This window comes from Actinosynnema sp. NPDC020468 (genome assembly GCF_040642015.1).
GTDB lineage: Bacteria > Actinomycetota > Actinomycetes > Mycobacteriales > Pseudonocardiaceae > Actinosynnema.
Map to the genome: position 1 here is coordinate 1 of NZ_JBFAEO010000054.1, position 52,135 is coordinate 52,135.

47 protein-coding genes, 1 tRNA gene and 2 riboswitches are annotated in these 52,135 nt (G+C 71.6%); of the genes, 29 read left to right on the plus strand and 19 right to left on the minus strand.

Features of this window, described 5'->3' with window-relative positions; all coding sequences use genetic code 11:
* Positions 1 to 509 precede the first annotated feature (509 nt).
* The 5 genes from AB0G50_RS29925 (at position 510) to AB0G50_RS29945 (ending at position 10,182) form a co-directional block, all read left to right on the plus strand.
* On the plus strand, positions 510 to 2,891 hold the full coding sequence (locus tag AB0G50_RS29925) for a glycosyl hydrolase family 18 protein (RefSeq protein ID WP_360115121.1): 2,382 nt from the start codon (positions 510 to 512) through the stop codon (positions 2,889 to 2,891).
* A gap of 137 nt (positions 2,892 to 3,028) precedes the next feature.
* On the plus strand, positions 3,029 to 3,205 hold the full coding sequence (locus AB0G50_RS29930) for a hypothetical protein (RefSeq protein ID WP_360115124.1): 177 nt from the start codon (positions 3,029 to 3,031) through the stop codon (positions 3,203 to 3,205).
* 11 nt (positions 3,206 to 3,216) lie between these two features.
* Entirely contained in the window at positions 3,217 to 6,195 is a 2,979-nt protein-coding gene (locus tag AB0G50_RS29935) for an AAA family ATPase (RefSeq protein ID WP_360115127.1), read from the plus strand.
* A 719-nt stretch (positions 6,196 to 6,914) separates the two neighbouring features.
* Positions 6,915 to 7,667, plus strand: coding sequence for an ABC transporter ATP-binding protein (locus AB0G50_RS29940; protein WP_360115130.1), 753 nt, complete (start codon positions 6,915 to 6,917; stop codon positions 7,665 to 7,667).
* 4 nt (positions 7,668 to 7,671) lie between these two features.
* A complete protein-coding gene (locus AB0G50_RS29945) occupies positions 7,672 to 10,182 on the plus strand; it encodes an FtsX-like permease family protein (protein ID WP_360115133.1) in 2,511 nt (836 codons plus the stop codon).
* 135 nt (positions 10,183 to 10,317) lie between these two features.
* On the opposite strand, the gene AB0G50_RS29950 is transcribed toward AB0G50_RS29945, so the two are convergent.
* The 3 genes from AB0G50_RS29950 to AB0G50_RS29960 form a co-directional block, all read right to left on the minus strand.
* Positions 10,318 to 11,349 (minus strand): LacI family DNA-binding transcriptional regulator, encoded by a 1,032-nt coding sequence (locus tag AB0G50_RS29950; RefSeq protein ID WP_360115136.1) that lies wholly within the window; start codon positions 11,347 to 11,349, stop codon positions 10,318 to 10,320.
* 94 nt (positions 11,350 to 11,443) lie between these two features.
* A complete protein-coding gene (locus AB0G50_RS29955; RefSeq protein ID WP_360115139.1) occupies positions 11,444 to 11,824 on the minus strand; it encodes a hypothetical protein in 381 nt (126 codons plus the stop codon).
* 376 nt (positions 11,825 to 12,200) lie between these two features.
* A complete protein-coding gene (locus AB0G50_RS29960) occupies positions 12,201 to 12,605 on the minus strand; it encodes a hypothetical protein (RefSeq protein WP_360115142.1) in 405 nt (134 codons plus the stop codon).
* Between the two features lie 451 nt (positions 12,606 to 13,056).
* Between AB0G50_RS29960 and AB0G50_RS29965 the strand changes: the two genes are divergently transcribed.
* Positions 13,057 to 14,058, plus strand: a complete 1,002-nt coding sequence (locus tag AB0G50_RS29965; RefSeq protein ID WP_360115145.1) for an AraC family transcriptional regulator — start codon at positions 13,057 to 13,059, stop codon at positions 14,056 to 14,058.
* Here the strand turns inward: AB0G50_RS29965 and AB0G50_RS29970 are convergent.
* Genes AB0G50_RS29970 through AB0G50_RS29980 form a run of 3 tightly spaced genes read right to left on the minus strand, consistent with a single transcriptional unit; the run spans position 14,055 to position 17,829 of the window.
* Positions 14,055 to 16,118, minus strand: coding sequence for a 3-hydroxyacyl-CoA dehydrogenase NAD-binding domain-containing protein (locus tag AB0G50_RS29970; protein WP_360115148.1), 2,064 nt, complete (start codon positions 16,116 to 16,118; stop codon positions 14,055 to 14,057). The genes AB0G50_RS29965 and AB0G50_RS29970 overlap by 4 nt on opposite strands.
* The gene (locus tag AB0G50_RS29975; protein ID WP_360115151.1) at positions 16,118 to 17,320 is read right to left on the minus strand and encodes an acetyl-CoA C-acetyltransferase; all 1,203 of its coding nucleotides are present in this window, start codon (positions 17,318 to 17,320) and stop codon (positions 16,118 to 16,120) included. The genes AB0G50_RS29970 and AB0G50_RS29975 overlap by 1 nt, the downstream gene beginning before the upstream one ends.
* A gap of 53 nt (positions 17,321 to 17,373) precedes the next feature.
* A complete protein-coding gene (locus tag AB0G50_RS29980; protein WP_360115154.1) occupies positions 17,374 to 17,829 on the minus strand; it encodes a GNAT family N-acetyltransferase in 456 nt (151 codons plus the stop codon).
* Between the two features lie 105 nt (positions 17,830 to 17,934).
* Here AB0G50_RS29980 and AB0G50_RS29985 point away from each other — a divergent pair, with 105 nt between their 5' ends.
* The 9 genes from AB0G50_RS29985 to AB0G50_RS30025 all read left to right on the plus strand — a co-directional run bounded on the left by AB0G50_RS29985 (position 17,935) and on the right by AB0G50_RS30025 (position 26,307).
* Positions 17,935 to 19,077, plus strand: a complete 1,143-nt coding sequence (locus tag AB0G50_RS29985) for an acyl-CoA dehydrogenase family protein (RefSeq protein WP_360115157.1) — start codon at positions 17,935 to 17,937, stop codon at positions 19,075 to 19,077.
* Positions 19,078 to 20,202, plus strand: coding sequence for a CaiB/BaiF CoA-transferase family protein (locus AB0G50_RS29990; RefSeq protein ID WP_360115160.1), 1,125 nt, complete (start codon positions 19,078 to 19,080; stop codon positions 20,200 to 20,202).
* Between the two features lie 911 nt (positions 20,203 to 21,113).
* On the plus strand, positions 21,114 to 21,275 hold the full coding sequence (locus tag AB0G50_RS29995) for a hypothetical protein (RefSeq protein ID WP_360115163.1): 162 nt from the start codon (positions 21,114 to 21,116) through the stop codon (positions 21,273 to 21,275).
* A gap of 180 nt (positions 21,276 to 21,455) precedes the next feature.
* On the plus strand, positions 21,456 to 21,941 hold the full coding sequence (locus tag AB0G50_RS30000) for a helix-turn-helix transcriptional regulator (protein ID WP_360115166.1): 486 nt from the start codon (positions 21,456 to 21,458) through the stop codon (positions 21,939 to 21,941).
* Positions 21,942 to 22,127: 186 nt separating this feature from the next.
* On the plus strand, positions 22,128 to 22,496 hold the full coding sequence (locus AB0G50_RS30005; RefSeq protein ID WP_360115169.1) for a hypothetical protein: 369 nt from the start codon (positions 22,128 to 22,130) through the stop codon (positions 22,494 to 22,496).
* A 15-nt stretch (positions 22,497 to 22,511) separates the two neighbouring features.
* Complete coding sequence (locus AB0G50_RS30010; RefSeq protein ID WP_360115172.1) at positions 22,512 to 22,814, plus strand: DUF3817 domain-containing protein; 303 nt, start codon at positions 22,512 to 22,514, stop codon at positions 22,812 to 22,814.
* Between the two features lie 63 nt (positions 22,815 to 22,877).
* Positions 22,878 to 22,970, plus strand: a riboswitch (glycine riboswitch).
* A riboswitch (glycine riboswitch) is annotated at positions 22,971 to 23,065 on the plus strand.
* Positions 23,066 to 23,169: 104 nt separating this feature from the next.
* Positions 23,170 to 24,264 (plus strand): glycine cleavage system aminomethyltransferase GcvT, encoded by a 1,095-nt coding sequence (gene gcvT, locus AB0G50_RS30015; RefSeq protein WP_360115175.1) that lies wholly within the window; start codon positions 23,170 to 23,172, stop codon positions 24,262 to 24,264.
* Between the two features lie 13 nt (positions 24,265 to 24,277).
* Positions 24,278 to 25,543, plus strand: a complete 1,266-nt coding sequence (glyA, locus tag AB0G50_RS30020) for a serine hydroxymethyltransferase (RefSeq protein ID WP_360115178.1) — start codon at positions 24,278 to 24,280, stop codon at positions 25,541 to 25,543.
* 158 nt (positions 25,544 to 25,701) lie between these two features.
* On the plus strand, positions 25,702 to 26,307 hold the full coding sequence (locus AB0G50_RS30025) for a malonic semialdehyde reductase (protein ID WP_360115181.1): 606 nt from the start codon (positions 25,702 to 25,704) through the stop codon (positions 26,305 to 26,307).
* Between the two features lie 75 nt (positions 26,308 to 26,382).
* On the opposite strand, the gene AB0G50_RS30030 is transcribed toward AB0G50_RS30025, so the two are convergent.
* Positions 26,383 to 27,030, minus strand: coding sequence for a hypothetical protein (locus AB0G50_RS30030; protein WP_360115184.1), 648 nt, complete (start codon positions 27,028 to 27,030; stop codon positions 26,383 to 26,385).
* Positions 27,031 to 27,169: 139 nt separating this feature from the next.
* On the opposite strand from AB0G50_RS30030, the gene AB0G50_RS30035 reads away from it, so the two are divergent.
* Entirely contained in the window at positions 27,170 to 28,441 is a 1,272-nt protein-coding gene (locus AB0G50_RS30035) for a cyclopropane-fatty-acyl-phospholipid synthase family protein (RefSeq protein ID WP_360115187.1), read from the plus strand.
* Complete coding sequence (locus AB0G50_RS30040; RefSeq protein WP_360115190.1) at positions 28,438 to 29,214, plus strand: DUF1295 domain-containing protein; 777 nt, start codon at positions 28,438 to 28,440, stop codon at positions 29,212 to 29,214. The genes AB0G50_RS30035 and AB0G50_RS30040 overlap by 4 nt, the downstream gene beginning before the upstream one ends.
* Here AB0G50_RS30040 and AB0G50_RS30045 read toward each other — a convergent pair.
* Positions 29,198 to 29,632 (minus strand): hypothetical protein, encoded by a 435-nt coding sequence (locus AB0G50_RS30045; RefSeq protein ID WP_360115193.1) that lies wholly within the window; start codon positions 29,630 to 29,632, stop codon positions 29,198 to 29,200. The genes AB0G50_RS30040 and AB0G50_RS30045 overlap by 17 nt on opposite strands.
* Before the next feature lie 152 nt (positions 29,633 to 29,784).
* Here AB0G50_RS30045 and AB0G50_RS30050 point away from each other — a divergent pair, with 152 nt between their 5' ends.
* A complete protein-coding gene (locus AB0G50_RS30050) occupies positions 29,785 to 31,839 on the plus strand; it encodes a prolyl oligopeptidase family serine peptidase (protein ID WP_360115196.1) in 2,055 nt (684 codons plus the stop codon).
* A gap of 49 nt (positions 31,840 to 31,888) precedes the next feature.
* On the opposite strand, the gene AB0G50_RS30055 is transcribed toward AB0G50_RS30050, so the two are convergent.
* From AB0G50_RS30055 to AB0G50_RS30070, 4 genes are all read right to left on the minus strand, one after another.
* On the minus strand, positions 31,889 to 32,731 hold the full coding sequence (locus AB0G50_RS30055; RefSeq protein WP_360115199.1) for a spermidine synthase: 843 nt from the start codon (positions 32,729 to 32,731) through the stop codon (positions 31,889 to 31,891).
* Positions 32,728 to 33,138, minus strand: coding sequence for an adenosylmethionine decarboxylase (gene speD, locus AB0G50_RS30060; RefSeq protein WP_360115202.1), 411 nt, complete (start codon positions 33,136 to 33,138; stop codon positions 32,728 to 32,730). Before speD ends, AB0G50_RS30055 begins: the two co-directional genes overlap by 4 nt.
* 58 nt (positions 33,139 to 33,196) lie before the next feature.
* On the minus strand, positions 33,197 to 34,273 hold the full coding sequence (locus tag AB0G50_RS30065) for a type III PLP-dependent enzyme (protein WP_360115205.1): 1,077 nt from the start codon (positions 34,271 to 34,273) through the stop codon (positions 33,197 to 33,199).
* A 170-nt stretch (positions 34,274 to 34,443) separates the two neighbouring features.
* Positions 34,444 to 35,583: a metallophosphoesterase gene (locus AB0G50_RS30070; protein ID WP_360115256.1), complete on the minus strand. Its 1,140-nt coding sequence runs from the start codon at positions 35,581 to 35,583 to the stop codon at positions 34,444 to 34,446.
* A gap of 116 nt (positions 35,584 to 35,699) precedes the next feature.
* On the opposite strand from AB0G50_RS30070, the gene AB0G50_RS30075 reads away from it, so the two are divergent.
* From AB0G50_RS30075 to pabB, 3 genes are all read left to right on the plus strand, one after another.
* Positions 35,700 to 36,203: a SigE family RNA polymerase sigma factor gene (locus AB0G50_RS30075; RefSeq protein ID WP_360115208.1), complete on the plus strand. Its 504-nt coding sequence runs from the start codon at positions 35,700 to 35,702 to the stop codon at positions 36,201 to 36,203.
* A complete protein-coding gene (locus AB0G50_RS30080; RefSeq protein WP_360115211.1) occupies positions 36,200 to 37,060 on the plus strand; it encodes a hypothetical protein in 861 nt (286 codons plus the stop codon). Before AB0G50_RS30075 ends, AB0G50_RS30080 begins: the two co-directional genes overlap by 4 nt.
* An 86-nt stretch (positions 37,061 to 37,146) precedes the next feature.
* Complete coding sequence (gene pabB / locus AB0G50_RS30085; protein ID WP_360115214.1) at positions 37,147 to 39,237, plus strand: aminodeoxychorismate synthase component I; 2,091 nt, start codon at positions 37,147 to 37,149, stop codon at positions 39,235 to 39,237.
* Between the two features lie 80 nt (positions 39,238 to 39,317).
* Here the strand turns inward: pabB and AB0G50_RS30090 are convergent, their stop codons facing one another.
* A complete protein-coding gene (locus AB0G50_RS30090) occupies positions 39,318 to 39,659 on the minus strand; it encodes an Lsr2 family protein (protein WP_015104119.1) in 342 nt (113 codons plus the stop codon).
* Between the two features lie 275 nt (positions 39,660 to 39,934).
* Here AB0G50_RS30090 and AB0G50_RS30095 point away from each other — a divergent pair, with 275 nt between their 5' ends.
* Together AB0G50_RS30095 and AB0G50_RS30100 are read left to right on the plus strand one after the other, a co-directional pair.
* Positions 39,935 to 40,216, plus strand: coding sequence for a metal-sensitive transcriptional regulator (locus AB0G50_RS30095; protein WP_360115217.1), 282 nt, complete (start codon positions 39,935 to 39,937; stop codon positions 40,214 to 40,216).
* A gap of 48 nt (positions 40,217 to 40,264) precedes the next feature.
* A tRNA-Leu gene (locus AB0G50_RS30100) sits at positions 40,265 to 40,341 on the plus strand.
* Positions 40,342 to 40,862: 521 nt separating this feature from the next.
* Here the strand turns inward: AB0G50_RS30100 and AB0G50_RS30105 are convergent.
* The gene (locus AB0G50_RS30105) at positions 40,863 to 41,822 is read right to left on the minus strand and encodes a sporulation-delaying protein SdpB family protein (protein ID WP_360115220.1); all 960 of its coding nucleotides are present in this window, start codon (positions 41,820 to 41,822) and stop codon (positions 40,863 to 40,865) included.
* Positions 41,819 to 42,478, minus strand: a complete 660-nt coding sequence (locus tag AB0G50_RS30110; RefSeq protein ID WP_360115223.1) for an SdpA family antimicrobial peptide system protein — start codon at positions 42,476 to 42,478, stop codon at positions 41,819 to 41,821. The genes AB0G50_RS30105 and AB0G50_RS30110 overlap by 4 nt, the downstream gene beginning before the upstream one ends.
* Positions 42,479 to 42,974: 496 nt before the next feature.
* Between AB0G50_RS30110 and AB0G50_RS30115 the strand changes: the two genes are divergently transcribed.
* The 3 genes from AB0G50_RS30115 (at position 42,975) to AB0G50_RS30125 (ending at position 44,683) form a co-directional block, all read left to right on the plus strand.
* A complete protein-coding gene (locus tag AB0G50_RS30115) occupies positions 42,975 to 43,556 on the plus strand; it encodes a hypothetical protein (RefSeq protein ID WP_360115226.1) in 582 nt (193 codons plus the stop codon).
* 23 nt (positions 43,557 to 43,579) lie between these two features.
* On the plus strand, positions 43,580 to 44,230 hold the full coding sequence (locus AB0G50_RS30120) for a hypothetical protein (RefSeq protein WP_360115229.1): 651 nt from the start codon (positions 43,580 to 43,582) through the stop codon (positions 44,228 to 44,230).
* An 81-nt stretch (positions 44,231 to 44,311) separates the two neighbouring features.
* A complete protein-coding gene (locus tag AB0G50_RS30125) occupies positions 44,312 to 44,683 on the plus strand; it encodes a DCC1-like thiol-disulfide oxidoreductase family protein (protein WP_360115232.1) in 372 nt (123 codons plus the stop codon).
* 23 nt (positions 44,684 to 44,706) lie between these two features.
* On the opposite strand, the gene AB0G50_RS30130 is transcribed toward AB0G50_RS30125, so the two are convergent.
* Both AB0G50_RS30130 and AB0G50_RS30135 read right to left on the minus strand, forming a co-directional pair.
* Positions 44,707 to 45,408: a hypothetical protein gene (locus AB0G50_RS30130; protein WP_360115235.1), complete on the minus strand. Its 702-nt coding sequence runs from the start codon at positions 45,406 to 45,408 to the stop codon at positions 44,707 to 44,709.
* A complete protein-coding gene (locus AB0G50_RS30135) occupies positions 45,405 to 45,959 on the minus strand; it encodes a helix-turn-helix domain-containing protein (protein WP_360115238.1) in 555 nt (184 codons plus the stop codon). The genes AB0G50_RS30130 and AB0G50_RS30135 overlap by 4 nt, the downstream gene beginning before the upstream one ends.
* Positions 45,960 to 46,135: 176 nt before the next feature.
* On the opposite strand from AB0G50_RS30135, the gene recQ reads away from it, so the two are divergent.
* Together recQ and AB0G50_RS30145 are read left to right on the plus strand one after the other, a co-directional pair.
* On the plus strand, positions 46,136 to 47,938 hold the full coding sequence (gene recQ, locus AB0G50_RS30140) for a DNA helicase RecQ (RefSeq protein WP_360115241.1): 1,803 nt from the start codon (positions 46,136 to 46,138) through the stop codon (positions 47,936 to 47,938).
* The gene (locus tag AB0G50_RS30145; RefSeq protein ID WP_360115244.1) at positions 47,935 to 48,735 is read left to right on the plus strand and encodes a pentapeptide repeat-containing protein; all 801 of its coding nucleotides are present in this window, start codon (positions 47,935 to 47,937) and stop codon (positions 48,733 to 48,735) included. Before recQ ends, AB0G50_RS30145 begins: the two co-directional genes overlap by 4 nt.
* A 4-nt stretch (positions 48,736 to 48,739) precedes the next feature.
* Here AB0G50_RS30145 and AB0G50_RS30150 read toward each other — a convergent pair whose 3' ends face one another.
* Positions 48,740 to 49,315 carry a TetR/AcrR family transcriptional regulator gene (locus tag AB0G50_RS30150; RefSeq protein ID WP_360115247.1) on the minus strand — a complete coding sequence of 192 codons (576 nt, stop codon included), beginning with the start codon at positions 49,313 to 49,315 and terminating at the stop codon, positions 48,740 to 48,742.
* Between the two features lie 127 nt (positions 49,316 to 49,442).
* On the opposite strand from AB0G50_RS30150, the gene AB0G50_RS30155 reads away from it, so the two are divergent.
* Positions 49,443 to 49,883: a hypothetical protein gene (locus AB0G50_RS30155; protein ID WP_360115250.1), complete on the plus strand. Its 441-nt coding sequence runs from the start codon at positions 49,443 to 49,445 to the stop codon at positions 49,881 to 49,883.
* Here the strand turns inward: AB0G50_RS30155 and AB0G50_RS30160 are convergent.
* Positions 49,852 to 51,780, minus strand: coding sequence for an NACHT domain-containing protein (locus AB0G50_RS30160; RefSeq protein WP_360115253.1), 1,929 nt, complete (start codon positions 51,778 to 51,780; stop codon positions 49,852 to 49,854). The genes AB0G50_RS30155 and AB0G50_RS30160 overlap by 32 nt on opposite strands.
* Positions 51,781 to 52,135: the final 355 nt, after the last annotated feature.

Genomic DNA, 52,135 nt, shown 5'->3' on the forward strand with positions numbered 1-52,135 from the left:
TGTGGCGCCCCCGTGCCAAATGCGGTTGGGCTTCGCCCAGGCCATACGGGGAGAACACGAGGCCCCGGCGTTAAGGCAAGCGCGCCTTCGGCGCTGAGGGCTGGGGCGGGGGTGTCGCGAGGGGGTGGGTTGGGGCTGGGGCGGGGGTGGGTGGGGTGTTGGTTGAGGGTGGGCCGGTTGGGGGAGTGGGGTGGGCGAGTTTGGCGGGATTCCGTGCGGGGGTGCGTCTCGGTGGGTTGGTGTGTTCGGGGTTGGGCGTGGGCTGGTTGAGGTTGTTCCGATGGGGTTTCGGTGTGTCTGGGTAGTTGTCTCAAGTGGCTGCTGGGCCGTTGGAGGGCCGACTGGGCCTCGTTGGTCACTGGGAGTGGTTTTGCCGGGGTTGCGGGGTGATCGCGGTTCCGCGGGTTGCGGTATCGGTCGAGTGGTCTGGACCTATTGACAGAGTGGTCTGGACCTATTTACCTTCCGTTCTGCTGCGTCGTGGCCGCCGCCTCGTGCAGGAGGTAGTAGTGCCAAGAAGGTTGTTGCCGGCCATGGCGATGCTCGCCACGGTGGCAGGACTCGTCGTCGCTGTCGTGTCTCCATCCACATCCAGCGCCGCGACCGGGGAAGAGTGTCGTCCTGACGGCCTCTACCAGACTCCCGGTGTCGCGGTGCCCTACTGCTCGGTCTACGACGCCAATGGGCGGGAGAACCTGGGGCCCGACAAGACTCGTCGTACCATCGGCTACTTCGCCAGCTGGCGCACCGGCGCCAACGGCACCCCCGCGTACCTGCCGTCCGACATCCCGTGGACCAAGGTCACGCACCTCAACTACGCGTTCGCGCACATCGACGCGAGCAACAAGGTCTCGGTCGGTCCCGACGGGGCCGACAACCCCTCCACCGGGGCGAACCTGCCGGGTCTCGACCCGTCGTTGCCGTACAAGGGCAACTTCAACCTGCTGACCAAGTACAAGAAGCAGTACCCGAACGTGAAGACCCTCATCTCGGTGGGTGGTTGGGCCGAGACCGGCGGGTTCCTGAACCCCGACGGGTCGCGGAACGCCTCCGGTGGGTTCTACAAGCTCGGGTCGCAGCCCCAGGCCACGATCGACGCGTTCGCCGACTCGGCGGTGCAGTTCATCAAGACCTACGGGTTCAACGGCGTCGACATCGACTACGAGTACGCGACGTCGAACAAGTACGCGGGCAACCCCGACGACTTCTGGATCTCCGACGCGAACCGCGCCACCCTGTGGGCCGGTTACGAGAAGATCATGAAGACGCTGCGGGAGAAGCTGGACCGCGCGGGTGCCGCCGACGGCAAGCACTACCTGCTGACCGCGGCCGTCCCGGCCTCCGGTTGGCTGCTGCGCGGCCAGGAGGCCTACCAGGTCACCAAGTACCTGGACTACCTCAACGCGATGACCTACGACCTCCACGGCGCGTGGAACCACTTCGTCGGCCCCAACGCCGCGCTCTACGACAACGGCAAGGACGGCGAGCTCGCCGACGGCGGCGTGTACGGCGCCTACGACAACACGGGCTACCTGAACGCCGACTGGGCGTACCACTACTTCCGCGGCTCGATGCCGGCCGGCCGGATCAACATCGGCGTGCCGTTCTACACCCGCGGTTGGCAGGGCGTCACCGGTGGCACCAACGGCCTGTGGGGCAAGGCGGCGCTGCCCGACCAGACGAAGTGCCCGCCGGGCACCGGTTCCAAGGTCGGCTCGACCACGCCGTGCGGCAACGGCGCGATCGGCATCGACAACCTGTGGCACGACTCGGACGCGGCGGGCGCCGAGGTGCCCAGCGGTGTGAACCCCATGTGGCACGCCAAGAACCTGGAGAACGGGATCACCCCGGACTACCTGGCGGCCTACGGCCTCGACCCGGCCAACGACCCGAGCGACCGCGTCACGGGCACCTACACCCGCAACTACGACGCCTCCCTGACCTCGCCGTGGCTGTGGAACAACGACAAGAAGGTGTTCCTGTCCACCGAGGACGAGCAGTCCCTGGCCGCCAAGGCGAAGTACGTGGCGGACAAGGGTCTCGGCGGCATCATGATCTGGGAGCTGGCGGGCGACTACAAGTACGACGCCGCGAAGAAGGAGTACGTCCAGGGTGACACGCTCCTGACCGCGATCAACACCGGTCTGACCGGTGCCGCGCCGTACGGCAACACCAAGGCGAACGGCACCGCGCCGACCGAGGTGCTCAACGTCAACGTGTCCATCGGCGGGTTCGCGCTGGGCGACAACAACTACCCGATCAACCCGAAGCTGAAGATCACCAACAACTCCACGGTGACCATCCCGGGCAGCACCAAGATCGAGTTCGACTACGGCACCAGCGCGCCGGGCTCCATGACCGACCAGTCCGGGTTCGGCCTCACGGTCACCCAGAAGGGTCACACGGGCGCCAACATCGGCGGTCTGAAGGGCGACTTCCAGCACGTGCAGCTGACCCTGCCGTCCTACCAGACGCTGGCTCCGGGCGCGTCGGTCGACGTGGCCCTGAGCTACCGGCTGCCGATCTCGATGCCGTCGAACTTCCGGATCACCTTCGGCGGCAAGACCTACGCCATCGCGTCGGACTACCCGCGCGGCTCGGGCGGCACCAACCCGACCACGACGACGAGCCCGACCACGACCACGTCGACGACCTCCACGAGCCCGACCACGTCCACGTCGACCACGACCACGACGACCACCACGACCACCACCACGACGACGACCCCGCCGACGTGCTCCGTGGCCTCGTGGGACCCGGCGAAGGTCTACACCGGTGGACAGACGGTCTCCTGGAAGGGCCGTCGCTACCAGGCCAAGTGGTGGACGCAGAACAACGAGCCGGGCACCGGCGGCGAGTGGGGCGTCTGGAAGGACCTGGGGGCCTGCTGAGGCATCCCTTACCCGCCGTCTGCCTCCCCTTACGGCGGCGGGTAAGGGGATCAGGCCCGGAACGCACGTGATCTCCCGATGCCCGGCATGCCACCTCAGGACGACTCTCGGTGTCACAACGACACGAGGAGGAAGTCATGGAGTGGACGCCCGAGGCCATCAAGGCGGAGGTCGACTACCGGCAGGCGGCTCTGCGGGCCGACGCGGCACAGGCGCGCGTCAGCCGGCAGACCGCCGGGCCCAAGCGGTCGTGGTGGCGTCGGCTGGGCAACCAGCCGTCCGACGGGGGAAATGGTCACCGCGACGCCGCCTGAGGTGTGCGAACATGCCAACCGTGGCACGCCTTGGTTCCGGAATCCCCTTGGTGGCGCGTAGCCGGGAGATGTCCAGGCTGCGCGCCGCGCTCGACGAAGCCGCCACCGGCAAGGCGGGCGCGGTGCTGCTCGCCGGTGACGCCGGCATCGGCAAGACCCGCCTGGTGGACGAGCTGGCCACGTCCGCCCACCCTGCCCTCGTCCTCACCGGACGATGTCTGGACGTCGGTGAGACCGGTCTCCCCTACCTGCCCTTCACCGAGGCACTCGGGCAGGTGCGGGAGGCCGGCTTGCTGGACCTCACCGCCCGACCGGCCCTCGGTCGCCTGCTGCCCGAGCTGGCCCTGCCCGCCGCCGTTCCGCCCGACGAGGGGCGCGACGTGGCGGGCCTCACGCCGTTGATCGGCCGCCGCCCCGAGCAGGACGTGGGTCAACTCCAGCTGTTCGACGCGGTGCACGGCCTGCTCGGCGACCTCGCCGCAGACCGGCCGGTGCTGCTGGTGCTGGAGGACCTGCACTGGTCCGACGCCTCGACCCGGCACCTGCTGTCGTTCCTGCTGTCCCGGCTGCGCGCGCAGCGGCTGCTCGTGGTCGGCACCTACCGCTCGGACGACCTGCACCGCAGCCACCCGTTGCGACCGCTGCTCAACGAGCTGGTCCGGCTGCCCGCCGTGCAACGGCTCGACCTCACCCCGCTCAGCGCGATCGACGCGCGTTCGTTCGTGGCCGCGCTCGCCGACGACCTGCCCGACGACGTGGTGCTCGAGGTCGCCGAGCGCTCGGACGGCAACCCGTTCTTCGCCGAGGAGCTGATCGCGGTCGCCACCGACGGCTCCGGCGTGCCGTGGACGCTGGCCGAGGTGCTGCTGGCCCGCATCGAACAGCTCGGCCGCACCGCCCAGCACGTGGTGCGGGTCGCGTCGGTCGGCGGCCGGTCGGTCCGGCACGACCTGCTGCGCGACGTGGCGGCGCTGGCCGACCCCGACCTGGACGACGCGCTGCGCGAGGCCGTGCAGCACCACGTGCTGCAAGTGGACCGGGACGAGGTGTTCGCGTTCCGGCACGCGCTGCTGCGCGAGGCGGTGTACGGCGACCTGCTGCCCGGCGAACGGGTGCGGCTGCACTCGGCGTACGCGGCGCGGCTGGTGTCGCGCTCCGACCGCGGCTCGGCCGCCGAACTGGCCCACCACAGCCTGGAGAGCCACGACCTGGCGGTTGCGCTGTCCGCGTCGGTGCGCGCGGCGGAGGAGGCCCAGGCCACCGGCGCGCCCGCGGAGGCGTTGCGGCACCTGGAGCAGGCGCTGAAGCTGTGGCAGGCGGTGCCGGTCGAGGCCAGGCCCGACGGCGTGACGGAGCTGTTCCTGCTGGGCCGGGCGTCCTGGGCGGCGGGCACGGCCGGTCAGCCCGAGCGGGCCATCGCGTTCGCCCGGTCGGGCACGAAGCTGGTCGACGCGACCCGTCCCGAGGACGCGGCCGAGATGTGGCGGCGGTTCGCGCAGGCGCTCCAGGTGGTCGACGGCACGGACGAGGAGACGCTCGCGGCCGTCGAGGCGGCGTGGGAGCTGGTCCGGGACCGGCCGGCGAGCGCGGCGCGGGCGTGGGTGCTCGCGGTGTGGGCGGCGTTCCTGCGCGGGCAGCGGCAGTACGCGGAGGCGCGCGAGCGTGCCGTGCTGGCGGTGTCCGACGGACGGGCGGCGGGCGCGGAGGCGGCGGTGGCCGACGCGCTGGCCACGCTGGGCCTGCTGGACGAGCCCGACGGCGAGGTCCTGCTGGCGCGTGGGCACCTCCAGGAGGCGGTGACCTGCGCGATGGAGGCCGAGGCGGTGTCGACCGAGCTGCGCGCCCGGTACTTCCTCGGCCTGCACCACTACGACCTCGGCGAGCTGGCCGACGCGGCGAGGGTGTTCGACGAGGGTGTGGCGCGGGCCGCCGCGACCGGGTTGGCGTGGAGCTCGTTCGGCCTGGAGCTGCGCATCCTCCAGGTGCTGACCCGCTACTACGTCGGCGACTGGTCCGCCTCGGCGGACGCGGCCGAGCCGCCCGGCCTGCGGGTGTCCTCGACGGTGTCCGCGCGGCTCGCGGCGGCCGGCACGCACGTCACGGTGTCGCGCGGCGACTTCGAGGCGGCCGAGCGGGACATCCGGGAGCTGCGGTCGGACTGGCACCGGGACCTCCAGATCGCGCTGATCACCGGCGGCACCGGCGCCGAACTGGCGCTGTGGCGCGGTCAGCCGGAACTGGCCGTGTCCCGGGTCGCGGACACCATCGAGTGGTCCCGGCGCGAGGGCGACGACTGGCGGCTGGTGGGCATCCGGCTCGGCGCGCTCGGCGTGGCGGGGCACGCGGACGTGGCGGCACGGGCCCGGCGCCGGCGGGACACCGCGATCGCGGAGGAGGCCGTCGCCGCCGGCCGCGACCTCGCCGCGTACGCGCACACCACGGCCGAGCTGGGCTCGCCGCGCACCGGCGAACTCGGCCCCGAGGGCGTGGCCTGGTTGGCCAGGGTGGACGCCGAGCTGTCCCGGCTGGAGGGCGTCTCCTCGCCGGACCTGTGGGGCGCGGCCGTCGAGGGCTTCGGCTTCGGGTCGGTGTTCGAGCAGGCCGTGTGCCGGTGGCGGCACGCCGAGGCGCTGCTCGCCGCGGACCGGCGGGACGAGGCGGTCGCGCAGCTGAGACTGGCCGACGAGGTCGCCGAACGCCTGGGCGCGGCGCCGTTGCGGGACGCGGTCGGCCTGGTCGCCCGGCGGGCCAGGGTCGCCCTGCACGCCTCGCCCGCGCGCGACGCGGTGGACCCGTTCACGCCGCGCGAGCGGTCGGTGCTGGCGCTGGTCGCGCTGGGCCGCACCAACCGCGAGGTCGGTGAGGAGCTGTTCATCAGCGAGAAGACGGTGAGCGTCCACCTGACCCGGATCATGGCCAAGCTCGGCGCGAGCCGCCGGGCCGAGGCGGTCGCGATCGCGTTCGACCGAGGCCTGCTCGACCAGCCCTGACCTCGAAGCACCCCAGGGCACTCGGCGAAACGCCGGTCGAGCCGGATCGCGAGGTGGTGTGGGCGCTGCCGGTCGAGCCGGATCGCGAGGTGGTGTGGGCGCTGCCGGTCGTGCCGGATCGCGGGGTGCCGTGGGCGCCGCCGGCCGAGCCCGATCGGGGGTGCCGTGGGCACTGCCGGTCATGCCGGGACGCGGGGTGCTGTGGGTACTGCCGGTCGTGTCGGATCGCGGGGTGGTGTGGGCACTGCCGGCCGAGCCGGATCGCGGGGTGCCGTGGGCACTGCCGGCCGAGCCGGATCGCGAGGTGCCGCGGGCACCGCCCCGGCCGAGCCCGATCGTGAGATGGCGCGGCCTGAAGCAGACTTGACCCCCGAAGCACGGGCGTTCGACCGCGCCGTGGCGCCGAAGCACTCCGAGGCGGCCGGCCGGGGTGTGCGCGGGGGACCGCACCGTGATCTTGAGGCGCCCCCGGGCCCGCGCGGCCGCGGTGATCGCGTTCGACCCGGCCGCCCCGGTCCACCCGCGAGCCGACCTCGACTACCCGACCACAGCCCCCACCAGCGGCGATGCCGGCACGACCCCGTCGGGCCACACCTGGGTCGGAGGGGTTGTCATCCTCAGGACTGAGTCGGTTCCCGCTTCTGTGGTGACGACCGCGCGGCCCTCTCCGCCCTAGCGTTCTCGCTGTTCCCATCGTCTCGCGAGCAGGAGAAACCGACATGTCCGCACTGGTGTCCGACGTCGGGACCCGCACCGCCGTCGCCGCGGCGAACCTGGTCAAGGTCTACGGCAAGGGCGACACCGCCGTGCGGGCGTTGGACGGGGTCAGCGTCGCGTTCCAGGCCGGTCGCTTCACCGCGATCATGGGACCGTCCGGGTCCGGCAAGTCCACCCTCATGCACTGCCTCGCGGGCCTCGACTCGGTCGACGGCGGCTCGGTCGGCATCGGTGGCACCGAGATCACCTCGTTGGGGGACAAGGAGCTCACCCGGCTGCGGCGGGACCGGGTCGGGTTCGTGTTCCAGGCGTTCAACCTGCTGCCCACGCTGAGCGCGGAGCAGAACATCCTGCTGGGCCTGGAGCTGGCGGGCCGCAAGCCCGACCGCGAGTGGTTCGACACCATCGTGGACGTGCTCGGCCTGCGGGGTCGGCTCAAGCACAAGCCCACCGAGCTGTCCGGCGGCCAGCAGCAGCGCGTGGCCTGCGCGCGGGCGCTCGTCGCGCGGCCGGACGTGGTGTTCGCCGACGAGCCCACCGGCAACCTGGACTCCCGGTCCGGCGCGGAGGTCCTCGACTTCCTGCGGATGTCGGTGCGCAAGCTCGGTCAGACCGTGATCATGGTGACGCACGACCCGGTCGCCGCCTCCTACGCCGACCGCGTGGTGCTGCTCGCGGACGGCCGGTTGGCGGGCGACATCGAGAACCCCACCGCCGATTCGGTGCTGGCCGCGTTGAAGCACCTGGGAGCCTGACCCGATGTTGCGCACGATCATCGCGGGTCTCAAGGCCCGCACCGCGCGGCTGGTCCTGTCGTCCGTCGCGATCGCCCTCGGCGTCGCGTTCGTGACCGGGACGCTCGTGCTCACCGACGCCATGAGCGAGAGCATGCGCGACCAGTTCGCCAAAGGAGCGCGTGGTGTCGACGTCGCCGTCTCCCTGTCCGGGCAGGGTTCGGAGTCCCGGGGGATCACCCCGGAAACCGTGGCGAAGATTCGGGCCGCTCAAGGTGTTGCGGGTGCTGACCCACGCGCCTACGCGCAGGTGCCTCTGATCGGTGGCGACGGCAAGGCGCGCCCGGCGATCGCGGTGCCGCTGGCGGGCACCGACTCGTTGCGGCCCTACGACCTGGCGCAGGGCCGCTACCCGGCGAACCCCGGCGAGATCGCGGTCGACGTCCGCACCGTGTCGTCGGTGCGGCTGGAACTGGGCAAGCCCGTCACGCTGCTCGGCGCCGACGAGCGCGAGCACAAGTACACCCTCGTCGGCACGTACAAGCAGGGCGCGGGCGCCGAGTCGCTGGCGACCGGCGACCACGTCACGCTGGTGCCCTCGGAGTGGCAGACCTACGCGGCGGACACGCTGCCGGGCGAGGTGGTCGTGTCGGCCGCGGCCGGCGTGTCGCAGCAGCAGTTGGCGGACAACGTCAAGAAGGCCATCGGCGGCCAGGGCTTCACCGTGGAGACCGGCGAGCAGGTCACCACGAAGATGCTGAACGAGATCAACCAGCACGCGAGCGAGTTCAGCTCGATGCTGCTGGCGTTCGCGGCCATCGCGCTGGTGGTGGCGTCCATGGTCATCTACAACACGTTCACCATCCTGATCGCCCAGCGCACCCGCGAACTCGCGCTGATGCGGTGCGTCGGCGCGAGCCGCGGCCAGGTGTTCCGCAGCGTGCTGGCGGAGGCCGTGGCGATGGGTCTGGTGGCCTCCGTGCTCGGGTTCCTGGGCGGGCTCGGCGTGTCGGCCGGCCTCCAGAAGATGATCATGGGGATCGGCGACGCCGGCGAGAGCCCGGTGCGGCTGCCGGTGACGGCGCTGACCGTCCTGGCGGCGTTCGCGGTCGGCGTGGTGATCACCGTGCTGTCCGCCGTGCTGCCGGCCCGCAAGGCGACCCGGGTGCCGCCGGTGGCCGCGCTGCGCAGCCAGGTCGACAGCGGCGAGGAGGTCAGGCGCACCGGCAAGCTGCGGATCGCCTCGGCCGTGCTGCTGGCGCTGGTGGGCGGCGGCGTGATCGCGTTCAGCCTGAACGGCACGCTCAAGGAGGAGGCGGCCATGCTCGTCGCCGGCGCCGGCACGATGGTGCTGCTGGCGTCCGTGGTGGTGCTCGGCCCGGTCCTGGTCGGACCGGTGAACCGGGTGCTCGGCGTCGTGCCGCGGATGATCTTCGGCGTGCCCGCCAAGCTCGCGTCGGCCAACGCCGGCCGCAACCCGCGCCGCACCGCGGCCACCACGGCGGCGCTGATGATCGGCGTCACGATCGTCGCGATGATCACCGTGGTCGCCAACAGCGCCAAGGAGACCGCGAACGCCGAGGTCGACCAGCGGTTCCCGGCGGACTACACGGTGGCCTCCGCGGTGCGCACCCGACCGCTGCCCACGAGCATCGCCGACGACCTCGCGAAGGTGCCCGCGGTGGCGAAGGTCGCGCCGCAGGTGGAGATCTACGGCAAGTCCGGGTACTTCACCGGCGTCGGCAAGGACTCGTTCGGCGACCTCGTGCGGCCGACCGTGGTCAGCGGGTCGCTGGACGCGCTGGTCGACGGCACGATCGCGGTGGGCGAGGACTACGCCCAGCAGCAGGGCCTGAAGGTCGGCTCCACCGCGAAGCTCGAAACCGACAGCGGGTCCGGCGACCTCGAGGTGGTCGCGGTGGTCAAGGGCCAGCGGATGTCCGACGGGTTCGTGACGCTGCCGACCGCGTTCCGGGTCGACCCGGCCAAGGGCGGCTACGACAGCGTGCTGATCAAGCTCAAGCCGGGCGTCGCGGACGGTCGGGCGCAGGTGGAGAAGGTCACCGACGCCTCGCCGCTCGCCGTGCTGGACAGCGCGGCGGAGACCAAGGCGCAGCTGGGCACGCAGCTCGACCAGGTGCTCGCGTTCATCTGGGCGCTGATCGGGCTGGCCGTGGTGATCGCGCTGTTCGGCATCGCGAACACGCTGACGCTGTCGGTGCTGGAGCGGACGCGCGAGTCGGCGTTGCTGCGGGCGCTGGGGCTGACCCGGGGTCAGCTGCGGCTGATGCTGGTGGTCGAGTCGGTGCTGATGGCGCTGATGGGCGCGGCGATCGGCATGGTGCTGGGCGTCGGGTTCGGCTGGGTGCTGACCGAGGCGCTGTCCCAGTCCAGCATCGACGTCGACCTGGTGGTGCCGTACGGGCAGATCGGCGTGATGCTGGCCGCCGCGGTGGTCGCCGCCGTGCTGGCGGCCGCGCTGCCGGCCCGTCGCGCGGCGCGGACCTCGGTGGTCGCGGGCATGGCCGAAGCCTGATCGGAGCGGTGGCCCGTCCCGCGTCGGGGCGGGACGGGTCACATTTTCCCGGCCGCGCGTCACATCGGGACGCGCGGCCCCTCTCTGTCTTCAGCGGGGTGGCCTGGGCGAGGGCCAGGCCACCCCGCACCCCGGTCAGGCCGAGGTGCGGTGGGTCAACGTCGTCGGCAGCACCTCGCGCCGGGCCCGGACCGGTTCGTCGCGGAGCAGCCGGAGCAGGTGGGCGACCATCTGGCGGACCTGGTTGGTGGTGTCCTGGCGCACGCTGGTCAACGGCGGCGTGGTGTGCGGCGCGATCATCGGGTGGTCGTCGAAGCCGACCACGGCCACGTCCTCGGGCACCCGCCGACCCGCCTCGCGCAGGGCGTCGAGCGCGCCCGCGGCCATGTGGTCGGACGCCACGAAGACGCCGTCCAGGTCGGGCACCCTGGTCAGCAGGGCGTGCATCGCCCTCTTGCCGCCTTCACGGGAGTAGCCGCCGTTCTCGGTCAGCAGCGCCGTGGTGGCGTCGTCCGCGCCGAGCGCCGCGCGCCACCCGGAGAGCCGGTCGACCGCCGAGTGCTCGTCCGGCGGACCCGTCACCGACACGATCCGCCGCCGACCCGTCGCGAGCAGGTGCTCGGTCGCGAGCAGCCCGCCGCCCTCGTTGTCGTGGTCGATGAAGTGCAGGCCCCGCAACGGTCCCCACGGCCGGCCCGCGTACACCACGGGCAGCGGCAGTTTGCGGGCCGCCGACGGCAGCTGGTCGCCCCGGTGCGGCGCGAACACGAGCGCGCCGTCCACGTGACCGCCCGCCAGGAACCGCTCCGCGCGCAGCTGGTCCTCCGCCGAGTGCACGAGCAGCAGCACCATCTGGACGTCCGCGTCGGCCAGCGCCCGCGCCGCGGCGCGGATCAGCCAGGCGAAGTGCGGGTCGTCGAAGATCTTCGGCTCGGGCTCGGAGAACAGCACCGCGACCGCGTCCGTCCGCCGCGTCACGAGCGCCCGCGCGGCCCGGTTCGGCTGGTACCCCAGCGCGGTCACCGCCGCCGTCACGGCCTCGTGCGCCTCGGGGCTGACCCGGGGCGACGAGTTCAGCACCCGCGACGCCGTCGCCCGCGACACACCCGCCCTCGCCGCCACGTCCTCCAGCGTCGGCCGCGCGCCGGGGTGCGATGGGACCGACACGAACACCAACTCCTCGACGCGTTGCCCGGTCGAGGTCAGCTTATCCCGCGACGATCTCCCGACGGCCGTCGTCCGGCAGCGGTCGGACGGTCGTTCAGTCGTCGCACTGGGGCGGCGGGAACGGGTTCAGCGGGCCGCACGGCCACTCGGTCTTCGGCGGCTTGGCGGTGGTCGTCGTCGTCACGACCGGCGGGGGTGTGGTCGTGGTGGTGGCGGGCGGCGGCGCGGTGGTCGTCGTGGTCGTCCGGACCACCACGACGGAGGTGCGCGGCGCGGCCACCGGGTCCGTGGTCGACCGACCGGTGGTCGTCGTGGTCGTGGTGGCGGAGGTGCTCGGGCGCTGGGTTATCCACGTCGACGCGGGCGGCCCGGCCTTGTCGTCCTCGTCCACGCCGTCGAGGTAGACGCCGACCAGCACCCCGGTCAGCGCCGACGCCGCCACCGCCAAGCCGCAGGTCGCCCACAGCACCCGCACAGCACGTCCTCCTACCCCGATGGGAAGAACCCGGTGATCCGACCGCGACGGCGAGCGCGGAGCGTCGGAACAGTACCGCCGGCACACCCGGTACCACTCGGCCCAGGTCACCTCGATGGGTTCACCCATTCGATTGATCTCGGCCGGCGCGGCTTTCCGCGCCTTTGCGGACAACGACCAACCCGGTGCGACGGTGACGGCGAAGATCCCACGTTTTCCGGCGCCGGCCGGGATTCCGCTGATCAGACGAGGTAAAGCCTCGACCTGACTCGAGGTCGGCTCACCTGGTCGGGCTCAACCGCCTCGATCAGGTGTTCGGCCGGACGGACCGGTGTGACGACTTCTCGGTCGACTGGCGGAAGCAGTCGAACGGTGGTCACCCGACCGGTGGAATCCGACGTGCCCTCTCCAGGGTGTCCAGCCGCTTCGCCACGTCGGTCGACCCGGCGACCCGCGCCAGCACCAGCCCGGCCCCGGAGAGGCCGGCGACCAGCACGGCGCCGGTGAGGTGCCACGTGGGCGCGTCGCCCGTGCAGCTGAACACGTCCTGGAACTTGGCCGAGGAGCACGTCACGTACGGCACCGACGCGAGCCCGATGCTCGCCGCCGCGACACCGCCCAGCAGCGCCGAGCCGAAGGTGCGCATCAACGGGAACGCCGCGTTGGCCGCGCCCACCGCCGCCACCGCGAACAACAGCGGCACGGGGTGCGGGAACGGCCCGACGACGGCGCACGCCAGCATCAGCGCACCGACGACGGCCAACCCGACCCGTTCTCCCACCGGTCGACCCTAACCCGTCCGAGCTGATCAAGCCGCTTCCCGGCCTGTCGGCCACCGCACAGCCCGGACGCTGAAACCGCAATTGTGCGGAATTGCCGGCGGAATCACGAAGTGGCCCCACAACTGTTCGGTGACGACCCTTGATCGCCCGCGAACGACCGGTGAGCACGCTTTTTCCCGGTGGCGCGGCATTAAGGGGTTCGCCGGCACCGGATGCGGACCACTGGTCCTGATTGGTCTGGGCCAGCTAAGGCCTTTTCGCGCTATTGACGTGTCTGGTCTAGACCACATAAAGTACTGGTCAGAACGTCCCTCGTGGGTGGGCGGGCGGATGCCCCACCGACGAGGAGCCGGCTCACTGGGGTGGGCCACCCGTTGGACGGCGGCGCGGTACTTCTCTCTCCCCACACCGCGCCGTCGTCCGCGGACTCCGGTGTCACACTGGTGAGCGATGCTCACCAGGACCATCGCGATCCACTACGTCACGGCAGCCCTGCGCGGCGCCGTGCGCCGAGGTCGACCCACCGGTCCGCTGCTGGCCGCCGCGGGCATCGGCGAGGCGCTGCCGGACGACGAGCGCGCCCGCGTCACCCCCTCCCAGTACACCCGGTTGATCCAGGTGCTGTGGGAGGAGTTGGACGACGAGTTCATGGGCTTCGGCCCGCGGCCGAGCAAGCGCGGCACGTTCCCCACGATGTGCCTGCTGGCCGTGCACTGCCCGTCGCTGGACGAGGCACTGCGCCGCGGCCTCGCGTTCTACGGGCTGTTCGACGTGCGGCCGACGATGTCGCTGGCCGAGCACGAGGGCACCGCCCGGCTGTCGCTGTCCACCGACGGCGTCGACGACCCGGACCGGTTCCTCGTGGAATCGCTGCTGGTGCTGTGGCACCGGTTCTCGTCGTGGCTCATCGGTCGGCGCATCCCGCTGCGCGCGGTGGACCTGGCCTACCCCGAGCCGCCGCACGCGTCCGAGTACCACCTGATCTTCGGCTGCCCGCTGCGGTTCGGCGCCCCGCGCACCGTGCTGGAGTTCGACTCCCGCTTCCTGCGGATGCCCGTGGTGCAGGACGAGGCCGCGCTGAAGAGGTTCCTGCGCAACTCGCCCGCCGAACTGCTGTCCCGCCGCGACTACGGCGCGGACACCTCCAGCCACGTGCGCCGGATGCTCGGCGGGGGAGTGGTCGGCCTGGACGCGGTCGCGGGTCGGCTCGGCATGAGCCCGGCGACGTTGCGGCGCAAGCTCACCGCCGAGGGCACGTCGTTCCGCGAGGTGCGCGAGCAGTTGCTGCGCGACCAGGCGGTGGCGAGCCTGGTGCGCGGCGGCGAGTCGGTGGAGGAACTGGCGCTGCGGCTGGGTTTCTCCGAGGCCAGCGCGTTCCACCGGGCGTTCAAGCGGTGGACGGGCAGCAGCCCCGGCGCCTACCGCACCGGGGCGCTCCCCTCGCGGCCCTAGTACGTGCCGCCGCTCGCGGCCTTCTCGCGCAGCGACGCCGGCGGCCGGAACCGCTCGCCGTAGGTGTCCGCGAGGTAGTCGGCCCGCTCCACGAACGCCGACACGCCGTAGGAGTTCACGAACTGGAGCGTGCCGCCGCTCCACGGCGCGAAGCCGAACCCGAAGATCGAGCCCACGTTCGCGTCGCCGACCGACGTCAGCACGCCCTCGTCCAGGCACCGCACGGTTTCCAGCGACTGCGCGAACAGCAGCCGGTCCTCCACGTCCTGCTCGGTGACGCCCGCGTCGGCCCGGACGTACTTCGCGAGCCCCGGCCACAGGAACTTCTTCGCGCCCTCGGGGTACTCGTAGAACCCCGCGCCGCCGGCCTTGCCGGTGCGACCTTCCGCGACCAGCTCCTCCAGCACCCGGAACGCCGGGTTGTCGCCCAGCGCGCCCGCGATCGACGGGTCGTCGGCGAGCGTCTGGTCCCGGATCTTGAGCTGGAGGGTCAGCGTGACCTCGTCGGACACCGCGAGCGGACCCACGGCCATGCCCGACCGCCTCGCCACGTTCTCGATCAACGCCGGCGCGACGCCCTCGGCCACCATCGACACGGCCTCGGTCACGTAGGTGCCGAACGTGCGCGAGGTGTAGAAACTGCGGCTGTCGTTGACCACGATCGGGGTTTTGCCGATCTGGAGCACGTAGTCGAACGCCCTGGCCAACGTCTCGTCCGACGTCCGCGCACCCCGGATGATCTCCACCAGCCGCATCCTGGGCACCGGCGAGAAGAAGTGCAGCCCGATGAACCGCGTCGGGTCGGGCACCGCCTCGGCGAGACCGGTGATCGGCAGCGTGGAGGTGTTCGACGCGATCACCGCGTCCGGCAGCGCGTTGCGCTCGGCGTCCGGCAGCACCCGGTTCTTCAGCTCGCGGTTCTCGAACACCGCCTCGATCACCAGGTCGCACCCGGCGAGGTCGGCGTCCGAGTCGGTGGGCGTGATGCCCGGGACGTCGTTCGCGCCGCGCTTCGCGCCCTCCACCGTCACGTCCTTGAGCACGACCTCGATGCCGGCCTTGGCCGACACCTCGGCGATGCCCGCGCCCATCATGCCCGCGCCCAGCACGCCCAGCTTCGCCACCTTGTACGTGTCCGAAGTGGACGGACGCGAACCACCGGCGGCGATCTCGTTGAGCTGGAACCAGAACGTGCCGATCATGTTCTTGGCGACCTGGCCGGACACCAGCTCCACGAAGTACCGGCCCTCGACCTGGAGCGCGGTGTCGAAGTCCAGCAACGCGCCCTCGACGGCCGCCGCCAGGATCCGCTCCGGCGCGGGGTACGCGCCGTGCGTCTTCTTGCTCAGCACGGCGGGCGCGGCGGCCAGCAGGCCGTACAGGTTCGGGTCGCCGACCCGCACGTCCGGCACGGTGAACCCGGGCTCGTCCCACGGCTGCACCGCGTCCGGGTGCGCCCGGACCCACTCGCGCGCCTTGGCCAGCAGCTCCTCGCGCGAGGACGCCAGCTCGTGCACGATCCCCGCCTGGAGCGCCCGCGCCGGCCGCAACTGCCTGCCCTCCATCAACAGCGGCAGCGCCGGCTGCACGCCGAGCAGCCGCACCAACCGCGTCACGCCACCGCCGCCGGGCAGCAGACCCAGCGTCACCTCGGGCAGCCCGAGCTTGATCCGGTCGTCGTCCAGCGCGATCCGGTGGTGCGCGGCCAGCGCGATCTCCAGGCCGCCGCCGAGCGCGGAGCCGTTGATCGCGGCCACCACCGGCCGGCCCAGCGTTTCCAGCCGGCGCAGCTGCCCCTTCATGTCCTCCAGGAACCCCAGCGCCCGCGCCGCGTTCTCCTTCGTGACGGTGACCAGCAGGTTCAGGTCGCCGCCCGCGAAGAACGTCTTCTTGGCGGAGGTGAGCACCACGCCGGTGATGTCGTCCTTCTCCGCCTCCAACCGGGCGACGGCCTCGCCCATGGCGGCGTGGTACTCGGCGTTCATCACGTTCGCCGAGCCGGACATGTCCATCGTGAGGGTGACGATTCCTTCGTCGTCCCGCTCGAAGTGGATAGCCATCAGACCCTCTCGATGATCGTCGCGATGCCCATGCCGCCGCCCACGCACAGCGTGGCCAACCCCCGGCGCAGGTCCCGGCGCTCCAACTCGTCCAGCAGCGTGCCGAGGATCATGGCTCCGGTCGCGCCCAGCGGGTGGCCCAGCGCGATCGCGCCGCCGTTGACGTTGACCTTCTCGTCGGGCAGGTCGAGGTCCCGCCGGAACTTCAGCACCACCGAGGAGAACGCCTCGTTGATCTCGAACAGGTCGATGTCCTCGACGGTCAACCCGGCCCGCGCCAACGCCTTGCGCGCGGCGGGCGCCGGACCGGTCAGCATGATCGTCGGCTCGGACCCGATCACGGCCGTCGCGACGATCCGCGCCCGCGGCGTGAGACCGAGCTCCTGCCCGGTGCGGGCGTTGCCGATCAGCACCGCCGCCGCGCCGTCCACGATCTGCGACGAGTTGCCGGGCGTGTGCACGTGCGCGATCCGCTCGACGGTCGGGTAGCGGTCGATCGCCACCGAGTCGAAGCCGAGGTCGCCGTGGAACTCGAACGCGGGCTTGAGCTTCCCGAGACCCTCGAGCGTGGTCTCCGGCCGGATCGCCTCGTCGTGGTCCAGCAGCACGACCCCGTTCCGGTCGACCACGGGCACCAGCGACCGGTCGAAGTAGCCCTTGTCGCGCGCCAGCGTCGCCCGTTGCTGCGAGCGCAGCGCGTACTCGTCCACGTCCGCGCGGCTGAAGCCCTCCAGCGTCGCGATCAGGTCCGCGCTCACGCCCTGCGGCACGAAGCGGGTGGTCAGGTTGGTCTCCGGGTCGGCCATCCACGCGCCGCCGTCCGAGCCCATCGGCACCCGCGACATCGACTCGACACCGCCCGCCACCACCAGGTCCTCGAACCCGGACGCCACCTTCGCCGCGGCGAGGTTGACCGACTCCAGGCCGGACGCGCAGAACCGGTTCAGCTGCACGCCCGCCGCCCGCACGTCCCAGCCGGCCACCAGCACGGCGGTGCGCGCGATGTCCGCGCCCTGCTCGCCGACCGGCGACACGACGCCGAACACCACGTCGTCCACCACCGAGGTGTCCAGGTCGTTGCGGTCCGCCAGCGCTTCGAGCACCCCGGCGGCGAGGGTGATCGGCTTCACGCCGTGCAGCGAACCGCGCTTCCCCCTGCCACGCGGCGTGCGCACCGCGTCGAAGATCAAGGCTTCGCTCATGTACTCCACGGTAACCACCGGCGCCGGCCTTTCCCATGACCGCCCGAAGTGACTTATCCGCTCAACCGCCAGGTCAGCACCTCGCCCTCGCCGGTGAACCCGAGCCGCGCGTAGAGCCGCCGCGCGCCCGGGTTCTCACCCAGCACGCGCAACCGCACGAGCGGCCGGCCGTGCTCGCGCGCCCACGCCAGCACGTCGGCCATCAGCGCCTCGCCCACGCCGCGGCGGCGGAACCCCGGTTTCACCCAGAGGGAGTAGACGTAGAGCACTTCGGGGTGCTCCTCCTGGGGCATGCCCGCCACCAGGCCGATCGGATCCGGGTGCCCCGGTTCGACCGCCACCACCTTCACGCCGGCGTCCGGGCCGAGCAGCCGCCGCCACTCGGCCTCGCCGTACTGCTCCTCGACGGCCAGTTTCGCCGGTGACCCCGCCGGGTCGGCGGCCAGCGCGGTCAACCGGACGTCGCGCCACACCGCCCAGTCCGACGGGGAGAGCCTGCGGATGTCCATGACCGGAGTGTCGCGCACACCCCTGACAATCGCGCTCACGAATACCGCCGGTTCTGACCCACCGCGTCATGGCGGGCCGGACCGGGCGGTGGGACCGTCGACCGCATGCCAACGCGCCGATCACCGTGGATGACCGACGACCTCGACCAGCTCCGCTCGCTGGCCAGGACCTTCCTCGAGAAGGAGGCCGCGCCGAACCAGGAGCGCTGGGCCGCGCAGAAGCAGGTCGACCGGGAGTTCTGGACCAAGGCGGGCGGGCTGGGGCTGCTGTGCCTGTCCGTTCCCGAGGAGTACGGCGGCGGTGGCGGCACGTTCGCGCACGAGGCCGTGCTGCTGGAGGAGCAGGCGCGGGTCGGCGACAGCTCGTGGGGCAACAGCGTGCACAGCGGGATCGTGGCGCACTACATCCTCGGCTACGGCTCCGAGGAGCAGAAGCGGCGCTGGCTGCCGAAGCTCGCGTCGGGCGAGTTCGTCGGCGCGATCGCGATGTCCGAGCCCGGCGGCGGGTCGGACCTCCAGAACATCCGGACCAAGGCGCTGCGCGCCGGCGACGAGTACGTGATCAGCGGCTCGAAGACGTTCATCACCAACGGCGCGCAGGCCGACCTGGTGATCGTGGTCGCCAAGACCGACCCCGGCCAGGGCGCCACGGGCATCTCGCTGCTGGTCGTGGAAACCACCGCGCCCGGCTTCCGGCGCGGCCGGGTGCTGGACAAGATCGGGCTGAAGGGGCAGGACACCGCCGAGCTGTTCTTCGACGACGTGCGGGTGCCCGCGTCGAACCTGCTCGGCGCCGAAGGGCAGGGCTTCGTCCAGCTGATGGAGCAGTTGCCCCAGGAGCGGCTGCTCATCGCGGTGGCGTCGGTCGCGGGCATCGAGGCGGCGGTGGACCTGACGCTCGACTACGTCAAGGACCGCACCGCGTTCGGCCGGGAGCTGATCAAGTTCCAGAACACCCGGTTCACGCTGGCCGAGTGCGCGACCGAGGCGCGGGTGACGCGGGCGTTCGTGGACGAGTGCGTGCAGTCGCACCTGGAGGGGCGGCTGGACGTGCCGACGGCGGCGATGGCGAAGTGGTGGGCCTCGGAGCGGCTGTGCCGGGTCGTGGACGAGTGCGTGCAGCTGTTCGGCGGCTACGGGTACATGACCGAGTACCCGATCGCGCGGGCGTGGGCGGACGCGCGCGTGCAGAAGATCTACGGCGGGACGAACGAGATCATGAAGGAAATCATCGCGAGGTCGCTCTAAATGGGCCCCCTCGAAGGGCTCCGGGTGGTCGAACTGGCGGGCCTCGCCCCCGCGCCGTTCGGCTGCATGGTGCTGGCCGACCTCGGCGCGTCGGTGGTGCGGGTGGACCGCGTGCGCGGCGGGTCGGCCGTGCCGGGCGACCTGCTCGGCCGCGGCCGCCGGTCGGTCGGCGTCGACCTGCGTCGTCCGGAGGGCGCCGAGGTGGTGCTCCGGCTGGTCGAGTCGGCGGACGTGCTGGTCGAGGGCTTCCGCCCGGGCGTCACCGAACGCCTCGGCCTCGGGCCGGCGCGGTGCCTGGCGCGCAACCCCGGCCTGATCTACGGCCGGATGACGGGGTGGGGCCAGACGGGCCCGCTCGCGTCGGCGGCCGGGCACGACATCGACTACATCGCGGTCGCGGGCGCGCTGGAGCCCATCGGGCGGGCGGGCGCGCCGCCCACCGTGCCGCTGAACCTGCTCGGCGACTTCGGCGGCGGCGGTCTGCTGCTCGCGATGGGCGTGCTGGCCGCCCTGTACGAGCGGTCGCGCTCGGGCCGGGGCCAGGTCGTGGACGCGGCGATGGTGGACGGCGCGGCGCTGCTGACCACGTTCGTGCACAGCATGGCGTCGTCCGGCGCGTGGCCGGGCGGCCGCGGCGGGAACCTGCTCGACGGCGGCGCCCCGTTCTACGACGTGTACGAGGCGTCGGACGGCGGTTTCGTCGCGATCGGCGCCCTGGAGGAGAAGTTCTACGCGGACCTGGTCGCCCTGCTGGACCTGCCGCCCGACCTCCCGGACCGCAACGACCCGAGCACCTGGCCCCACCTCCGCACCCTGATCGCCGCCGCCGTGGCCACCCGCCCGCGCGACGAGTGGGCCGCCCTGGCCGCCGGCCGCGACGCCTGCCTCGCCCCCGTGCTGACCCCGCGGGAAGCACCGTCCCACCCCCACAACCAGGCGAGGTCGACCTTCGTGGACATCGCCGGCATCCCCCAACCCGCACCGGCACCCCGCTTCGCCCGCACCCCGGCCGCGGTGCCCGCCCCGCCGCCGAGGCAGGGCGAGCACACCGCGGAGGTCCTGGCGGAGGCCGGCTACGCGGAGGCCGAGGTCGACGCGCTTCGTGCCGCGGGCGTGGTGGCCTGACACCGGGACGCCGAGGGTTGGCCGGTCGTCCGACCTGACGCCTCCGGTCGGGTCGCGGCCGCCGGGGCCTCCCGCCCGGGGAAGGCGCCGTGCGGGCGGGGGGTTCGGGCTGCTCGCCGGCCGCTCCGGACCCGGGTCGCGCACGCTCGCGGTCGCCTGTGGTGACGGTGCCCCGGGTGCCGCGCTACGCCGGTGGTCGGCCTCGTGGGTCGGCGCGCCGCGGCGGGGTGGTCTGGACTGCGGGGGCGGTGTGCCGGGCCCGCGCGCGGTGGTCGCGTGTCCACGCTGGTCCGGCGGGTGGCGGTGGGGCGGAATCCGGGGTCGGGTGTCCGGAAGGCGGCGGTTGTCGCGTTCCGCCGGGAAAATCCGAGGCCGATTCGGTTCCGGGCCGTCGGGACGGGGTGGGGCGCGGGCTCCGGCGGGTGGGGCCGCCCACTCGATCGGGACCACTCGTTCGGGAGGCCGGGTGCCCCGAGCCGGGGACCGCACCCCGGCGGAAAAAGGGATTGGTCTGGTGAGGATTGGTCTGAAAAAGGGCGCAACAAAGCGGTGAAGGTGTCGCCTGAAATGGTGTCGGCCTTCATTGACCACGGTCACGCGGTGTGGTGGGTGCCGCGCAACTGGGTGACAGGGCCTGGAGAGAAGACGGTGGTGCGGCACCTCGGGGTTCGTGCGGGGAGGTGAGCGATGTGCTCGTACCCACAGCATCGACGGACGGCGGCCTGTTCTTGATCGTCCGTTCGGGTGACGCCGGCGCTCGCTCGGCGTGGCAGCGTGCTCCGACATGCGGCCGGACGTGGGATGTCGGCGGTTCGAGGGTTGTCATCCGGGTGAATGGGGGACCATGGCGGGTGACGAGGCACGCCTCGACGCGCCCAACCGGCACCTGTCAACGGACGGAGAGGCATTCAGTGAACCTCAAGAAGGTGGTGACGCTGGCGGTCGTCGCGCTGGTGTTGTTCTTCCTGATCACCCAGCCCGACCAGTCCGCCCAGGCGGTCAAGGCGGCCCTCGGCGGGCTGCGGGACGGCGCCGAGTCCATCCTGACGTTCGTCCGCAGCCTCTTCGCATAGGTGTTCGACGGCCGGGGTCACCCACGGTGGTCGGGGGCCGCCGGCGTTGCACCGTATGGGTGGAATGAGGGCTATAACGCCCTGGTAACAGGGTTTTGGCCGAACAAGGGTCTAGCGGTTGTCGGTACCCGCTAATACGGTGCGCTGCATTGGCTGATCTTCGACCGACGAGGAGGCAGAATGGTCGAGGACTCCGGAGTCGACGAGCTGCTGCGGCAGTGGGCGGCTGAGCGCTCGGACGACGCCGAGCTGCAAGAGGTGAACCGGATCAAGGACGCGTGGCTCGCCGAGGCCCCGCCGTCACCGGGGATCCCCGTGCAGCGGGCGACCGGCGGCAACCGCGGGGTGATGCGGGTCGAATCCGCGGACCCGGCGTACGTCGTGGCGATGAGGAAGCGGGCACCCGAGGTGCCCGAGGTCCTCCTCGCGGCCGCCGCCAGCTACTGGCAGCTGGTGGGCGACCTGACGGAGGCGGAAGCGTGGTGGGACGCGGGCATCAGCCCGTTGGACCAGCGCGCGCTCGACTACCGGGCGGCCGGGCTGAGCCCCGCCGACCTCGGTCGACGTCTCGGACCGATGACGGTGCTCCAGCACCTGCGTCGGGGCAGTGCGGCGGCCTGGTGTGTGGCCAGGTTGCAGAGGCAACGCCGGGACGGCGTGGCCTAGCGGGAACGAGTTCGGGGACGACCCGAGGGCTCCGCCGTCAAGGGAGCCCCAGGGCCGGCAAGGGGAGTGGGCTCTTGGCGCCGCAACCGGGAGCCCCAGTCCCGAAGGGGATGCCGCGCGGATGATCGCGCGGCCGTCCTGACGCGGGTGGTCGGGTGCTCGACCCCGCGAAGTACGATCGAGGGCATGGGCAGCGCCGTCGTCACCCCCAAGCGGGTCGGTATCGCGGTCGTGTGCCTGCTCTCGCTGGCCGTCTGCTGCGGCCTCGCCTACTGGCAGTGGGAGCGCTTCTCCGAGGCCGGCGGCACGTTCCAGAACCTCGGCTACGTCTTCCAGTGGCCCCTCTTCGGCCTCTTCCCGGCCTTCATGGTGTGGCGCATCCGCCGGTTGGACGCCCGGAACAAGGCCCGCATCGCCCAGGAGCCGGTGGCCGAGCCCGTGACCCCGCCCGTTACCGTGGCACCCGTCGGATCACCCGCGCACGACGACGAGGACGACGAGCACGCGGCCTACAACCGCTTCCTCGCGGCACTCCACGCGCGGGACACGCGGTGAGGTGAAGGTAGGGCGATGAGCGGTGCGCTGAGCCGGTTCAGGTTCATGGCTTACGTGGTGGGTGTCGGCCTGCTGGTGCTCGTGGCCGCGATGTTCGTCAAGTACCTCGGCGGCAACTCCGGGATGATGGCCGTCGTCGGTCCGGTGCACGGCTTCCTCTACGCCGTCTACCTGGTGCTGACCGTCGACCTGGCGCTCAAGTCCCGCTGGTCGATCAAGGGCACGGCCCTGGTCCTGCTGGCCGGCACGATTCCGTTCGTGTCCTTCTACGCCGAGCGCAAGGTCGTGGAGAGCGTCCGCGCCGACCGCGCGCTGTGAGCCGCCGGTTGACCGCCGACCCCGGCACGCCTAGCGTCTGGGCCACCAACTGAACACGGCCGTCGATGTCGCGCGGGAGAGTCCCCTGGAGAGCAGGGGCGCCGAAGGAGCAACTCCTCCCCGGAATCTCTCAGGCACAGCTACCGCCCGACGAAGGCAACTCTGGAAAGCAGGCGCAAGCCTCGCCCACGGTGCAAGCCGCTGCCCGAACGCAGCGGCGAAGCTCTCAGGCTCATGACAGAGGGGGAGGCTCGCTCTCGACGAGGAGTCTCCGATGGACCGTGTCATCCTTCGTACCGGCAGACCGGCCGCACAGGTCGGTCGCACTGCCGTGCGCCCACCAGGGAGGAACCCCGTGGAAAGCCGTCGGACGCCCTTGCACGCCGAGCACGAGGCGCTGGGCGCCCAGTTCACCGACTTCGCGGGCTGGCGGATGCCCCTGCGCTACGAGAGCGAACTGGCCGAGCACCACGCGGTCCGCACCTCGGCGGGCCTGTTCGACCTGACCCACATGGGTGAGATCGTGCTCACCGGCCCCGAGGCGGGCAAGGCGCTGGACTACGCGTTGGTGGGCCACTCGTCCGCGATCGGCGTCGGCCGCGCCCGCTACACCATGATCTGCGAGGCCGACGGCGGCGTGGTGGACGACCTGATCGTCTACCGGCTGGGCGACCAGGAGTTCCTGGTCGTCGCGAACGCCTCCAACGCCGCCGTGGTGCACGAGGCGATCGTGGCGCGGGCGCAGGGCTTCGACACCGAGGTCGCCGACCGCTCGGCGGACTACGCGCTGCTCGCGGTGCAGGGCCCGGCGTCGCTCGCGATCCTGGAGGGCCTCACGCCGACCGACCTCGGCACGGTCAAGTACTACGCGTCGTACCGGTCGCAGGTCGCGGGCCGCCCGGTGCTGCTGGCGCGCACGGGCTACACCGGCGAGGACGGCTTCGAGCTGTTCACCGCGCCCGCCGACGCGCCGCACGTGTGGCGCGCGCTGCTGGAGGCGGGCGCCGCGCACGACCTGAGGCCGGCGGGCCTCGGCTGCCGCGACACGCTGCGCCTGGAGGCCGGCATGCCGCTGTACGGCAACGAACTCGGCCTCGACCGCACCCCCTTCCACGCCAACCTCGGTCGCGTGGTGAAGTTCGACAAGCCGGGCGACTTCGTCGGCCGGGAAGCGCTGGAGAAGCTCGGCGACGTCGACACCACCCTGGTCGGCCTCACGACCACCTCCCGGCGCGCGCCGCGGCACGGCTACCCCGTGCTCGACGCGGAGGGCACGCCCATCGGCGAGATCACCAGCGGCGCGCTGTCGCCCACGCTGGGCTACTCGGTCGCGATGGCGTACGTCACCAAGGCGAACGCCCAGCCCGGCACGCAGTTGTCCGTCGACGTCCGTGGCAGGCGCGAACCGGTCGAGGTCGTCGCACTGCCGTTCTACAAGCGCAACTCTTAAGGGAGCCTGGACCATGTCGGAGCACTTCAACACCTCCCTCGCGGAGTTCGACCCGGAGGTCGCGCAGGCGGTGGCCGCCGAGCTGGGCCGGCAGCAGAGCACGTTGGAGATGATCGCCTCGGAGAACTTCACCCCGGTGTCGGTGCTCGAGGCGCAGGGCTCGGTGCTCACCAACAAGTACGCCGAGGGGTACCCGGGTCGTCGCTACTACGGCGGCTGCGAGCACGTCGACGTGATCGAGCGGCTGGCGATCGAGCGGGTCAAGGCGCTGTTCGGCGCCGGTTTCGCCAACGTGCAGCCGCACTCGGGCGCGCAGGCCAACGCGTCCGCCATGTTCGCGCTGCTCCAGCCCGGCGACACGATCCTCGGCCTGGACCTCGCGCACGGCGGCCACCTGACGCACGGCATGCGGATCAACTTCTCCGGCAAGCTGTACAACGTCGTGCCGTACCACGTGTCCGATGTGGACGGTCTGGTGGACCTGGCCGAGGTCGAGGCGCTGGCGCAGGAGCACCGGCCGAAGCTGATCGTGGCGGGCTGGTCGGCCTACCCGCGGCAGCTGGACTTCGCCGAGTTCCGCCGGATCGCCGACTCGGTGGGCGCGTACCTGATGGTGGACATGGCGCACTTCGCCGGCCTGGTGGCGGCGGGGCTGCACCCGAGCCCGGTGCCGCACGCGCACGTCACGACGACGACGACGCACAAGACGCTCGGCGGCCCGCGCGGCGGCGTGATCCTGACCAACGAGGCCGACCTCGCCAAGAAGATCAACTCGGCGGTGTTCCCCGGCCAGCAGGGCGGTCCGCTGGAGCACGTGATCGCGGGCAAGGCGGTGGCGTTCAAGCACGCCGCGTCGCCCGAGTTCGCCGACCGCCAGCGCCGGACCCTCGAAGGCGCGCGGATCCTGGCCGACCGACTGTCCCGTGAGGACACCGCGGCGGCGGGTGTGAAGGTGCTCACGGGCGGTACGGACGTGCACCTCGTGCTGGTCGACCTGGTCGGGTCCGAGCTGGACGGCAAGCAGGCCGAGGACCGGCTGCACGAGGTGGGGATCACGGTCAACCGCAACGCGGTGCCGAACGACCCGCGTCCGCCGATGGTCACCTCCGGCCTGCGGATCGGCACGCCGGCGCTGGCCACCCGCGGGTTCGGCGCCGAGGACTTCACCGAGGTGGCGGACGTCATCGCGAGCGCGCTGCTGCCGTCGGCCGACCTGGCCGAACTGCGGTCGCGGGTCGAGGTGCTGGCCGCGAAGCACCCGCTGTACCCGTCGCTGTGATCCGGTCGCCGCGATCCGGGCACTGTGGTCCCGGCGCGGTGGGCGGGGCGCCGTGAGTCGGGCGCTGTGACGATCGCAACTCGCCGAAATAGTTGAGAGTTCATCTAGGTTGGTCCCGTACGCATCCCCCGCGTACGGGACGACCGAAAGAAGGAACGATGACCTCGACGCTCGACAACCTGGCCCTCTCCCCCGAGGCCCAGGACCTGCTGTTCCGCGAGGCCCGCACGGCGAACGCCTTCACCGCCGACCCGGTGACCGACGAGGAGCTGCGCGAGGTCTACGAGCTGATCAAGTGGGGCCCGACCAGCATGAACAACCAGCCCCTCCGGGTGGTGTTCGTGCGGTCCGACGAGGCGAAGGCCCGGCTGCTGCCGCACATGGGCGAGGGCAACCGCGCCAAGACCGGCACCGCGCCCGTCGTCGCGATCCTGGCCGCGGACACCGACTTCCACGAGCACTTCGCGAAGACGTTCCCGCACTTCCCGGGCGCCAAGGACGCGTTCGCCGACGACACCCGCCGCACCGAGGCCGCGAAGCTGAACGCGCTGCTCCAGGCCGGCTACTTCATCGTGGGCGTGCGCGCGGCGGGCCTCGCGGCCGGCCCGATGACCGGCTTCGACGCCGAGGGCGTCCGCCAGGAGTTCTTCGCCGGCACCGAGCAGCTGCCGCTGGTGGTCGTCAACATCGGCCACCCCGACCACTCGGCGACGTTCCCGCGCAACCCGCGCCTGGACTTCGAAGAGGCCGTCAGGGTCCTCTGAGTCGAGTCACGTGATCCCCGGCCGACTTTCCCGGCCGGGGATCACGGCTTTTCCTGGTGGCTTTTTCCGGGTGGCTCAAGCGGCCGGAGGGGCTGTGACGCCCGCGGGCAGGCACTGGACGTTGCGCTTGCCGTCGGGCTGGATCACGAACCACGTGCCGCCGACGCCCTGGCCCTTCCACTTGCCCGGGCCGTCGTCCTTCGAGTACGTGTACACCGGCCAGCCCGCGATGGTGACCTGCTCGGAGCCGTCGGCCCGCTTCACCGTCGACACGATCGCGGCGTCCACGCCCTCGATCCGCGGCTTGCCGGTCACCAGCAGCGGCGGCCAGGTCTCCGCGCACTTGGCCTCGCAGTTGGACTTCGCCGGGTTCGGCGTGTCCTTGTCGAACCGGTAGAGCGTGCGGCCGTCGCCGTCCTGCACGACGTCGCCCATCTTGGGGACGCTGGTGCCCACGACCGCGATCGCCGGGTCCTGCGCGGGTGCGGCCTGTGCCTGCGGCGGCTCGGTCGTGGTGGTCGGCTCCTCGCTGGTGGGTGGCGCCAACGGCGCGTCCGTGCCGTAGTCCTCCGGCGCGGCCTGCGCCTGGAGGGGTTGCGCCTGACCGGTTTGGGCGACGTTCCGGTTGTCCACACCGGAGGCGTTCGAGGTGTACACGACCAGTGCGAGCACAGCCGCCAGGCCGCCCGCGACGGCGATGGCGATGCGGTTTCGTCGGATCACACTCACTCCTCACTCGGTCCAATTCGCTCCACCGCTGACTACGGGCACGTCCGGGGCCGGGTTCACCCGGTCGACGGAGTGCGAACCAAGTCAGGGGTTCGCCCGAACGTCGATCAGCAGAGGTTTCGAGGAGGATTCCGTGGTGGTCGCAACCGCCGGCGTGGCCGGTCAACTCGCCTCAGTGGTCGAACGCGTGCTGGGCGCCCGGCTGCCGATCGGCCTGCGCGCGTGGGACGGCAGCACCGCAGGCCCGCAGGACGGACCGGTCGCCGTGATCCGGTCGAGGAGGGCGCTGCGCAGGCTGCTGTGGAACCCCGACGAGCTGGGTCTCTCGCGCGCGTACGTCGCGGGCGAGCTGGACGTCGAGGGTGACCTGACCGAGGGGTTGAGGAAGTTCTGGGAACTGGCGCGCGGTGGCGCGCTGCGCAAGCCGAAGGCCGTCGACGTGCTCGGCGCGCTGGGCGTCGCGCTCAAGCTCGGCGCGATCGGACCGCGCCCCGCCGCGCCCGGCGAGGAGGCCCGGCTGTCCGGCCGGCTGCACACCCGCGACCGGGACCGGGACGCCATCTCGCACCACTACGACCTGAGCAACGCGTTCTACCGGCTCGTGCTCGACCCGAGCATGGCCTACTCGTGCGCGTACTACACCTCGCCCGACCTCACCGTCGAGCAGGCGCAGCACGCGAAGCTGGACCTGGTGTGCCGCAAGCTCGGCCTGCGCCCGGGGATGCGGCTGCTGGACGTGGGCTGCGGCTGGGGCTCGATGATCGTCCACGCGGCCAAGCACTTCGGCGTGCGGGCGACCGGCGTGACGATCTCCGCGCAGCAGCGGCAGCACATCCTCGGCCGGATCGCCGAGGAGGGCCTGGAGGACCTGGTCGAGGTGCGGCTCCAGGACTACCGCGAGGTGGACGAGGAGCCGTTCGACGCGATCTCCACCATCGAGATGGGCGAGCACGTCGGCGAGGAGAACTACCCCGAGTACGCCTCCGCGCTGCACCGGCTGCTCAAGCCGACCGGACGGCTGCTGCTCCAGCAGATGTCCCGCGGCACGAACCAGCCGGGCGGCGGCGCGTTCATCGAGTCGTACGTGGCGCCGGACATGCACATGCGCCCGGTCAGCCGGACCACCGCGCACCTGGAGCGCGCCGGGTTCGAGATCCGCGACGTCGAGGCGCTGCGCGAGCACTACGTGTGGACGGTCCGGGCGTGGGCGGACACACTGGAGCGGCACTGGGACGAGGCCGTCGGGCTGGTCGGCGAGGGTCAGGCCAGGGTGTGGCGGCTGTACCTGGCGGGCGGCGCGTTGACGTTCGAGGAGGGGCGGATGGGCGTGGACCAGATCTTGGCCGTGCGCACGGACTCGCGTGGCGCGAGCGGGATGCCCGCGACCCGGGAGTGGGCCCGATGACCTTCGGCTGGAACGTCCTGTGGTCGGTCGTGGCGGTGCTCGCGCTGATCACCGCGCTGTTCGGCTACGCCGCGAGCCGCAAGCGCTTCGACCTGATCGACTCGGTGTGGGGCCCGGGTTTCGCGGTGATCGCGGCGCTGAGTTTCGCGCTGTCGCCGCACACCGCGCGCGGGCTCGTGGTGACCGCGCTGACGGTGGTGTGGGGCCTGCGGCTCGGGTGGCACATCCACTCCCGCAACCGCGGCAAGGAGGAGGACCGCCGCTACGTCGACATGTACCGGCGCGCCAAGGGGAACCCGCTCGCGAAGATGTACCGGGTGTACCTGCTCCAGGCCGCGATCATGCTGTTCGTGTCGCTGCCCGTGCAGTACGCGCAGTACCTCGGCGCGGCGTTCGGCGTGCTGGACGTGGTGGCGATCGCGCTGTGGGCGGTCGGGTTCGCCTTCGAGGCGGTCGGCGACCGGCAGTTGGCCGCGTTCAAGGCCGATCCGGCGAACAAGGGCGCGGTGATGGACCGCGGGTTGTGGCGCTACACCAGGCACCCCAACTACTTCGGCGACGCGACGCTGTGGTGGGGCCTGTTCCTGTTCGCCTGCGCCTCGTGGACCGGCCTGTACTTCGTGCTGAGCCCGGTGGTGATGACGTTGCTGCTCGCGAAGGGCAGCGGGAAACCGGTGCTGGAGAAGGACATCGCGTCCCGGCGGCCCGGCTACAAGGAGTACGTGGAGCGCACCAGCGGCTTCTTCCCGCTGCCTCCTAGGACTGCGAGGTGACCAGGTAGACGGTGACCTCGCCGGGGTGGTCGAGCTCCACCATGACCTTGCGCGACCCGTCGACCACCCCGGCGACCCTCGTCGCCTGGTCCGGGCGCCAGGTGCCGCTGTCCGGCAGGTCCCCGTCGGTGACCGCGCGCCGGTCGGGGGTGAGGTCGGGGAAGCCGTTGGCGGAGAGGAACTCCGGCAGTCCGTCCGCGTCGATCCGGAACCGCGCGACGGTGCGGGTGTCCAGGCCGCCCGCGAGTTCGACCCGCGCGCCCGAGAGGAACAGCGCGCCGACGGGCAGCCGGACACCGGTGTTCGCCTCGACCTCGGCCGCCGACTGGGTCTTCGTCGCGTCGGGCAGGAACCGCGGGTCCGGACCGGACGAGCAGCCCGCGACCGCCAACGCCACCAGTGCCCACATCGCGCGCATACGGCGCAGACTAATCGCCCGGGTGCCCGGGGATCCGGCGAACCGACGTGATCGGCTTGGTGGGCAAGCGTTTGCGCACGAGGGTGCGCGCCCACGCACCCGCCACGACCGCCACCCGCCCGGCCGACCTCCCGGGTCATTAGGGTGTCGGGGTGGGCAACGAGACATCCTTCCCGCGCCAACAGGCGCGCACCCAGCGGTTCACCCTCGGGGCGCCGCGCACCTTCACCGCCTCACCCGACGGCGGCGTCGTGTACTTCCTGCGCACCGCGTCGGGTCGGGCCAACGGGTTGTGGGCGTACGACACCGCGACGCGTGAGGAGAAGCTCCTGGTCGATCCCGGGACGCTGCTCACCGACCCGGAGGACCTGTCGCCGGAGGAGCGCGCCCGGCGCGAGCGCAGCCGCGAGCAGGCGGCCGGCATCGTCGGGTACGCCACCGACGCCGACGTGACGCAGGCCGTGTTCGCGCTGTCCGGGCGGCTGTTCGTGGTCGAGCTGGGCACCGGCGCGGTGCGCGAGCTGCCCGTGGCGGGCGCGGTCGCGGACCCGCGGCTGGACCCGACCGGCCGCAGGGTCGGGTACGTGGTCGGCGGCGCGCTGCACGTCGTCGACCTGGCCACCGGCGAGGACCGGGTGGTGGCCGAACCGGACGGCGCCGACGTCACGTGGGGTCTCGCCGAGTTCATCGCGGCCGAGGAGATGAGCCGGTTCCGCGGGTACTGGTTCTCCCCGGACGGCGAGCAGCTGCTGGTCGCGCGGGTGGACAACGCGCCGGTGGCGCGCTGGCACATCGCCGACCCGGCCAACCCCGGCACGCCCGCGACCGAGGTCGCCTACCCGTCGGCGGGCACGCCGAACGCCGTCGTCCAGGCCTTCGTGTTCGGCCCGGCCGGTCGGGTCGAGGTGCGGTGGGACAACGAGGCCTCGCCGTACCTGGCCTCCGCGCACTGGTCCGCGCTCGGCGCGCCGCTGCTCGAGGTCCAGTCGCGCGACCAGCGGACCGTGCGGGTGCTCGCCGTCGACCCGGCGACCGGCGGCGTCGAGGTGCTCGCGGAGGACACCGACGAGCGCTGGCTGGAGATCGTGCCCGGCGTGCCGCGGTGGCACCCGGGCGGCGCGCTGCTGCGGGTGGTGCCGCGCGGCGACACGAACGTGCTGCTGGCCGACGACCGGGCGTGGACGCCGGACGGGCTCCAGGTGCGGTCGGTGCTCGACGTGTCCGAAGTGGACGTGCTGATCACCGCGTCGGCCGAGGACTCGACCCAGGAGCACGTGTACCGGGTCACCGCGGGGTCGGTCGAACGTCTGTCCACCGAGGACGGTGTGCACACCGCGGTGCGCGGCGGCGACGCGCTGGTGCTGTCCTCGGCCGGACTCGACCACTTCGGCCGCAAGGTCACCGTCAAGGGCGGCACGATCGCCTCGCACGCGGAAACCCCCGTGCTGACGCCCCGGCCGCGGCTGCTGACCGTGGGGGAGCGGAAGCTGCGGGCGGCGCTGCTGTTCCCGACCGGGCACGTGCCGGGCACGAGGCTGCCGGTGCTGCTGGACCCGTACGGCGGTCCGCACGCGCAGCGGGTGCTGTCCGCGCGCAACGCCTACCTGGCCTCGCAGTGGTTGGCGGACCAGGGTTTCGCGGTGCTCGTGGTCGACGGCCGCGGCACGCCCGGCCGCGGTCCGGCGTGGGAGCGGGAGATCGCGTTCGACTTCGCCGGCGTCACGCTCGCCGACCAGGTCGACGCGCTGCACGCGGTGGCGGAGCAGGAGCCCGACCTCGACCTCGGTCGGGTGGCGATCCAGGGCTGGTCCTACGGCGGCTACCTCGCGGCGCTGGCCGTGCTGCGCCGGCCGGACGTGTTCCACGCGGCGGTCGCGGGCGCGCCGGTCACCGACTGGCGGCTCTACGACACCCACTACACCGAGCGGTACCTGGGCGACCCGAACGACAGGCCCGAGGTGTACGAGGCCAACTCGCTCATCACCGACGCGCCCGGGTTGCGCGGCGCGCTGATGATCGTGCACGGGCTGGCCGACGACAACGTGGTGGCCGCGCACACGCTGCGGCTCTCGAGCGCGCTGCTCGCGGCGGGCCGGCCGCACACCGTGCTGCCGCTGTCCGGCGTCACGCACATGACGCCGCAGGAGCAGGTGGCGGAGAACCTCCTGCTGCTCCAGGTGGACTTCCTGAAGAAGTCCCTGGGATAGCGCGAAGGGCCGCCCCGGTCGGTGAAACCGGGGCGGCCCTTCGACTTCGTCAGGCCAGGGAGTGCCGCACCAGGTACGGCGGGATCGAGTTGCCCAGCAGGGCCAGGTCGTCGATCGTCTCGGGCCGGTAGCCGCTCGTGGCCAGGCGTTCGACCATCAGCCCGGTCGGGTCGGCGACCTCGTCCGCGCGGCCGAACAGGTACGCCCACTCGTGCTCGTCCGAGCCGTAGTACGCGACCGTGCCGAACACGTCGTTGAACCGCTGCCACATGCGGACCAGCGTGGTGTTGCGCCACATGGTCTGGCAGCCCGCCTGCGACACCACGACACCGCCCGGCGCGAGCAGCGCCTTGCACAGGCCGAGGAACTCGCTGCCGTACAGGCGGTTGTGCTGAGCCTCCTCCTCGCGCTCGTCCGGCAGGTCCACCAGGACGATGTCGTAGCGCTCGGAGGTGGTGCGGATGTACTCGTAACCGTCGACGTACCGGACGCGGATCTCTCCCTCGCCCTTCTCCGCCAACGCCAACTGGTCGGGCGTGTAGCCGTAGGGCAGGTGCTCGGCGCACAGCTTCACGGCCTGCTCGTCGATGTCGATGTGGTCGACCACCGACGCGCCCGCGTCGACCGCCATCTGGCAGACGACACCCTCGCTGGAACCGATGACCAGCACCCGCTCGACCTTGTCGGCGAGCAGCAGCGCCGGGACCATCAGCGCCTCGTGGTAGGTCAACTGGCTGAACTCGGTGCTCTGCCGGTCGTTGTCGCAGAACAGCGAGAGGCCCTGCGAGGTGCGGGCGATCACCAGGTGCTGGAACGCCGTGTTCGTGTCGACCACGACTTCCTCGACGTCCCAGTCCCTGGTCAAACCGGCCGCGAGGGGTTCGCGGATCAAGACTTCTCCTCACCGATGAGCGCGGGGACGCGGTGTCCCCGGCTGACCATGTCCGTCCGTGCGGACACAGCTCCCAGCGCGTCGGCCAGCAGCTGAACCGCGAGCGCGGGTTTGGCGCGCGTGCCGCAGGTGAAAACGTCCACGAAGACCGCTCCGACTTCCGGATAGGTGTGGATGGACGCGTGCGACTCCGACAGCAGGGCCAGCACCGTGACCCCCTGCGGGTCGAACTGCTTGGAGACCACCTCCAACACCGTGGCGTCAGCCTGGGTGAGAGCTTCGCCGAGCGCGTGTCGCAGGAACTGCTCGTCGTCCAGCAGTTCCGGGCTCACGCCTTCCAGCTCGGCGAGTACGTGCTGTCCTGCGAACAAGCCAACCGGCTCGGGCTCGCACGGGAGTTCGGACATCAATCACTCCAAACATCTTCAGAAGGGGTCGTGCCTCGGGCGATCCGGGGGTGCGGGTTTACCGCACGCAGTGGGTGGCCAACGGCGGGAAGCCGTTGAAGGCCACGGAGGAGTAGCTCGACGTGTACGCGCCCGCGCCGAGCAGGTCGACGTGGTCGCCCGCCCGGAGGTCGAGCGGCAGGTGGTAGCACGTGTTCTGGTACAGCACGTCGTCCGCGTCGCAGGTCGGGCCGGCGAGCACGACCGGTCCCACCGGTCCGCCGTCCCTGGTCGTGCGCAAGGGGTAGGCGATGGCCTCGCCCTCGGTCTCGGCCAGGCCGCCGTAGCGGCCGATGTCCAGGAACACCCAGCGGCGTTCGTCCGAATAGGACTTCCGCGCCACCAGCACGACCTCGGACCGGATCAGGCCGGACTCGGCCACGATAGCGCGACCCGGCTCGATCATCACCTCGAGCGGGATGTCGCCGAAGTGACGGGTGATCGACGCGGTGATGGCCGCGGCGTACTCGGCCAGCGGGGGAGGCTGCTCGAGGTAACCGGCCGGCAGCCCGCCGCCCAGGTTCACGGTGGACAGCACGAGGCCCTCGGCGCGCAGCTTCAGCGTCACCTCGGCGGCGTCGGCGATCGCGGCGTCCCAGCCGTTCGGGTCCAGCTGCTGGGAGCCCGCGTGGAACGCCACGCCGAGCGGTCGCAGGCCGAGGTCGCGCGCCAGCCGCAGCAGATCCGTCGCCATTTCGGGCGAACAGCCGAACTTCTTCCCGAACGGGTAGGTGGATCCCTTGCTGTTCACCAGGATCCGCAGCATCACCTTGGCGCCCGGCGCGTGCTCGGCCAGCGCGCGCACGTCGTGCTCGCTGTCCGACACGAAGATCCGCACGCCCTTGGCGTGGGCGTAGGCGATGTCCCGCGCCTTCTTGATGGGGTTGCTGAACGAGATCACGTCCGGTGACGCGCCCTGCTCCAGGCACAGGTCGATCTCGTTCGGACTCGCCACGTCGAAGCTCGAACCCGCCTGGGCCAACAGGCCCACGACGTCCGGCGTGGGATTCGCCTTGACGGCGTAGAAGATCCCGACGTGCGGCAGCGCGTCACGCAGCGCGGTGAACCGGTCGCGGACCGTGGGCAGATCGATCACCAGACAAGGTGTCTCGGGTTGCTCATGGTCCAGGAAACGACGAATACGAGCTGTTGCCTCGGAAAGCCGCTGGTCATCGGCAAAGCTCGTCTTCATCTCGCTAGGGGTCCCCCTCCACAACCGCCGGAACGCACGGCCATCCACTGTAGGCGGTTTCGGGGCAGAAAGCTCTACCCGGCGGCGAGTTTGTGACGCAACTCCACCACCGTGACGTCCGGCGGGGCGCCCACGCGGACCGGCGGCCCCCAGAAACCGGCCCCGTTGCTCACGTAGACCGGCATCCCGTCGACGGTGGCCAGACCGCTGCGCACCGGCTGCTGGAGGCCGACCGCGAGGTGGAACGGGAACATCTGGCCGCCGTGCGTGTGCCCGGACAGCTGGAGGTCGACGCCGTGCCTGGCGGCCTCGTGCGCCTGCACCGGCTGGTGGGCCAGCAGGACCACCGGGCGGGACGCGTCACGCCCGTCCAGCGCCTTCGCGAAGTCCGGCCCGTCGGCGAAACCGGCGCCCGTGACGTCGTTGACGCCCGCGAGGTCGAACCGCGCGCCGGCCCGTTCCACGGCCACCCGCTCGTTGCGCAACGGGTGCACGCCCAGCCGCTCCAGCTCGGCCAGCCACGGCTGCGCGCCGGAGTAGTACTCGTGGTTGCCCGTGACGAAGAAGCTGCCGTGCGTGCTGACGAGGTCGCGCAACGGCGCCGCCGCCTCGCCCAGCTCCTCGACCGTGCCGTCGACCAGGTCGCCCACGATCGCGACCAGGTCGGCCTCCACGCCGTTGATCAGCCGCACGATCCGCTCGGTGTGCGCGCGGCCCAGCAGCGGACCGAGGTGGATGTCGCTGACCACCGCGATGCGGTACCCGGTCAGCTTCGGGTCGAGCTTCGGCAGCACGATCGGCACCCGCTTGAGCCGCGGTTCGCCCAGCGCCTCGGTCATCCCGTAGCCGACCACGCCGGTCGCCGCGACACCGCCCGCCACCGCGATCGACCGGGCGATGAACCGCCGCCGGTCCGGGTCCTCGGGCGCCGTGCGACGCTGGAGCAGCACGCGGGGCACCTCCAGCACGGCCAGCGCGAGCGCCAGGTAGAACGCCAGCGCGAGCCACAGGTAGCCCGGCCACGCCACGACCGAGCCCGCCGCGAAGCTCACCCTGGTGAGCGACAGCGCGGCGAGCATGAGCGCGTACAGCGCGACGAGCACCACCGTGCCGACCCGACGGGCGCGCCGGGTCCGGGTGGTGTCGCGGACCAACCGCCGCCAGAGGTAGTAGTGCACTCCGCCGAGCACCGCGGCGAACAGCAGGACGAACAGCAAGAACGGCCTCCCAGGTGGATGCCGCGAAGTTTCCCCGATCGATGCTGAGAGCCGTGCAACCCCCTGGAGGTCGACGGGCGTGTGTAACCCGTACCGCGGGCTCTGGAGGACAGATGAGTGATCGGGACGCGGCGTTCGCGGAGTACTTCGCGGCGCGGTCCGAGGCCATGCGCGGCACGGCGTACCTGCTGTGCGGCGACTGGCACCGTGCCGAGGACCTGGTGCAGGCCACGTTCGCCAAGCTCTACGTGGCGTGGCTCAGGATCCAGAAGCACGAGGCACTCGACGCCTACACCCGCAGAACCCTGGTCCGGACCTTCGTGTCCGAACTGCGGCGCGGGTGGTTCCGCCGGGAGCGGGTGACCGAGTCACCCGGAGACTCGGCCGCGGCCGGCGGCGGATCACCGGAGGACCGGATGGTGCTGCTGAGCGCGTTGGCGAAGGTGCCACCGCGGCAGCGGGCGGTGATCGTCCTGCGGTACTGGGAGGACCTGTCGGTCGAGGAGACCGCCAGGGCGTTGGGCTGTTCCGAGGGAACAGTGAAAAGCCAGGCCGCGCGGGGGCTGCAGACGCTGCGCGGCCTGATCACCCCGCTGTACGGAGAGAAGGTGCGATGAACGAGCACGAGCTGAGAAGCGCGTTGCGGGACGCGCTGGTGGCGAGCAGCCCGCCGCCGCCGATGGACCCGCACGCGGCGATCGCCCGGGGCAGGCGTGTGCAGCGCCGGCGCCGGGCGGCGTGGACGGGTGTGGCCGCGGGTGTCGCCGTGATGGCGGTCGCCGCGGGCACGGCAGTGGTGCCCGGCCTGAACCGGGGTGTCGACGCGGCGGCCGCGTTGACGACCTCGCCCTCGAGTCCGGCGAGTTCGGCGTCGTCCACCGAGACGCCCTGGCCGAACGGGCAGACGGACCGGACCTCGGCCAACGGCCCGCGCGCGGAGACGGGCCTGAAGCTGCTGGAGCTGCTGTCGACCTCGCTGCCCGCGGGGCTCAAGGCGGTGGACCGCACGTCCGAGGGCCGCGGCAACGCCGGCCAGTCGATGCGCTACCACCAGGCCCAGTTCGTGGACTACCTGCCGGGCGGCGGGCAGACCTGGGAGTACCTGGCGCGCACGCCCGTCACCGACGCCGGTGGCGACGTGGTGGCCAGGGTCGAGGTCCAGGTCGAGACCAAGGGGTCCACGCGCCTGCCGAGCATCGCGTGCGAGGTGGTGACGGCCGTGCCCTACCCCGCCCGGGAAGGCGCGGGCTGCGCGGAGGTGAAGGTCGGCGACAAGCCGGTCACCGTGGTCACCGGCGGCACCGGGTACGGCTTCGAGCAGGTCGCGTTCCACCGGTACGACGACGGCACGCTCGTCATGGTCGAGCAGGACCGGGAGTACGCCGACTCCGGCCTCCCGGGCATGACCGACCGGCCGTTGACGCAGGACCAGCTCGTGGCGCTCGCGGTCGACCCGCAGTTCCACCTGGACTGACCGGCGCGGCCCGGGGAGGTCGGTGTGTGGCCGGCCTCTCCGGGCTCATCCTTTCGGGTGTTCCTGCCGGTACCGTGCTGGCTGCCATGCGGACCCTGCTCATCGACAACCACGACTCGTTCACCTGGAACCTCTTCCAGCACCTGGCACTGGTGAACGGGCGTGAGCCCGTGGTCGTGGCCAACGACGACCCCGCGTTCCGGCTCTCGTGGCTGGACGACTTCGACAACGTGGTGATCTCGCCCGGGCCGGGCCGCCCGCAGCGCCCGGCCGACCTCGGGGTGGCCCGCGACGTCATCGCCCGCACCACGCTGCCGCTGCTCGGCGTGTGCCTGGGTCACCAGGGGCTGTGCCTGGCCGAGGGCGCGACCGTCGACCTCGTGCCGCCGCGGCACGGCGTGGTCGACCACGTCACCCACACGGGCGTGGACGTGTTCGCCGGTCTGCCCTCGCCGCTGCCGGTCGTGCGGTACCACTCGCTGGCCGTCACGGACCTGCCGCCGGCGCTGGAGCCGATCGCGTGGACGCCGGACGGCGTGCTGATGGGCGTGCGCCACCGGACCCGGCCGGCGTGGGGCGTGCAGTTCCACCCCGAGTCGATCTGCACCGCGCACGGCCGCGAGCTGCTGGGCAACTTCCGCGACCTGACGGGCTCGGCCGGCCCGTCCGCGCCACCTCGGGTCGTGCCGCCTCCTGTCGCGCCGCCGCCTGTGGTGCCGGTTCCTGCCGCGCTGCCTCCCGCCGCGCTGCCTCCCGCCGCGCCGCCTCCCGAACCGCCCGTGACGCGCGAGGTGCTGGTGCGGCGGGTCGACGCCCACCCGTGCCCCGAAGGGGTGTTCGAGGCGCTCTACGGCGCGTCCGAGCACGCGTTCTGGCTCGACTCCAGCCGGACCGGCGGGCGCGGGCGGTTCTCCGTGCTGGGCGACGCCTCCGGGCCGGCCGCGCGGGTGGCCCTGTACGACGTGGACACCGGTCGGGTGACCGTGGACGGGGTGACGGCGCCGGGGCCGTTCCTGGACTGGCTGGAGGCCGATCTGGCGGCCAACCGGGTGGTGCCGCCGGACGTGCCGTTCGAGTTCGCGCTCGGCTGGGTCGGCTACCTCGGGTACGAGCTGAAGGCCGAGTGCGGCGGCGCGGCCGCGCACCGGTCCGGACGACCCGACGCGGCGTTCGTGTTCGCCGACCGCGCGGTGGTGTTCGACCACCGGGAGCGGTGCGCGTACCTGGTGGCGCTGCCCGGCTCCGACGACGGCTGGATGGACCGCACCGAGTCGTTCCTGCGCGGGTTCCACTACGCGCCGCGGGCACCGGAACCGGTCGCGGGCGGTGGCGCGGTCGGGTTGCGGCACTCGCGCGAGCAGTACCTGAAACTGGTGGACGCGTGCCAGGAGGCGGTCACGGCGGGTGAGAGCTACGAGGTCTGCCTCACCAACGAGGTGACCTGGACGGGTCGGCTCGACCCCTGGGAGGCCTACCGTTTCCTGCGGTCGGAAAGCCCCGCGCCGTTCGGCGCGTTGCTCCGTTTCGGGTCGCTTTCCGTGCTCAGCACTTCACCCGAGCGGTTCATCCGGGTGGACCGAACGGGGGTTGTCGAATCGGAGCCAATCAAGGGGACCCGGCCCCGCGGCGGCACCCCCGAGGACGACCGCCGTTTGCGCGAGGGGTTGGCCGCCAGCCCGAAGGACCGGGCCGAGAACCTCATGATCGTGGACCTGGTTCGCAATGACTTGGGGCATTGCGCGGAAGTCGGCAGCGTCGAGGTGCCCCGGATCTTCGAGGTGGAGAGCTACGCGACCGTGCACCAGCTCGTGAGCACGGTTCGGGCACGACTTCGGGCCGGTAGTTCGGCCGTGGCGGTGGTAAGGGCAGCCTTCCCCGGCGGATCCATGACGGGGGCGCCCAAGATCCGGACAATGCACATCATCGATGGCCTGGAAGCCGGACCCCGCGGTGTCTACTCGGGTGCGCTCGGTTACTTCTCACTGTCCGGAACGGCCGACTTCAGCATCGTCATCAGGACGCTGGTGGTGGACCACGACAAGGCGAGTTTCGGGGTGGGCGGAGCGGTCATCGCGCTGTCCGACCCGGCCGCCGAATTCGAGGAGACGGCCGTCAAGGCGACCGTGCTGCTGCGGCTCCTCGGCACCGCGTTCCCGGGTCGTTCCGGGTCGGGTTGAATAGCGCTTTCGAGTCGTTGACCAGCGACTTTCCCGGCGGTCGGGGTATCGGCCGACCGCCGGGACTTCGCGGCGCCAGGTCAGGAGGCGTGCGCTTCCTGGAACTGGACGACCAGGCCCTGCGGAATGCGCCCGCGGTCGGAGATCTGGTGGCCCTGGGCCCGCGCCCAGTCCCGAATGGCCTGCGCCTGGGCCTTGTCACCAGCCTTTACCGTGCTCTTGCCGGTGCCCTTGCGCTGCTTGCGCCCGCCCGCCCGACGGGCCTTGGCGACGAAGTCCGCCAACGACTCGCGGAGCTTGTCGGCATTGTCCTTCGAGAGGTCGATCGAGTACTCCACACCGTCCAGCGCGAAGGTCACGGTCTCGGCGGCTTCGCTGCCGTCGAGGTCGTCGATGAGTTGGACGACGGTCTGCTGTGCCACTGTTCCTCCGTGTGTGCTCGCATAGCGCGTGTTGCCCTCGACTTGTAACTGCGCCACACGCTTCGGACGACACCATAGTGCACCGGCGGAATATCGCCTAACCTTTCGCTTGGCAAATGTGTGGGGTGCCCCCGGACGGGTCATTAAGCGGAGTAAACCGCGCAGAAATGTGAGCCCCCGAGCCCGTGACCAGGTCGTGTCCCCCGTCACACCCGGTCGAGTGGCCTATCCTGAAGAGCGGAGATACCCGGCCGGGGTAGGGGAAGGTCGCGAGCATGCACGGTTACACAGCGGACAAGGACGCGTACCTCAAGCGCCTGCGCCGGATCGAGGGTCAGGTCCGGGGCTTGCAGCGGATGGTCGAGAACGACGACTACTGCATCGACGTCCTGACCCAGATCTCGGCCGCGACGAAGGCACTCCAGGCGGTCTCCCTGGGCCTGCTGGACGAACACCTGAAGCACTGCGTGGCCCAGGCCGTCGCCGAGGGCGGCGAGGTGGCCGACGCAAAGATCGCCGAAGCCTCCGCCGCAATCGGCCGCCTGGTGAAGAGCTGACCCCCTGCGGATCCGGGTGCACCCTGATCGAGTAGAGTGCACCCGTCGGCCCTCGTAGCCCAATCGGCAGAGGCAGCGGATTCAAAATCCGTCCAGTGTGCGTTCGAGTCGCACCGAGGGCACCACAAGGATGGGAGCAGGGTCCCCGGGTTTGAGGGGTGGCCCTGTTCCCTTTCGCTTTGTCCGCGCTGCTCACGGTCCTGCCCGGTGCCGCGGGGCGGGGGATATGGCCGCGGTGTGGGCGTCGGGCCGAGTCGGGCCGACGACAGGTGGGTCGCCGAGGCGTTGCCGCCGGTGGCCGCCGGAGCGACTGCCGGACGAACGGGATTTCGGCGGGATCGGGTTTCGCGGACTTCTTCCGGCTCCGGGCGCGATCGGCCGGGACCGCGACTCGACGGACTCGCGGGTGGCGAAGTCCGGGCGCGGTCCGCGTTCGGCGCGCGGAATCCGATGTCACCGGCACGCGGGACCGCGCGTTCGCGGTGTTTTCGGCGCGGGGACCGGGTTTGGCGTGCGACGCGTCCGAGCGGAAGTCGGCCGGGCGCCGGCCCGAGGGCGCCGGGAACACCGCGCGGTGTGGAAGAACTCCCGGCCGACCGGTGCCGCGGAGGGCGGGCCGGTCGGCCGGGAGTGCGAGCCAGGGCTCTCAGCGCGCGGTGGCGCGGCGCAGGCGGCTCACGAGTCGGCGTGGCAGGGCGGTCGACACGTTCTTGTCGGCCGGGTGCAGGAACAGCACGTCGAGCGCGATCATCGCGCAGGCGAAGGACACGAGGCCCATGGTGAGGGCGATGCCGGCGTGGAAGACGACCGCGACGAGGAGGATCGGTCTCCACCACTTCTTCGGCGCGACGAGCCCCGCCGCGAACACCACCTCGACGAACACCACGGACCAGGTGAACAACGCCACGGTGAGTCCGTTGTGCAGCAAGGGTTGCAGGATCCAGGTGGCCCACGGCGGCGCGCCGAACATCGGGTCGTTCATCCAGTAGTACATCGCGGTGCCGTTCGCCCACTCGGGAACCCCGAGCTTCGCGATGCCCGCCTGGAGGTAGAGCATCGACGCCTGGATCCGGACGACGCCGACCGCGACCCAGGCGATCAACCGGGCGGCGCGCGCCCGTTCCCCGGGATCCGTCGTCGTGTCCCGGTTGTCCGACCAGTGGTTGCGGCGGCCGTCGCAGAGGGCGATCGGGATCAGGATCGCGCTCAGCACGGCCGTGACCTGGTCGCCGCCGTCGAGGACCGAGGCCGACGCCTGGAAGCTGAACGACACCCACCAGTGCGGGATGGCCGTGAGCCGGGGGAAGTAGCCCGACAGCACCGCGAGGAGCACCAGCACGGAGATCCACTTGCCCCACCCGATGGACGGGGCCACGCAGTAGACCGAGATGTCGGACACCCCACCACAACGGGGTGGCATCGGGGCGTTCGACTGCGGCATGAAGAGGATGCCGGTCGGGTTGGCCAGCAGGGTGATCAGGCTGCCCGCGGCCAGCAGCGACCTGGTGAGCGCGTAGGTGTTGGTGATCGGCGACCGCTCGGTGAGGGTGGTGATCCACCGACCCAGGCGGACGAGCGGGTCGGCCGTGGTGGAGGTGGTGCTCAACACCGCACCTCCAGGCTCATGACCTGCACCGGCATCTGCTCCTCGACGCCGCCCTTCGCCCACGTCCAGGGCATCGGCGGCTGCTTGCTGACGGCGACGCGACCGCACAGGTGCGGCGGCGAGGCGACGTTGACGACCTTGGCCGCCACCGGTACCTCGTCCAGGCACGAGTTCACGACGTCCCGGAGGGTCTCGGCCGACTCGTCGGCCGCGCAGTCCGCGAAGACCGCCTTCTGCCGCGAGGCGTCGCCCAGCAGGCGCCCCATCTCCATGTCCAGCGCCCGCGGAGCGCGGCTCGCGCCGAAGAGGGACTCGGGCGACCAGCTCCGGACGGAGTTGGCGCGGTTCCACCCCTCGGAGCCGGTCGTGCGCCAGGAGATCAGCTGGTCCTCCCGGGGACTGCGGGTGAAGAACGCCCACCCCTCCGGCAGCACCCCCCTGACCGCCTGCTTGTCCTGTCCCGGCAGGCCCATCGAGCTCTCGGGCAGCGCGGCGTCGAGGACGTAGAGCAGCGTCCCGAACAACGCCAGGACGATCGCGATCAGGAACAACGCACGCGCGCGCAACCGGTTCGCGCTGTCCCGGCGCCGCGCCTGACCGTCGTCCCGGACGTCCTCTTTCGATCTTCCCTCCAGCGGAGGAGCCCCCACAGCCATGCACACTCCAAAGTGGTGAAAGCAAACAGGTCCACCGGCGGTGCGGTAAAGGTGCGCCCGCCCGTGCGGTAAGACCGAAAGCGTGCCGAATAGGCCGACCGGGATCTGTCCGACGGTCGGCGGCACGAAACAAGAGAAGGGTGTGACCAGTAGCCCGATATCCCCCCTTGATGTCGGCCACTGCTCGCCATGCTGCCCCTGCCGCGCCGATACCTGCACCCCCGAACGGAGCAAAGTGCGTTCGGCGGCCGGCTCTTCCTCGCCGTGTGAACAATCCTCTTTTCCGCCGACTCGGTTGCTGGTAGCGTGCCGATGGCGATTCGAGTCGAGTCGCAAACCCAGGGGGGGTTTCCTGCCGTAGGCGGCAAAGAACAACGCGTGGTTTCTCCGAAGTTCTGCGACGACGTCTTCGTTCGGCGTCGCCTTCGGTGGTGTGAAATTTCCCGCGTAGTGCAGGAGATGATTTGTGAGAGCTATTTTCGGCGGTACAAGGCGTATGACCAGGCTCGCGGCCGCGATCGCGATCGTCGGCCTGGTGTCCACGGCGGCCTCCGGTGTCGCGCAGGCGACGTCGGCGAGCCCGCGGCCCGCGGTCGCGGGCCACGGGGTCGAGGTCGCGGTGTCGCACGACGCGCGGACCGTGTTCCGCGGCGCGTTCTTCGGTCACGGCCCCGTCGGTGAGCGGCTGTCCGCCCACTTCCCGGGTCTGCCGGCGGAGACCGCCGACACCACGGCGGCGGAGGACCTGATCATCGACGCGGTGGTCGCGTCCAGGCCGGACGTGGTGGAGAACCTGCACCGCGCGGTCGTCGCGGGCAAGCACGGCAAGACGCGGCAGGCGCTCGTCGCCGCCGTGGACCCGTTGCACCAGGCGGTTGCCGGCCTCGGTGGCGTTCCGGTCGCCGCGGGTCCGCCGGCCAGTGGGGACTGCGCCGCGGTGCTGATCCTGGTCGCGGCGTGGGCAGCGGTCGCCGTGTGGGTCGCGGTGGCACTGCCGTTCGCGGTGGTCGACACGGACCGGTCCGACCTGGATCTGGACGAACTCGCGTCCGACCTGGTCACCGCGTCGCGCATCTGAGTCATCTTCCAGAGGGGGAAAAGATGAAACGCAACAACAAGTTCGCCCGGGCGCTGCTCGCCACCGTCCTGGGGTTGTGCCTGGTGAGCGCCGGTACGGCCGTCGGGACGGCGTCGGCCGCCACCGGCGCCGCGGCCCAGGCGCCGGGCGTGTCCCGGACGCAGGACGGCACCATCACCTCCAGGGACCTCATCCGCGGTGTCTTCTTCGGGCACGGGCCGGTGGGCGAGAAGCTGGCGGCGCACTTCCCGAACATCGGGGACGCCGCCGTCGCCCAGGAGGCGGAGGACACCCTGATCACCGAGCTGGAGCGCCGGCACGGCGACCTCGTGGACGAGTTCTACACCGCGTTCACCTCGCGGTCGGTGGTGAAGACGAAGGCCGGCCTGCTCGCGCTGTCGGGCGCCCTCGACGACACCGTCGAGTCGCTCGGGTCCCACGGCGAGAACTACGACCAGTTCTCCCAGAAGTGCGCGATCCTGCTGGTCGTGCTCGCCGAGGTCTACTACGTGTTCCTCTGGGTCGACGTGACGGCGCCGCCGTGCGTGACCCGGTGCGTCGAGGCCGAGCAGGGCAAGAAGCAGGACCAGATCTACGTCGCCCGGTACGAGAACGAGAGCAAGATCAAGACCGACAACCTCGTCCTCGACCTGATCGGGGTCGGCAAGAGCTGATCCGACCTGGTCGGAGTCGGTCTCCGCGGGTGTCGCCGCGGGGACCGGCTCCGGCCGTCGCGACCGTGAGGGGAGAGGTCGGTGCGTGACGCCGTGCTGATCTTCGACGGGGACTGCGGGTTCTGCTCCCGCGTCGTCGAGTGGATCTTCGCCCGGGTCGGACCGGGTGTCCGCGCCGTTCCCTTCCAGGTGTTCGACCTGGAGGCGAACGGCATCCCGGAGGACCGCGTGCGCCGCGAGGTGGTGTGGCTGTCGCCGGGTGGGGAGACGCGTGGTGGGGTCGACGCGCTGTCCGCGGTGCTCGCCGCCGCCACGTCGCGCCACCTGCGCGCGATCGGTCGGTGGTCGACCGCGTTCCCCGTCGCCCGGCCGGCGCGCCTGGCCTACCGGGTCGTCGCGAGGAACCGCCACCGGCTCCCCGGCGGGACCGGGACCTGCCGGATCCGCGCCTGAGGTGCCCGCTCCCGGCGGGACCGTCAGATCGGTCCCGCCAGGAGCAGGCCCGCGACGAACACCAGCGCGCCGGCCGTCGCGATCACCGCCTCGGTGAGGGCGACCGACCTGCGAACCAGCGTCAGCGCCCCGAGGTTGAGCGCCGAGTGGAGCGGCGCGGTCAGCACGACCCACCACGGGTTGGCGAACAGCGTCAACGTGAAGCCGATGTGCAGCGCGGTGGCGCTGACCCGCTCCAGCACACCCCAGCCGAACCCCACGTCCTGGGCGATGCCCTGCTCGCCCAGGAGGTCACGCACCTTCCGGGCCTGCTCGTCGTCCCGGCCGAGGACGGACGACAGCACGAGCCCGTTGACCGTCGTGAAGACCACCTCGACCGTCGCCCACCCGGCGCCGGCCCAGAGCGCGGTGGGCGGATCGGTGAGGAACAGCAGGACCAGCGCGAGCCTGACGAGTTCCTCGAGCGGTCCGGACGCCGCCGCCAGGACGGTCGACACCCGCTGTCTGGTGGTGGTGGTCCTGCTCAACGCCAGTCCGAGCGGGCCGCGGAGGGTGAACGCCACGATCCAGCCCGCGGCGCCGAGGCCCACCGCGGACCAGGACGGCGACCCGAATCGCCACCACAGCAGCGGGCCGAGCACGACCGGCACGACCAGCACCGCGAGTGAGTTGGTGCGGGCCCGCGTGGCCAGGTCGACGGCTTCGGAACTCCGGCCGGAGGTCATCGGGAATTCTCCTCGGGACGAGCGACGGGGAAGGTCACCGTGGCCAGGCGACGTTCCGTTCGGGTGGGATCGGCCTCGTTCCGCAGCAGCGGGCCGACGAGTTCGGCGAACCCGCGCAGGAAATCGGCGAATTCCTCGTCGGTCACGTGCAGCACCACTTCGCGGTAGCCGACACCGTCGGATTCCAGATCGGGTTCGCCGCGGGCGAGGTAGCGCGAGAAATCACCGATGAGGTTGGCGGCGAACGCCGCGAAATAGCGGAAGTGGTCCTCGACCGTCGCGTTCTCCAGATCGCGGCCGGCCAACTGCGCGGCACCGGTCGACAACGCGTAGACCTGCTCGGCGCCGCCGTGTTCGCGGCGTTCCGCCACCACGGTCACGACCGCGTTCTCCCGCAATTCCGAGAGGTGTCGGTAGAGGGAGGCCTGTGCCACGTCCGGCAACAGCGCGCGGAGTTCCTTCGCGGTGTGCCGGCGCGCGGCCAGAGCCATGATGATGCGCATCCGCACGGGATGCAGGATCAACTCCGGCCGAGTTCCCCTCGTGGTCACGACCCGACGTTATCAGATTTGAGAATGATCACCGCTGCTCCGTTCGGCGGCATTGCGCGGTGCGTCCGGGTGCGGGGCGGCGGCCCGGGACGCGCCGGTGTTCGGGCCGCTCCGCCTCGCGTGGCGCGGGGAGTAGGTGATCCTCGGCTGTCGGGGGTAGTCGATACCATCGCCCCATGGCTTCGCAGGAGGTCCTTCGGAAGGTATTCGGGTACGAGTCGTTCCGCGGGGACCAGCAGGAGATCGTCGACCACGTCGTCGCGGGCGGTGACGCGCTCGTCCTCATGCCCACGGGCGGGGGGAAGTCGTTGTGCTACCAGATCCCCTCGCTGGTGCGGGAGGGGGTCGGGGTGGTCGTGTCGCCGCTCATCGCGTTGATGCAGGACCAGGTCGACGCGTTGCGCGACCTCGGCGTGCGCGCCGGGTTCCTCAACTCGACGCAGTTCCCCGACGAGCGCTCGCTCGTGGAGGCCGAGTTCCTGCGCGGCGAGATCGACCTGCTCTACCTGGCGCCCGAGAGGTTGCGGCAGGAGCAGACGGTGCGGTTGCTCGACCAGGGCAGGATCGCGCTGTTCGCCATCGACGAGGCGCACTGCGTGTCCCAGTGGGGCCACGACTTCCGGCCCGAGTACCTCGCGCTGTCGCACCTGCACGAGCGGTGGCCGGACGTGCCGCGGGTGGCGCTCACCGCGACCGCCACGAAGGCGACGCACGCGGAGATCGCCGAGCGGTTGAAGCTCCAGGACGCCAAGCACTTCGTGGCCAGTTTCGACCGGCCCAACATCCAGTACCGGATCGTGCCCAAGAACGACCCCAAGAAGCAGCTGCTCGAGCTCCTGCGCACCGAGCACCGGGGCGACGCGGGCATCGTCTACTGCCTGTCCCGCAACTCGGTCGAGAAGCACGCGGAGTTCCTGTCCCAGAACGGGATCCCGGCGCTGCCCTACCACGCGGGCCTCGACGCGGGCACGCGCGCGCGGCACCAGTCGCGGTTCCTGCGCGAGGACGGGCTGGTGATGGTCGCGACGATCGCGTTCGGCATGGGCATCGACAAGCCGGACGTGCGGTTCGTCGCCCACCTCGACCTGCCGAAGTCCGTCGAGGGCTACTACCAGGAGACCGGCCGCGCGGGCCGCGACGGGCTGCCGTCCACCGCGTGGCTCGCCTACGGGCTCCAGGACGTGGTGCAGCAGCGCAAGATGATCGACGACTCGGACGGCGACCAGGCGCACCGGCGCAAGCTCATGCAGCACCTCGACGCGATGCTCGCGCTGTGCGAGACGGTCGGGTGCCGGCGGGTGCGGCTGCTGGAGTACTTCGGCCAGACCGGCGAGCCGTGCGGCAACTGCGACACATGCCTCGCGCCGCCGGAGACGTGGGACGGCACCGTGCCGGCGCAGAAGGTGCTGTCCACGGTGGTGCGGCTGCGCAACGAACGGCGGCAGAAGTTCGGCGCGGGCCAGACGATCGACATCCTGCTCGGCCGCAAGACGCCCAAGGTCATCCAGCACGACCACGACACGCTCAAGGTGTTCGGCATCGGCGAGGAGCTGAACGAGAGCGGCTGGCGCGGTGTCGTGCGGCAGTTGCTGGCCCAGGGGCTGCTCGCGGTGGAGGGTGAATATTCCACGATCATCACCACCCCGGAGAGCGACGAGGTCCTCTACCAGGGCCGCAAGGTGCTGATGCGCCGCGAGGCCGAGCGGGCCGCGAAGACGCGCACGGTGAAAACGGCCAAGGCGCAGCAGGTCGAGCTGTCCGCCGAGGCCGAGCCGGTGTTCGAGCTGCTGCGGGCGTGGCGGGCCGGGCAGGCCAAGGAGCAGGGCGTGCCCGCGTACGTGATCTTCCACGACGCGACGCTGCGGCAGATCGCGGCGGACCACCCGACGACGCTGGCCGAGCTGGGCACGATCAGCGGCGTCGGGGAGAACAAGCTGGCCAAGTACGGGCAGCAGATCCTGGACGCGCTCGCCGGATGAACCTCCAGGCCGACTGCGCGCGCTGTTTCGGACTGTGCTGCGTGGTGCCCGCGTTCGGCCGGTCGGTCGACTTCGCCCTGGACAAGCCCGCGCGCACGCCGTGCCCCAACCTGCTCGCCGACTCCCGGTGCGGCATCCACACCACGTTGCGGGACAAGGGTTTCCGCGGCTGCACGGTGTACGACTGCTTCGGCGCGGGCCAGCAGGTCTCGCAAGCCACGTTCGGCGGCCGCGACTGGCGCGAGGACCCGGCGACGGCGCGGGCGATGTTCGACGTGTTCCCGGTGATGCGCGACCTGCACGAACTGCTCTGGTACACGACCAGGGCGCTCGAGCTGCCCGAGGCGAAGCCGCTGCACGCCGACCTGCGCGCCCGGCACGACGAGATCCGCGCGCTCACCGGCGGGTCGGCGGCGGACCTGGCGGGTCTCGACGCGGGGCCGCACTGGCAGGCGGTCAACGCCCTGTTGCTGAAAGCCAGCGAACTCGCCCGCGCCGCGCACCGCCGCAAGAAGAACGAACGCCGCGGCGCGGACCTCGTCGGCAAGGACCTGTCCGGCGCGGACCTGCGCGGGGCCAACCTGCGCGGCGCGTACCTGATCGGCGCCCGGCTGACCGGCGCGGACGTGCGGCGGGCCGACCTCATCGGCGCGGACCTGCGCGGCGCCGAGCTGACCGGCGCGGACCTGCGCGGCGCGCTGTTCGTGACCCAGGCCCAGCTCGACTCGGCGCTGGGCGGGCCGACCACCCGGCTGCCGGAGCACGTCCGCGCGCCCGCGCACTGGCCCGCGGGCTGACCGGTCACAGCCGGACCAGCGCGCCCTCCACCACGTCGACCAGCGCCTGCCGGTCGCGCGTCACCTTGCCCAGCACGCGCAACCCGTACAGCGTCCCGAGCAACGACCGCGCCGCCACCAGCGGATCGCCCGCGACCAGCTCGCCCAGCCGCTGACCGGCGGCCACCAGCCGGCACACCGCCGCCTCCAACCGGTCGAACTGCTGCCGCACGTGGTGCGCCACCACGTCGTCCTTGCCGCCGACGTCCACCGCCGCGTTCACCGCCAGGCACCCGCGCCGGCGCGGATCGCCCAGGTCGCACTCGACCGCGGCCATCAGCAGCGCCCGCAACCGCTCCTTCACCGGACCCGGCCGGTCGAGCAGCGCCTCCTGCTCGGCGAACCCCAGTTCGGCGTACCGCAGCAGCACGCGTTCGTACAACCCGCGCTTGCTCCCGTAGGCGTTGTACAGGCTCCCGCGGCCCAAACCGGTGTGGGCGCAGAGGTCTTCCGTCGAAGTGGTCTCGTAACCCTTCGACCAGAACAGGTCCATCGCGGCGTCGACCACTGCCGCGTCGTCGAACTCCCGTGGTCTGCCCACCCGTCGGAGAGTAGCGCTTTCTGTAATGAGGGGTCTACAACGGGTGATCGTACGTCCGAAGGCGTATTCGGGGTCGTCGTCCGGCGACGGACGCGGTGGGCCCCGCGGCACCGGCACGCTGTGCGTCATGAAACCCACCGCGCGCAAAACGCTCCTGCTGCTGCACGTGATCACGTCGGTGGGGTGGCTCGGGGTGACCGCCGGCAACCTCGTGCTGGCGGTCGCGGCGTTCCGGGAACCCGTGCTGTACCAGGCGATGCGGCTGCTGGGCGACTGGGTCGTGCTGCCGCTCGCGCTCGGGTCGCTGGCCAGCGGGGTGGCGATCTCGCTCGCCACCAAGTGGGGTCTGGTGCGGCACCGGTGGGTGCTGACGAAGTTCGCGCTCACCGTGGCGGCCGTGCTGGCGACGTTCTTCCTGCTGCGACCGGGTTTGCGCGACGCGGCGGACGGTGTGGCGGGCTCGGCCGGGCGCGACGTGCTGGTCGCCTCGTGCGTGTCGCTGACGATCTACGTGACGAGCACCGTGCTGTCGGTGTTCAAGCCCTGGGGGAGAACCCGCTGGGCCTGATGGCCGACCGGCGGCGGGCGGCGCTCGCGCCCAGGTCCGACGGGTCGCACTCGGCGAGGTGGTCGCGCACCAGGTTGTGCGGGAACCGGTGCTGGTCCAACAGCAGCACCCGGTCCCGGGCGGATTGGAGCAACGCCTTGCGCCGCAACGGGAACTCGTCCAACGCCAGCGGGCGGGCCAGCGGTTCGGCCAGCAGCGTCGACCGCGCGGTGATCGGCGTGACGGCCAGCCCGACCAGCAGTCCGGTGACCGGCGCGAGGGCGTCGGTCATCAACGGCGCGTGCAACGCCGCCGCGCCGGCCGCGCCGACCAGCCCGGCCACGGGCAGCCACCGCGGTCCGCGACCCGGCACGCCGCCGAGGTCCTGCCACACCTTGGCCAGCCCGCCGAGCAGGAACCCGAGCACCGCGCCGGTGGTGAGGCCCATGCCCAGTCCCACCAGCATCGCCTCGGTCGGACCCGTCCACACCATCACGATCGCGGGCACGAGCGCCGCGGCGGCGGCCCAGTAGCGGTCCCGGATCGCGCCCGCGCCGACCAGGAACGTGATCAGCATGACCAGCGGGAACGTGGTCAGCGCGGGCCAGCGGGCCAACCGGTCGCCCGCCAAAGCGCCCACTGTGGACAGTCCGGCGGCCAGTACCGCGCCCGCCGCGAAGCTCGCCACGAGGGTGCGCTTGGCCTTGACCTTCTTCCGGCGCGCCGGGAAACCGCCCCGGTGCAGGGCGATCATCGCGGCGGCGGTGGCGACCGCGGTGACCAGGCCGAGCCGCAGCCCGGTGGTGAGCCCGAACGCCACCGCGCCGCCCGCGAGCGCGCCGGGCGCGGCGCGGTGGAACAGGCGGTGGATGGCGGGCGGGTCCACGAAGTCCAGCCACAGCGTGCGCCGGGGCAACGCCGATCGGGCGTCGAGGTCGTGCCGGCGCCGGGCGATGCGGGCCAGGAAGCGCAAGGCGCGCAACGTCTTCTCGGGGCTGGTGTGCCGCGCGGCGGACTCCACGAGGTAGGTGTCCACGACACCGCGGTACTCGGCGCGGCCCGCGCGGAAGGCCAGCGCCAGCAGGCCGAAGGCGAGCGGGGTGCGGACGTCGTCCCAGAGGTCGGGGTCCTTCTCCAGCGCGTCGCGCAGGCTGTCCAGGCGGGGTTCGCAGGCGGCGATCAACCCGAGGACGTCGGTGCGGCGCAACGGTTCCACCGGGACGATCTCGTAGCGCGGCAGGCGCTCGTAGTCGTCGGTCGAGCAGCAGAGGACGACCTGCGGCAGGTCGAGCGCGGTGATCCAGGCGAGGCAGTCGCCGCGATCGCCCTCGGGCACGTCGTCCAACCCGTCGAACAGCAGCACCAACCGCCGCTCCCGGAGCCAGTTCCGGCTCAGCCGGTGCCCGAGCCGGTAGCGCCGGCGTAACTCGTCCAGCAGCCAGGCCCCGAAATCCCGGCCGCGCCACGTGCCGAGGTCCACGACGACGGGCACGGGCCTGCTGTCGTCCTTGTGCGCCCGCGCGACGAGCGTGGTCGCGAGTTCGAGCAGCAGCGTGGTCTTGCCACTGCCGGGTTCACCGGTGACGACCAGCGGAACCCGCGACCGGATCGGCAACCGCGGCCCGACCCGGGGCGCAACACCCAACTTCAACCGCACCTGCTCCCCGAGCGACGCCTCGACCCGTTCCCGAACCACCCGGTCGACCCGGTCCAGCACGGCGACCCGGTTGGCCGGATGAGCCGGGTTCCGCGTGACGAACACCGACCGGATGGGATCCCACGCGGCGAGCGCGCCGGTGACGACGGCAAGCGTGGCGAGCAACGGCCACAACCACTCGGCGTACGGCCCGAGCACCCGAGGCGCGGACCCGCCGGTGGCGGTGTTGATGGCGATGGGCAGGAGAACGAGGCACGTCACGCCCCCCACGGCGACCAAAGCGGTCAAACGCGAGACACGAGCCAACCGCCGGTAGTCCATGGGCCCCTTCCCGCCAAAGTCGTCCCGACGGTAACCGCGTTCGCCGCGCCGTGGTAGGGAACTTCCCGCCAACAGCCCCGCAACCGGACCGATTGCCCCGTTCAGCCCACCCCTATCCAACGGCCGGTCCCACCCACCGGACCAGCAGTACCCGACACCCCCAGCCAGAAGCGCCGAAGGCGCGCTTGCCTTAACGCCGGGGCCTCGTGTTCTCCCCGTATGGCCTGGGCGAAGCCCAACCGCATTTGGCACGGGGGCGCCGAGAACCCAGGACCGCCGCCCAAACTCGAAAAGC

Coding starts and splice junctions, on each gene's coding strand:
- AB0G50_RS29930 (WP_360115124.1), top strand. CDS start 3,029: ATGGAGTGGACGCCCGAGGCCATCAAGGCGGAGGTCGACTACCGGCAG.
- AB0G50_RS29935 (WP_360115127.1), top strand. CDS start 3,217: ATGCCAACCGTGGCACGCCTTGGTTCCGGAATCCCCTTGGTGGCGCGT.
- AB0G50_RS29940 (WP_360115130.1), top strand. CDS start 6,915: ATGTCCGCACTGGTGTCCGACGTCGGGACCCGCACCGCCGTCGCCGCG.
- AB0G50_RS29945 (WP_360115133.1), top strand. CDS start 7,672: ATGTTGCGCACGATCATCGCGGGTCTCAAGGCCCGCACCGCGCGGCTG.
- AB0G50_RS29965 (WP_360115145.1), top strand. CDS start 13,057: ATGCTCACCAGGACCATCGCGATCCACTACGTCACGGCAGCCCTGCGC.
- AB0G50_RS29970 (WP_360115148.1), bottom strand. CDS start 16,118: ATGGCTATCCACTTCGAGCGGGACGACGAAGGAATCGTCACCCTCACG.
- AB0G50_RS29975 (WP_360115151.1), bottom strand. CDS start 17,320: ATGAGCGAAGCCTTGATCTTCGACGCGGTGCGCACGCCGCGTGGCAGG.
- AB0G50_RS29980 (WP_360115154.1), bottom strand. CDS start 17,829: ATGGACATCCGCAGGCTCTCCCCGTCGGACTGGGCGGTGTGGCGCGAC.
- AB0G50_RS29985 (WP_360115157.1), top strand. CDS start 17,935: ATGCCAACGCGCCGATCACCGTGGATGACCGACGACCTCGACCAGCTC.
- AB0G50_RS29990 (WP_360115160.1), top strand. CDS start 19,078: ATGGGCCCCCTCGAAGGGCTCCGGGTGGTCGAACTGGCGGGCCTCGCC.
- AB0G50_RS30000 (WP_360115166.1), top strand. CDS start 21,456: ATGGTCGAGGACTCCGGAGTCGACGAGCTGCTGCGGCAGTGGGCGGCT.
- AB0G50_RS30005 (WP_360115169.1), top strand. CDS start 22,128: ATGGGCAGCGCCGTCGTCACCCCCAAGCGGGTCGGTATCGCGGTCGTG.
- AB0G50_RS30010 (WP_360115172.1), top strand. CDS start 22,512: ATGAGCGGTGCGCTGAGCCGGTTCAGGTTCATGGCTTACGTGGTGGGT.
- glyA (WP_360115178.1), top strand. CDS start 24,278: ATGTCGGAGCACTTCAACACCTCCCTCGCGGAGTTCGACCCGGAGGTC.
- AB0G50_RS30025 (WP_360115181.1), top strand. CDS start 25,702: ATGACCTCGACGCTCGACAACCTGGCCCTCTCCCCCGAGGCCCAGGAC.
- AB0G50_RS30040 (WP_360115190.1), top strand. CDS start 28,438: ATGACCTTCGGCTGGAACGTCCTGTGGTCGGTCGTGGCGGTGCTCGCG.
- AB0G50_RS30045 (WP_360115193.1), bottom strand. CDS start 29,632: ATGCGCGCGATGTGGGCACTGGTGGCGTTGGCGGTCGCGGGCTGCTCG.
- speD (WP_360115202.1), bottom strand. CDS start 33,138: ATGTCCGAACTCCCGTGCGAGCCCGAGCCGGTTGGCTTGTTCGCAGGA.
- AB0G50_RS30075 (WP_360115208.1), top strand. CDS start 35,700: ATGAGTGATCGGGACGCGGCGTTCGCGGAGTACTTCGCGGCGCGGTCC.
- AB0G50_RS30080 (WP_360115211.1), top strand. CDS start 36,200: ATGAACGAGCACGAGCTGAGAAGCGCGTTGCGGGACGCGCTGGTGGCG.
- pabB (WP_360115214.1), top strand. CDS start 37,147: ATGCGGACCCTGCTCATCGACAACCACGACTCGTTCACCTGGAACCTC.
- AB0G50_RS30095 (WP_360115217.1), top strand. CDS start 39,935: ATGCACGGTTACACAGCGGACAAGGACGCGTACCTCAAGCGCCTGCGC.
- AB0G50_RS30110 (WP_360115223.1), bottom strand. CDS start 42,478: ATGGCTGTGGGGGCTCCTCCGCTGGAGGGAAGATCGAAAGAGGACGTC.
- AB0G50_RS30115 (WP_360115226.1), top strand. CDS start 42,975: ATGACCAGGCTCGCGGCCGCGATCGCGATCGTCGGCCTGGTGTCCACG.
- AB0G50_RS30120 (WP_360115229.1), top strand. CDS start 43,580: ATGAAACGCAACAACAAGTTCGCCCGGGCGCTGCTCGCCACCGTCCTG.
- AB0G50_RS30130 (WP_360115235.1), bottom strand. CDS start 45,408: ATGACCTCCGGCCGGAGTTCCGAAGCCGTCGACCTGGCCACGCGGGCC.
- recQ (WP_360115241.1), top strand. CDS start 46,136: ATGGCTTCGCAGGAGGTCCTTCGGAAGGTATTCGGGTACGAGTCGTTC.
- AB0G50_RS30145 (WP_360115244.1), top strand. CDS start 47,935: ATGAACCTCCAGGCCGACTGCGCGCGCTGTTTCGGACTGTGCTGCGTG.
- AB0G50_RS30155 (WP_360115250.1), top strand. CDS start 49,443: ATGAAACCCACCGCGCGCAAAACGCTCCTGCTGCTGCACGTGATCACG.